Below are 55,319 nucleotides of genomic sequence, written 5' to 3' on the forward strand. Positions count from 1 at the left end.
CCAGCCTGTCCTCGGCGCCGATCAGCTCTTCCGCAAGGGCACGGGTCACGTCGGTCGCGGCCGGCACGATGCGGTCGACCATGCTGGACGGAAACGCGCCATGGCCGGCGATCCAGCTGGCGAGCGCCGGATCGCGGGCACCCGCCATCTCGATCACCAGTTTGCGGACGATGCGGCCGTTGGTCGGCAGGTTGTCGCAGCAAAGCACGGTGAAGGGCGGCAAGCCGGCGGCGTGGCGGCGCGAAAAACCTTCGACCAGATAACCGATCACGCCGGTCGGCGATGTCGGATCGGCAAGATCGGCCTTGACCGACGGGTGGGTGCGGTCAAGCCCTCCGGATACCGGATCGATGCCATAGGCCTTTTCGGTGACGGTGATAGTGACGATCCGGATGGCCGGATCAGCCAGCAGGGCGAGGATTTCCGCCTGGTCCTCGGTGCCGGAAAGGCCCTTGGTGACCGAGCCGACGACCTGAGCCCTATCTCCGGCAGCGCTGCTGGCGACGACCGAATATAACCCATCCTGTGCCGCCAGATCCCGAACAATATCGACCGAACGTAAGCTGACGCCGACAATCCCCCAGTCACCGAACTCCGCTGTCAATGCGGCGTCGGTATAGACCGCCTGATGGGCCCGGTGGAACGCGCCGAGGCCGATATGCAGGATGCCGGGCTTCAGCAGGGCTCTGTCGTAACCGGGTGCTGCGACATCTGCGGGAAGTTCGGTGGAGGCGGAAAGGCGTGGCATTCTGATCATGATGCCCGACAGGTTCGCGGGCATCCTCCCTTTATTGACGCGAGCAGTGATAGCCTCCTCCAGGCGCGCGGGTCAACGGCAGATCTGGACTTTGCCGGCCGGAAACCAGAGGTTTCCGGCGCTGAATGCAGGTCCGACGCCCGCGCCCGCGGCGCTTTCAAAACATGCAAAATCTGATAATGACTAACGACCGGTCGCGGGGGCGCCGGCATATTCGCACATTGACCGGAAACCGGTCGTATCTTCGGCCCGGGACACGTGACAGGGGGACATCTATGCGTCTGCTGGCAGTTCTTTCGATGGCGTTCGGCTTGGCTCTGGCGGGGTGCTCGCAGGTAGCGGAAAAAGCGGAAAATGCCGCCAACCGCTCCTTCACCAGCTATGCGATGGGCCGTCCCTATGCCGAGGTGGCGAATGTCAATCAGTCGACCCTGGCCCGGCTTTCCGGCTCCGACGCGACGTTCGGGCCGATGATCGGCGGGACGCCGCTGAAAAACGGGATGACGGTCTACCGGCATATCGCGCCTGCCGCGCGCACCGAGTCCGGTTCGAGCTTCGGTGGGCTGGTCGGCCGCTCGACCGTGTCGCAGAACAACCGGCTTTCCTATTTCCTGGTCGGCGCCGACGGCATGGTCAAGGACTGGGCGACCGGCTCGGTACAGGGCAATGTCAGCGACTGCGTGCAATATATCGGCGGCATCATCAACCGCTGCTCCGACATGCGCCAGGTCGAGGCCTCGCTTGCGCTCTACGACATGCGCGTGACGACCAGGGGCGGACAGCCGATCTCGGCCTGGGGAGAGCCGGCAGTACCCGCTGCGCCTCCGGCTGTGCCACCGGCGCGCTGAGCAACCCGGCTTTCGCAGATAACGCCCCTTGGCGGCGGTTTTTCCGATATTATCTCCGGTCATGGCATCCGCTTTTTTCACGCCAGGAGACCGACCATGACCGCCCCGCATCCCTCCAAGACGCATATCGGCAATCACAAGCTCCATCCCGAAACGCAGATGCTGAACTACGGCTACGACCCGGAGCTTTCCGAAGGTGCCGTGAAGCCGCCGGTCTTCCTCACCTCCACCTTCGTTTTCAAATCCGCCGAGGAGGGCCGCGACTTCTTCGACTTCGTCTCCGGGCGCCGCGAACCGCCGGCGGGCACCGGGGCGGGGCTTGTCTATTCGCGCTTCAACCATCCCAACAGCGAGATCGTCGAGGACCGGCTGGCGGTCTATGAGCGCACCGAGAGCTGCGTGCTGTTTTCCTCCGGCATGTCGGCGATCGCCACGACGCTGATGGCGTTCGTGCGCCCCGGCGACAGCGTGCTGCATTCGCAGCCGCTTTATGGCGGCACCGAAACGCTGCTTTCGAAAACCTTCCTCAACATGGGCGTTGCGGCGGTCGGGTTTGCGGACGGGGTCAACGAACAGTCGGTGACGGCGGCGGCCGAGGAGGCGATGGGCAAGGGCCGCGTTTCGGTGATCCTGATCGAGACGCCGGCGAACCCCACCAACAGCCTGGTGGACGTGGCGATGATCCGGCGGGTGGCGGAGGCGATCGGCGAAAAACAGGGGCACCGCCCGGTGATCGCCTGCGACAACACGCTGCTCGGCCCGGTCTTCCAGCGGCCGATCGAGCATGGAGCGGATATCTCGCTCTATTCGCTGACCAAATATGTCGGCGGTCATTCGGACCTGATCGCCGGCGCCGCACTCGGCTCCAAGGCGGTGATGAAACAGGTGAAGGCGCTGCGCGGGGCGATCGGCACCCAGCTCGACCCGCATTCCTGTTGGATGCTCGGCCGCAGCCTCGAAACGCTGTCGATCCGCATGGAAAAGGCCAATACCAACGCGCTCGCCGTCGCCGATTTCCTGCGTGGGCACCCGAATGTCGAGAACATCCACTACCTGCCCTATCACGACCCGGCATCGCCGGTGGGCCAAGTGTTTGCGGCGCAATGCAGCGGCGGCGGCTCGACCTTCTCCTTCGACATCAGGGGCGGCCAGCCGGCCTCGTTTCGGTTTTTGAACGCGCTGCAGATCTTCAAGCTGGCGGTGAGCCTCGGGGGAACGGAATCGCTTGCCAGCCACCCGGCGACCATGACCCATTCCGGCGTGCCCGCCGAGGTGCGCCAGAGGATCGGCGTGCTCGATTCGACCATCCGCCTGTCGATCGGCATCGAGCACCCCGACGACCTGATCGCCGACCTGACGATCGCGCTCGACAAGGCGTGACGGGCGGACGGTCGCGCCTGGAACCGACCGGCATCGGGGCGATCATTCGCCCTCGCCGCCGAGCCGCTTCATGCCCGACAGCACCTCCCGCTGACGCGCACCGCCAAGGCTGATACAGGGCGGAAAAGCGCCGTGGCAACCTGGCTTTGCGCGATGCGCTTCCGCAAGGAAACCTCTGCAGGCCTGGCCCGGCGGCAGGAAGAAAGGTCGCAGGCTTTCAGAAGCCTAGATAGGTCGTGAAATGCTGGATGAACTCGCGGGATTTCCGGCGTTTCGGCAACCCGTTGACTTGTTTCAGGTCAACCCGGGCAGGTAGGGTTCTTTATCCTCTTCCTCGAAGAGACGTCCGCACCTCCAGGGGGTCAATTTCTCATTTCGCCCGACACGAATATTCACGCCCTTTGTCAGCAGCTCACCCCGGATGCAGGCTCCCGCAAATCTGCATCAGATCAGAAAGAATGGTTCTGAGCTCCGGCCACGGCGCTTCCTCCAGGCCCGAGCCGGGGTCCTCTGTCTCCAGCACACAGTGCAGCTTTGCAGCGATGCCGGCGACGGATCGAGATGAGGTGTTCCAAAGCTCCTTTGCCAAGGCGTCCTCGACCTCTGCAATTTCCGCCTCCGCCTTCTTGGCGCTGGAGTAACCGATCCAAGCGTCAACCGTATTCCAGTCGGCACGGCGTGCCGCAAGCTCCGCTCGGGCCGCTCGTCGTGTCTCCGCCTGATCGGGGTTCGGGAGAAGGCGATCGATCTCTTCCGTGGTGTAGGCCCACATGAAACCGTCGCCCTCGGAGAAGCCGATTTTCACACGTGGGAAGCTGCCAAGCTGACGAAGCATCTCGGTTTCGAGCTTCTGCTGACGACGGCAAGCCTCACTGCACAATCTGTGGGCTGCCAGCCAGTCTCTCCACAGCGAGACCACCGGATCGACGTGATCGGTCCCATCCCCTCCCCTCGCAGACTTGCCAACCGCTGGCGTCGCCGCTATCGACGCAGCAGCCGCGGCCAGGAACGTTCGGCATGTTGTATCGAGGGTGGCGCTCCTATCGCCGAAACAAGCCATGGAAATACCTCCGGTCATAACAAGATCCGTCAGGATCGCCCGCGGTCCGGAAAGCTCGGTTCGCTGAGGCGCCGCAGCTCCGAACGCAGTTGCCTTCGTGGGCAGCAGGGGAGAGCCGTTCTATGGCGGCACCTGCGACAGAGCGCGTGTGTGTAACGATAGGTGAATCGTGCGAGCGACCACACGCCCTGCCGCTTGGCTCCCTCCCCCGAACCCGCGGCTGTTACAGCGACGCAGACGCCTGGCCGCCGGCCGGCAGGTCACAGGGGAGAGCCATCCGGCAAACAATAGTTTTCGGCGGGTGATTGCAGGCAAAGTTCTGCTATTCTCAGAATCAGCCATGATCCAAGCTCCATACAGCTAGATTTGGTTAGGCTGCAGGGGTGGTACCAACATCCATGCAGCCGCTACTGCGAAACAAGATACAGGCTCAAACGACTATGCGCAATCAAAATCACTATGGCATGGTGATATGAGGGGAATCCAGTGCAAGTTGGCCCGCGTCGCACTTGATTGGGGAGTGCTGGATTTGGCGAACGCAGCGAAAGTTTCAACGCAGACCATCACTCGTCTCGAAAGGGGCGAAGAGTTACGCGCCGCCACACTTCATAAAATCAAAAGCGTTCTGGAAGGCGCTGGAATTGAATTCATTCCGGAGAATGGGGGCGGCGTAGGTGTGCGTTTCGCACGGGCGACCGGGTACGAGAAGTAGCGCCACTGTTCTAGACGCTCTTGGGCCTAAATTTAGACACGCTCGGGGCGGCCAAAAAGCTCACAAGATCCTCAAGCTCAACGGCTTCTACTGAAACGGGCGAAGGTACTTTTCTGGTCTTCGCTATAAGTTGAGTTTGCGTTGCTGAGTCAGTGCCTACAGGTTGATTAGTGAGTTGGAGAATCAGCCTGTATCCTGATAATTGTCTCACTGAGATCAGCCTATGGTCTGAGAGACAGGATGAAAAACGATGGTCGAAAAAGAGGGCGTCTGCGCTTCATGAAAGGCTTCGGGCGCTCCAACCGATTGACCGATTCAAGGCACCACCGAAAGGATGGGTGCGAGCGATACGCAACGCTCTTGGGATGACGGGTGGGCAGCTCGGCGCTCGCATTGGTGTGCGTCTTGCTCTCGCGAGGGAGTGATGGGGTCCGATAGCTGCGCAGCGATCGATGCGTCAGGCTAATCAAGTTTGGCCTTGAGCGCTTGGAGGCTTTGCATGTGTTTGGCGGGATTGTCGGATTTCAGTGTCGCCAGATTGTCCAGCTTCCATTGGACCGCAGGGAGATCGACGGCCTCGGCGAGGGGGAATAGCGACCAGTCCGGCTCGGCGTCCTTGAAGCCGAGAAGGAAAGCCTTGTCGTCGGGAGTCAGCGCCGCAGCGATCGCGTCCGTGAGGCGCGCGAGCGTCGCCTCATGATCGTCGTAGCTAAAATCGGTGAAGGCCATGCCGGCGAACTGGCCCGTGAAGGCCTCCCGACGATCCTTGGGTCTGGGTTTGAGCAGTTCGTTGATCGGACGCCCATGGCCGATCAGGGCGGCGAGAAAGCCGAACCTGACCTCGTCGGTGATACCTTCGGCGTCGAGAAGCAGGTACACATCGAACAGGTCGCGAGGATGCTGGCGGTCGAGCGCGGCGCAGATCTTCCCGCCGAACAGTTCGCCGTGGGAAACGACGGGGGCCTCCACGAACATTTCAAACTCGTCCTGCACGCGGGCCGTACAGGACATGAGCCGCGTCGGCATGAGATGACCGCGAAGCGTTGGATTGACTTCGATCTTGATCTGAACGCGGCCACGCTGGCAGTGCAGCTTGGCTTCGAGGCCGCCTGGCTGGACGACGAGCGTGACCCGGGTCTTGGCGACGGTCTTCTCGATGCGGGCCCTGATCCGCTGCAGCGCTTCGGAGATCGCGGCCAAGGCGGCATCTCGTGCGTCGAATGGCAAATAGGTGAGGTCAATGTCGACGGAGAGCCTGGGAAGATCACGCTCGAAGAGATTGATCGCCGTTCCGCCTTTGAGAGCGAACACCTTCTCCTCGGCAACGAGGGGAAGGACATCCAGCAGCAACCGCACTTGGTGTCTGTATGCCTCATTCATGGACGGCCAGTTCCTTGGGCACGATCAGGCGATGTTTGGCGATATAGACGCCGCCCTTCACCATCGCTCGGTCTCCGGTCCCCAAGTCAAGCGCGTCGGTGTGCAGATGAGAGAGAACCGGCAGGGAAGCCTTGTCCGCCATGAAGAGGAAAAGACGTTTGACCTTGATGGAGGCGCAGGCTTCCAGCAGCGACTGCATCAGAGCGGGGCGCAACGTTCGAAGGCCCTCCAGCACCTCAAAGGTCTCAATCAGATCGACCGTCTTCGGTGCCAGGTGCAGACATTCGAGGATGGCGCGCTCGGCTGTCGAGGCTTTCAGCCTGAACCCGCCCATCTCGGTGTCCCGGACACCGAGATGGGCGGGCAGGAATTGTGTTTGTGTATGCCGAAGATCGACACCCCAATCATGGGTCTTTAACCAGCCGGGCAGAACGCCGCCCGTCTTGGAAAAAAGGAAGACGGTTTCGCGACCCAGCCGCATGTAATGGGCCGACCCCTCCGATGCGAGTGCGCTCAGGGCGCCGACATGGACCTGCAGATCGAGCTGGGTTTGCAGACTGTAGAGGGCACCTTCCCAGGTCGGGGTCTCGCTGGGCCGCCGGAACACGCCCATTGCCACCGGTTCGAGCCAATGGCTGGAGACGTACTGTTGGGCGTGTTGAGGCGATACGCCCATGCCTTTGAGCCAGGCGCTGGTCGCCACCATTCCGGGGACCCACGCATCCAAAAGCGCCCTTAGTTTTTCACCTCGTGATATAGCCATAATGTATTACTGGCATAAATTGCACTGTTTATCAATCTATGGCGTCGCGGTGTCACCTTAGATCTATCGCCAGCGATACCCCTAAAATATACAGCGGTGATAAATTCTGATGCGAACGGTAGGTTCTGATGGACTTCCACGCTTTTCGCCGAGCCGCTGTGATCTTCTGTATGTGGCCAAGCCTTTTGAGGCATTGGATGAACGCCGCGTATGCTAGTAGCGGACTTTCCGACCCCAAAGTGGACCAAGAGGCCTCATTTCCTAGACAAGGTGATAGGTTCTTTTTTGAATCGCCGCTGTGCCGCCTATTCAAGTTTTTCCAGCTTCGCGACCGCCTTTTCGAACCGCGCGGCGCGAATTTTCGGGGTCGTAGCTTTGAGGAGCGGCAGGACGACCGCATATTGGCCGGTCTTGTCGAGCTTTTCGAAGGCCGCCGCGGCGGCGGCATTTTCAGCGAGCGCCGCCACCAGGTCGTCCGGCAGGCCGGCCTCGCGCTGCGGCGCATAGGCGACCGCCCAGCGTCCGTCGGCCTTGGCCGCCTCGACTTCTGCCAGCCCCGCCGGCCGCATCCGCCCGGCCTGCGTCAGCGCCGCCACCCGATCGACATTGAGCTTCGACCACGGGCTTTTGGCGCGGCGCGGCGAATACCGCTGCAGATAGGAGGTGGCGTCGAAGCCCTTGCGCTGGCTGTCGATCCAGCCATGGCAGAGCGCCACATCCAGCGCCTCGTCGATGCTGATCAGGGTCCGCTTCGGGTTCTTCTTGCCGATCTGTAGCCAGACGCCGGACGAGGTGCGTGGTGGGCGGAGAGCCAGGAGGCCCAATCCGCGGGATCGATAAAGGCGAGGGCTTCGGTGGCAAGGTCCATGGGCGTTCCCGGTTGGCGAACTGCCGATCCAGATCGCAGCTATCGCTCGTTGCGTTGCCAAGATCGGGGAGTGGCCGCCGGATGACAAGCACCGGGGGCCTAGCGCGCGATCAGTGGTAGCCAAGCGACTTCAACGTCATGTCCATCCAGAAGAAACCCCCGACCGCAGCCACGGCCGTGATCGCAAACAAAACCCACCCCGTCGTCGTCAACGTGCTGCGCTCGACATCGCGATAGGGATAACGGTTGCCGGTGAACAGAAAATAGAGACCGAAAACCGCGCAGACCGCCAGCAGAACGACGACGCGCGGCATCCACGCGACGGTGTCGGCGCCCAACTCCGCCTGCTGAAGCGGCTGCCATATGGCCGACCAACCCACGGCCGCCCCAACAACCAGGACCAGCAAGCCACCCAGACGATATTTTACCTCTTCAAACATGACCCCTCCTGCAACCTGAACTTGACGAATGCCAGGGAAGATAGAAGGAAAAACGGGATTGGGGAAGCGGAGCGATGGGATGAACTTGCGGAGGTGGCTTTGGTAGCCGCTGCCGGAATGGGGGCAGCCGGAACGGGCTTTTTGATGGCGAGATCGCCGTCATCGCCCGGCCGCAGGAGTTCCTTCCGGTTTGGGTGGAAGGAGCCCATGGCTTCAGCCTTCCGTTCAACATCGCGATCTGACGGTTGTAGATCGGCGCGACATCCGGCCTTGGCGCGGCGGTCAACATGATGAGAAAGGGCGGCTGCTTGCCTATTGCGAACCGCCAGAAGCCGGGGCAAGGAAGGCACGCTCAATGTCAGTAAAAGCAAGCCGCGAGGACGCGGTGGAGACGACGTGGCGATCAAGGAGGTCTGCCGACTTTGATACCGCGGTTGAGCCGCAGCTGCGCTGGAAGGGCCGGTTTGGAAAAGCATTTTCCTCCTTCATCATTCCTCCTGCCTTGAACCCCGCGTATATTATGGCAATATACATCAATGATCGATTGGGAACGGATTGTCGGATTCGAGTGGGACGAAGGAAATGTCCGCAAGAGTGCCGACAAACACGACGTCAGCCAGAGCGAAGCTGAGCAGGTGTTCTTTAACGAGCCGCTGCTGATGGTACCCGATCTGAGACATAGCTTTACCGAGCAGCGCATTCATGCGCTCGGTCGGACCGATGACGGAAGGTTGCTCCATATCACCTTCACGCTTCGGGCAAACGAAACGAGAATCCGGGTGATTTCCGCCCGGGATATGAGCCGGAAGGAGCGGAGCTATTATGAGCAGAAAGCCTGATCCCGTCCCGCACTTCAGTACGGAAGCCGAAGAGCGGACCTATTGGGAACACCATGATTCCGCTGATCATGTCGACTGGAGCAAAGCCGCGAACGTGCGATTGCCGAACCTGAAGCCGTCATCCACGTCGATCTCATTGCGCCTGCCCAACTCGCTTCTGGAACAGATCAAGGTTGCCGCTGGCAAGCGTGATGTCCCATACCAGTCGCTGATCAAGATCTGGCTTGCCGAGAAGATCGATACATCTGGAGCAAAGCGATAATCTCTCGAGCCGGCGTGGGACACGGCAATGAGAACCCCGGTCGGCTAGGACATGGCGGCCAGAAGCCCCTACCGTGAGAGCCATGATAGGCCATGAGCACGGTTTCTCCTCCTATCGACACGAAAGGCGCACGGGGGTCGATCTTCGCTAAAGAGTGCGCCTAATGTATCCACGCAGCCGTCAACGACGAGCATTGGGTACTTGGTTTCTCAGACATGCCGCAGCCGTTCCATACGACCAGCACGGCCCGGTCCAGCCTGTCCTTGAAATGTTTGTCGCGGCCTCACGCCGCCTCCCCCCACCTTCGCATACGGGTCAAACCGCCCATAAAACGTCTCGCCCTTCGCCGCCATATCTTTCAACAGCGGCGTCGGCTTGAAGTGGGGGCCATAACTTGCTGCCAGCTTTTCGCAGAGCGCAACAAAGGTCTTCACGCCCATGCCGTCGATGTAGGAGAGGGTGCCGCCGGTATAGGGGGCGAAGCCGAAGCCGAGGATGGAGCCGACGTCGGCTTCGCGCGGATCGGTGACGATGCCTTCCTCGACGGTGCGGGCGGCTTCGAGCGCGATCGTCACCAGCAGGCGCTGTTTCAGGACAGCGACATCCACCTCCGAGGCCTTTTTCTGCGGGTAGAGGGTTTTTAGCTCGGGCCAGAGGAATTTCTTGGCGGGCTTCGCCGGATATTCGTAAAAGCCCTTGGAATTCTTGCGGCCGCGGCGGTCGAACACGTCGACCATCTGGTCGACAAGCGCCATGTGCTCCGGCTTGACGGCATTGGGGCCGAGATCGGCGATCGAGGCCTTCATGATCTTCTGGGACAGGTCGACGGCGACTTCGTCGTTGAGCGACAGCGGGCCGACCGGCATGCCGGCCATCTTTGCGGCATTCTCGATCATCGCCGCCGGCACGCCTTCGGTCAGCATGTCATAGGCTTCGTTGATATAGCGGAAGACGCAGCGGTTGACATAAAAGCCGCGTGTATCGTTGACGACGATCGGGGTCTTCTTGATCGCGGCGACGAAATCGAGCGCCACGGCCAGCGCCTTGTCTCCCGATTTTTCGCCGAGGATGACCTCGGTCAGCATCATCTTTTCGACCGGCGAGAAGAAATGCACGCCGATGAACTGGTCGGCGCGCTTCGAATTCTCGGCAAGGCCGGTGATCGGCAGGGTGGAGGTGTTGGAGGCAAAAATGGTGGTTTGCGGGATGACCGCTTCGACCGCCTCGATGACTGCCTTCTTGACAGCACGATCCTCGAACACCGCCTCGACGACGAGGCTTGCGTCGGAAAGCGCCTGGTAATCCGGCGTCGGGGTGATCAGCGACAGCAGCTTTTCGCCCTCCTCCTTGGTCATCCGGCCCTTGCCCACCTGGTCCGCCACCAGCTTTTCCGAATGGGCCTTGCCCTTGTCGGCGGCCTCTTGGGTCTGGTCGATGAGGGTGACGGGAATGCCGGCGGCGGCCGTCACATAGGCAATCGAGGCGCCCATGAAGCCGGCGCCAACGACGCCGATCTTGGAGAATTCGGTCTTGGGCTGGCCGGCCGGGCGGCGGGCGCCCTTGCCGAGCTCCTGCATCGAGACGAACAGCGAGCGGATCATCGAGAACGCTTCGGTGGTGCGCAGGATCTCGGTGAAATACCGCTGCTCGACCTTGAGGCCCGTATCGAAGGGAAGCTGCAGGCCTTCATAGACGCATTTCAGAATGGCGAGCGCCCCCGGATAATTGCCGGCGCTTTCGCGGCGCAGGATGGCGGGGGCGGCCGGCCAGAGCTGCGCGGCAGCCGGCGTCCAGATGCCGCCGCCGGGGACCTTGAAACCCTTTTCGTCCCAGGGGGCGACGGGTTTCAGGCCGTCCTTGATCATCTGCTTGGCGGCGTTGATGAGCTCGGCGGGCTCGACGACCTGGTGCACGAGGCCCATGGCCTTGGCGCGCTGGGCGGTCAGCGACGAGCCCGTCGTCATCATCTGCAGGGCGTCCTGGGCATTGGCCAGACGCGGCACGCGCTGGGTGCCGCCGGCGCCCGGGAAGATGCCGACCTTGACTTCCGGCAGCGCTATCTTCACCGACTTGGAATTGGCGGCGACGCGGCCGTGGCAGGCGAGCGACAGCTCGAACGCGCCGCCCATGCAGGTGCCGTTGATCGCCGAGACCCACGGTTTGCCGTTCAACTCGACCTTGCGCCACAGCCACGACATGCGGCCGGCGGCATCGAACAGTTTTTGAGCGGCGGTCGCCGGATCCCTGGCCTGCTCCTCGGCGAGCATCGAGAACATCGACTTGATCATGGTGAGATCGGCGCCGCCGGAGAACGACGACTTGCCGGATGTAAAGACGACGCCCTTGACGGCCGCATCCGCAACCGTCGCATCGACGATCGCCTCGATCTCGTCCATCACTTCCATGGTGAAGACGTTCATCGATTTGTCGGGCATGTCCCAGGTGACGAGAGCAATGCCGTCCGCGTCGGTTTCGACGGTGAAGTTCTTGTAGGTGCTCATGATGGGATTTCCTCTTCCCTGAAATTTCTGTGGCGTGCCGAACCGCCCCCTCACCCGGCCTCCGCTTCGCTCGGCCACCCTCTCCCCAAGGGGAGAGGAGGATCGGAGGCGTTGCGGCAATCCCTCTTCTCCCCTCGGGGAGAAGGTGCCGGCAGGCGGATGAGGGGGTTTCCCCTCAAACTCTCTCGATAATCGTCGCGGTGCCCATGCCGGCGCCGATGCAGAGCGTGACCAGCGCGGTGTTGAGATCGCGGCGTTCCAATTCGTCCAGGACGGTGCCCAGGATCATCGCGCCGGTGGCGCCGAGCGGGTGGCCCATGGCGATGGCGCCGCCGTTGACGTTGATCCTGTCGTGGCCGATCTCGAAGGCCTGCATGTAGCGCAGCACCACGGCGGCGAAGGCTTCGTTGAGCTCGAAGAGGTCGATATCGGAGATCTTCATGCCCGAGCGAGCCAGCAGCTTTTCGGTGACGTCGACCGGGCCGGTCAGCATCAGCGCCGGATCGGAGCCGATATTGGCGAAGTGGCGGATGCGGGCTCGGGGTTTCAGGTTCATGGCTTCGCCGCCGGCTTTCGAGCCGACCAGCACGGCCGCGGCGCCGTCGACGATCCCCGACGAATTGCCGGCGTGGTGGACGTAATTGATCCGCTCGATTTCCGGGTGGGCCTGGATGCCGACCGCTTCGAAACCGCCCATCTCGCCCGGCATCTGAAACGACGGGTTGAGCGAGGCCAGCGACTGCATATCGGTGGTCGGCCGCATGTGCTCGTCGCGGTCGAGGATGGTCAGGCCGTTCTGGTCCTTGACTGGAATGACCGAGTTCTTGAAGTAGCCGGCGTCCCAGGCGCTGGCCGCGCGCCTCTGGCTCTCGACGGCATAGGCGTCGACGTCGTCGCGGGAAAAACCGTATTTCGTGGCGATCAGGTCGGCCGAGACGCCCTGCGGCATGAAGAAAGCCGGGAAATTGACCGACGGGTCCATGTACCAGGAGCCGCCGGACATGCCCATGCCGACCCGCGACATGCTCTCGACGCCGCCGGCAATGACGATGTCGTCGGAACCGGCCGCGATTTTGCCGGCCGCAAGATTGACCGCATCGAGGCCCGAGGAGCAGAAACGGGAAATCTGCATGCCGGGCGCCCTGGTGGAATATCCGGCCTCGAAGGCAGCGGCCTTGGGGATGACGGCGCCGGCATCCATGACCGGATCGACGCAGCCCATGATGATGTCGTCGACATGAGACGTGTCGAGGCCGTTGCGGTCGCGGATCGCTTCCAGCGTCTTGGCCGCGAGGCGCACGGACGGCACCTCGTGCAGCGCCCCATCCTTCTTGCCGCGACCGCGCGGCGTGCGGACGTGGTCGTAAATGAAGACTTCGGTCATGGTGTCATCTCCCTGGGTGGCGCTGGGCGCCGTCATTTCTTCGCTGATCTGCTATTCGAAAAACGTACTGATCCGAGCCAAAACTTCATCCATGATGAAGTCGGGAACCCGCTCCACAAAGCGGGCGCCACGAGCTTTCAGATCGACCGCCCGCAACTGGTTGCACAGGACAACGCCCGAACTCCGGGTGCCAGCACCAGACAAGGAAACCGCAAACCCTTGAAAACGGGCAAACTGCCCACCGGTGGTGATCGGCACGATGACGGGCGTTCCGACATTGTTGAAGCTCTTCTGAGTGACGATCAACGCGTAGCGAGAGCCCGCCTGTTCGCGTCCCTTTATTGGCTCCAGATCCACATGCCAGATGTCGCCACGCTCCATCAGATGATCTCCCGACCAACGGGCGGATCGTTAAGCCATTCCAAATCCTCCTCCGTAAATGGCGCATCCAGATCGCACTGGGCGAGAAGCTCATCCAGAGTGTATTTCGGCCGGGTTTGCGGCGATGCCACGATCCGTCCGCCTTCGGCCGAAACCTCCAGCTTCGTATTGGCCGATAGGCCGAGCTCTTCCAGCACCGGCTTCGGGATCGCCATCATCACCGAGCCGCCAACGTTTCGCAAAGTCGAGGATGCCATTTCTGCCTCCATAGGAAAGTTATATCCGTGTATAACTTTTCCCCGTCTCTAGCAATCAAAACGCGTCGGCGGCGAGTTCCATCACGCTGTCGGCGCCGGCTTCGATGCGGACTTTGCGCATCGCGGTTTCCGGCATGATCTTTTCCATGAAGAACTTCGCCGTCACCAGCTTGTTCTTCAGGTAGTCGGTGCGGGCGTCGCCGGCGGTAAGTCCGGTCTGGGCCGCCTTGGCGATCTTGGCCCACATGTAGCCGAGCGTCACGATCCCGAAGAGGTGCATATAGTCGGTCGAGCCGGCGCCGGCATTGTCGGGCTTGGCCATGGCGTTCTGCATGAACCACATGGTGGAGGCCTGCAGGTCGTTCAAGCCCTTCTTGAGACCCTTGGTGAAAGGAGCCATATTCTCGTCGGCGCGGTTTTCCTCGCAGAAATCGCCGATCTCCTTGAACATCGCCATCACGGCGCGGCCGCCGTTCAGCGCCAGCTTGCGGCCGACGAGGTCGAGCGCCTGGATGCCGTTGGCGCCTTCGTAGATCATGGTGATGCGGGCATCGCGGACATACTGGCTCATGCCGTGTTCCTCGATATAGCCATGGCCGCCAAACACCTGCTGGGCCATCACGGCATGCTCGAAGCCCTTGTCGGTCATCACCCCCTTGAGGATCGGGGTCGCGAGGCCGAGGAGATCGTCGGCGTTCTGGCGTTCCGCCGCATCCGGCGAGCGGTGGGCGATGTCGGATTTCAGCGCCGTCCACAGCAGGAAGGCGCGGCCGGCCTCGTTGAAGGCGCGAATGGTCATCAGCGAGCGGCGGATATCGGGGTGGACGATGATCGGATCGGCCTTTTTATCCGGCGCCTTGGTACCGGAGAGCGAGCGGCCCTGAATGCGCTCGCGGGCATAAGCGACGGCGTTCTGGTAAGCCGTCTCGGCGATCGACAGGCCCTGCAGTCCGACGCCGAGGCGCGCCTCGTTCATCATCACGAACATGGCCGCCAGGCCTTTGTTTTCGGCGCCAATCAGGTAACCGGTCGCGTCGTCATAGTTCATGACGCAGGTGGAGTTGCCGTGGATGCCCATCTTGTGTTCGATCGCACCGCAGGTAGCGCCGTTGCGCTTGCCCAGCGATCCATCGGCATTGACCATGAACTTCGGCACGATGAAGAGCGAGATGCCCTTGGTGCCCTCCGGCGCGCCTTCAATGCGGGCGAGCACCAGATGGACGATATTGTCGGTCATGCCGTGTTCGCCGGCCGAGATGAAGATCTTCTGGCCGGAAATCTTGTAGGAGCCATCGGCCTGCGGCACCGCCTTCGAACGCAAAAGCCCGAGATCGGTGCCGCAATGGGGTTCGGTGAGGTTCATGGTACCCGACCAGATACCTGCAACCATGTTCGGCAGGTATGTCCTCTTCTGCTCGTCGGAACCATGCACGAGGATCGCGGCGATCGCGCCCTGGGTCAGGCCCGGATACATCATCAGCGACATGTTGGCCGACGACATGTATTCGCCGACGGCGGCATGCAGCGTATAGGGCAGCCCCTGGCCTCCAAATTCCTCCGGCACGGCAAGGCCGATCCAGCCCGCCTGGCAATACTGGTCATAGGCCTGCTTGAAACCCTTCGGCACCGAAACCGTGCCGTCGTCGTGGCGGGTGCAGCCTTCCTGGTCGCCGGAAAGATTGAGCGGAAAGAGCACGTCCTCGGCCACCTTGGCGGCCTCTCCGATGATCGCTTCCAGCATGTCCGGAGTGGCATCGGCAAAGCCCGGCAGGTTGCCGTAGCGTTCCAGGCCGAGCACATCGTTGAGAATGAAAAGCGTATCGTTTACCGGGGCCTTGTACACGGGCATGGTCGAGCTTCCTCCAAATCCTCGTCGGTGAATTCCGCCCCGGGCCTTTGGCTCACGGGAGAATCCGCATTCTTTCTATCACAAATAATTGACGTTCGCGTAAACGTCAATTACGCGCGTCTGGAACTTTGCCCATCTCCACCGTCGCCATTCCTCCGTTCCGATCACAGTCTTAACGGGTCGAGCAGTTGCGAGGCTGGAGGGGGAAAGCAGGAAGATAGGGCCGGCAGGCGCTACGTCATCACCGCAAAGCAAACCGAACGCGTCGAAAAGGTTAAAATTTTCGGCCGGGTTAACGAGTTGTTTACTACGTTTAAGGAAATAGTGGGCTCTTAAGCGACGCAGTACATTTACCTCAAGACGTCCCGCGTGCGCTGAAATGGCAAGTCCTGCGTAAGGCATTTCTAATATATGGCCGAATGACGGGATGCCCTATCCCTGAACACGGCCCGTTACGAGAGCCCGCAGGTACAACGTCGAAACGAGCGAGCACATGAACGGATCACGATCGACCCCTTCCCGTCCCGGCGACCGCTCTTCCCTGGATGCGTTGAACCGCACCATCGAAGGGCTCGAGGCGCGTATCGAGGGGTTGATGTCGGGCACCGCGCGTGATGCCCAGCCGGCGAAAGCCATCGATCCGCGCCACGACCGCCGGCCGGCCGCAGCGTCCGCCTATCGCGAACCGCAATTCGCAAGCGACCCCCTTGCCGAGATCCGCGAACGCCAGCGCATGCTCGATGCCAGCCGTGACCGCAGCGTTCGGCCCGAGCGCCAGCGTGCGCCGGAGCGGCGACAGGAGAGCCTGCGCCGGGAGGAGCCACGGTATGCCGAGCCCCGCCGAACCGAACTGCGCCCGCCGGAAGCTTACCGCCCGCCGGCTCGCCAGGCGCCCGTGCGCGCGGAAGCACCCCGTTATACCGAACAGCGCCCGATCGCGCCGGCCCCGCGCCGCGAGGAACCCCGCCGTCCGGCCCCACAGCCCCCGCGCATACCGGTGCCGCAGCCGCAGGCAGACAATGGCATGCGCGATATCGCCCAGGCGCTGGTCAGCCTGCGCCAGGAGCTGAAGCAGGATATTTCCGAAAGCGTCGCCCGCGAAATGAGCGCGTTGCGCTCCGAAATCCGCTCGATCAAATCCATTGCCGAAGACCAGAACTTCAACGAGGATCTGCGCGGCGACCTTGCCCGGCTTGCCGAAGGCATCAGCCAACTCGGCTACCAGGCGACGCCGGAGGCGGCCGGCCTGCGCCGCGAATTCGAGGAACTGCGCGCCGTCATGGACGGCCTTGCCCGCGAGGATTCGGTACGGCGGATGGAAACCCGCTGGCAGGGTCTCGAAGATCGCATGCACGATCTCGACTCCACGGCGCTGCGCGAGGAGCTCGTCTCGCTCGCCTACCGGATCGACGACATCAAGGGCCAGCTCGGCGAGATGAGCGACAGCCCGGTCATCCGCGCGCTCGAACAGAAACTGATCACGGTCGCGAGCGCCATGGAGCAGCTCGGCTCACGCATGCAGCCGAACGATTCGGTCATTGCCGAACAGTTCGCAACGCTCGACGAGCGGCTGGACGAGATCAGCCGTGCGATTGCCGCCGGCAGCCGCGCCTCGGCCTCAGCCTCGATCGACCAGTCCTTCCTGCAGCGTCTGGATGGCCGCATCAGCGCGCTCGCCGACCAGATCGAAGCCATAGGCCGGGTAACCCACACCCAGACCGACCCGGCCGAAATGCTCTCCGCCCGCATCGAAGCGCTGACCGGCCGGATCGAGGAACTCACCGACGAACAGGCGGCCATGCGCCTGGAAGAGCGGCTCGAGCAGCTTTCGCTGATCCTCGAACAGGCCCAGAAGCCCTCCCAGGACCCAGAGCTTTCAGCCTATCTTGCCGACATTTCCCGCAAGATCGACGGGTTGGAACAGGGCAGTGTCAACGACGTGCTCGCCGAACGGCTCGACTATCTCGCCCGCCGGATCGAGGAGATCGGTTATCAGCCGCATGCCCAGTCGGCATTGGACGAGAATGCGTTCGGGCGGATCGAAGACCGGCTGACCGACATTGCCGCCCGGCTTGACGAGGCGACGGCTTCGCCGCGTGGCGACGACGGCGCGCTTCGCAGTCTCGAAGACCAGATCGCCCATCTTTCGGTGCTGATCAGCCAGCCGCAGCATGGCGGCGGCGCTCTTCCCGCCGAATTCGAAAACCGCATGACGGCGCTCGAAAGCTATATGGCGACCAATGACGAATACATCATCGAGGCTGCCCGCCAGGCCGCCGAGACGGTGGTGGAGGCCTATTCCCGCAACGGCATGGCAGGTGGGCCGGGTGTCGCCGCCGACATGGCGGCACTGTCGGCGCTTGCGGACGACCTTCGCCATCTCGAAGACCTGACGCGCCATTCGGACGACCGCACCCACCAGACCTTCGAAGCCCTGCACGGCACCCTGGTGCAGATCGCCGACCGGCTGGACGGCATGGAAGAACGTTTCGTCTCCTCCGCCCATGCGGAGCGGGATCGCTATCATGAAGAACCGGCGCGTTACGAAACCCGCCCTGCCCCGGCCATGCCGGCAGCCGCACAGCTTTCCGTTGCCGCTGCCGAAGAGCTGATGAGCTACGAGCTCGCGGAGGCTGAGGCGAACGAACAACCGGCCGCAACCTTTGGCCACCGCGCGAAGGCCCCTGGAGAAACGCATTCCGACGAGACCGTACTTCGCGCCGACTATGCCGACGCCAAAATCGTCACCAAGGACACCCCCGCCAGGGACAAGGCGGCCAAGACCAGCTTGCTGACCGAGCTTTCCCGCCGCTTCCTGCCCGGCGGAAAGGCCGAGGCGCCGAAGGGCGGCCGCACCGTCATCGAGCCGACGCCGCCGCTCGATCCTTCCGACGTGCTGCCGGCAGATCGCCAAAACGACCTTCTGGAGCCGGGATCCGGCGCCCCGGACGTCAAGAAGATCCTCGAGCGGGTTCGCGCCAGCCAGGCCCCCGGCGAATTCGACACAGACCGGACGAGTGCCGCCGAACGCGCCGACTATATCGCCGCCGCTCGCCGCGCCGCCAAGGCCGCTGCCCAGGAAACCGATCCCTCGCAGGTCGGCTCGTCGTCCAAGGAAATGCGCAAGGCCGCCAAGGCATCCGCCAACAAGGGCTTCGGCGCCATGCTTTCGCAGCATCGCCGGCCGATCCTGATGGCTGTCGGTGCCGTCCTTCTGGTGCTGATGGCGATGCCGCTCGCCAAGACGCTGACCAGCGGCACGAAGGCTCCAGCAGTACCGGCCGCGACGATCCAGGCGCCGGCGCGGCCGGTTGCACCGGCCAACGTCACCGGCAGCAACGAGGTCCCGACGGTCGAAGACCAGGCCGCGACCGATGGCGCCGACGGCGACACGAACACCGCAGCTGCGCCGACGCAACCCGCCGAACAGGCCCCTGCCCCGGCGGTTGCCGCAAACCATCTGACCGACCCGCGGCCCGCGTCGGGCGCTCCTTCCATCATGGAACAGTCGGGCAATGCGCCGGCTACTGCGAACACGTTCGCCGCCGCCCCCAAGGTCACGGCTCCGGCTGCGATCGTGGTGCCCGTCGGCATCGAACCCAAGTCGCTGGCCGACGCCGCCGCTGGCGGCGATGCGAACGCCCTCTTTGAGATCGGCGCACGCTTTACCGATGGAAAGGGCGTAAAGAGCGATCTGTCGGAGGCCGCCAACTGGTACAAGCTTGCCGCCGACCGCGGCCTGGCACCGGCGCAATACCGGCTCGCCAATATCTTCGAAAAGGGCACGGGCGTCTCCCGCGACCTGACCAAGGCGATGACCTATTACAAGCAGGCCGCCGATGCCGGCAATGCCAGCGCCATGCACAATCTCGCCGTGCTCTATGCATCGGGCGCCGCCGGCCAGCCGGACTATGCCGCCGCCGTCACCTGGTTCCGCCAGGCCGCCGACTTCGGCGTCGCCGACAGCCAGTTCAACCTCGCCATCCTGCTTGCCCGCGGCAACGGCGTGAAGCAGGATCTCGAGGAATCCTACAAGTGGTTCGCGGTTGCGGCCAAGGGAGGCGACAAGGACGCCGCCCAGAAGCGCGACGAAGTGGGCAACGCCATGCGCAAGGAACAGCTCGAAAGCGCCCGCGCCAAGGTCGACCAGTGGAAGGTGAAGCCGCTCGACCCGAAGGCCAACTCCGTCAATCTTCCGGACGAATGGGCTTCCGGCAAGCCGCTCACCACGGGCTCGGTCGACATGGAAAAGGCGATCCGCAACATCCAGGCGATCCTCAACAAGAGCGGTTTTGACGCCGGCACCGCCGACGGCAAGATGGGCGCCAAGACCGTGACCGCGATTAAGGCCTTCCAGACTTCGGTCGGCCAGGAACCGAACGGCAGGATCACCGATGCGCTGGTCAAGGAACTACTTGCGAAGAACAAGTAAGTCGACTTACCCGACCGATATAGGGGAGTTGCGGGATATTAATCACGCCCGCACAAAAACGGCAAAATTGCCGCATTATCTGACACTTGCGAATTGACTTGCGGCCAAGCCCGGGCGCATGACGGATGAAGTCCTTCATGCCCTGTTCACATGGCATGTGAGATCACGTTTCCTTCGCCGCACCGGGCGGACAACCACATCGCGAGCGCCCGCGAGGGCGTCGCTTTTTGCCGTGTCGAGGTTCTGCCGTGACTGTCTACCTGCCGATCGCAGAGCTGTCGGTGAACATCTTCATTATTCTGGGCATGGGCGCGGCCGTCGGCTTTCTCTCCGGCATGTTCGGCGTCGGCGGCGGATTCCTGATCACGCCACTGCTGATCTTCTACAACATCCCGCCCGTCGTGGCGGTCGCGACCGGCGCCAACCAAGTGGTCGCTTCGTCGATCTCGGGCGCGATCACCCATTTCAGGCGCGGCACGCTCGACATGAAGCTCGGTTCAGTGCTTTTGGTCGGCGGTCTTGCGGGGGCGACGGCGGGCGTCTGGGTCTTCTCCTGGCTCCGGCGCGTCGGCCAGCTCGATCTGTTCATCTCGATCCTCTACGTCGTGCTGCTCGGCTCGATCGGGGCGCTGATGCTGCAGGAGAGCCTGCGCGCGCTCAGGCGGGCGAAGAACAAGGAGCCGCTGCCGTTGAAACGGCCGGGCCAGCACAACTGGGTGCACCGGCTGCCGCTGAAGATGCGGTTCAAGAAGTCGAAGATCTATCTTTCCGCCATTCCGATCGTCGGGCTCGGCTTCGGCATCGGCGTGCTGACCTCGATCATGGGTGTCGGCGGCGGCTTCATCATGGTGCCGGCGATGATCTATCTCTTACGCATCCCGACCAATGTCGTCGTCGGGACCTCGCTGTTCCAGATCATCTTCGTCACCGCCTATACGACCATGGTGCAGGCGGCGACCAACTATTCGGTCGACATCGTGCTCGCCACGATCCTGATGGTCGCCGGCGTGATCGGCGCGCAATACGGGGTCCGCGTCGGGCAGAAGCTGCGCGGCGAACAGCTGCGCGCGCTCCTGGCGCTGCTCGTGCTTGCCGTCGGCATCCGTCTGGCGATCGGGCTGATCGTCACGCCGGACGACGTCTATTCGGTCGCGGTCGGGGGGATGTCCTACTGATGCGCAAGCTCCTCCGCGCCGCCCTGCTGCTGCCGTTTTTCGCGCTCGCCTCGCCGGCCGCGGCGCAGGTGCCGTTCGGGCAGGCATCGGCGGTGAAGGAAGGGCTGGAGATCGGCGCCTCGACCAGCGAAATCGCCATCACGTCTGATTTCCGCGGCGCCGACCTCACCATTTTCGGGGCGCTCACCAATGCGGACGAGCTGTTCCTGGCGATCGGCCAGTATGACGTGGTGGTGACGCTCGAAGGGCCGAAGGACTATGCGACGGTGCGCAAGAAGGAGCGCGTCTTCGGGATCTGGATGAACACCGAGGGCATGACCTTCGAACAGGTGCCGGAAAGTTATTCGCTGGCCAGCACCCGGATGATCGACACCATCGACGAGGCACCGAGCCTCAACAATATCGGCGTCGGCATCGACCACCTCGCCCTGAACCCGGTCGGCTACATCCCCGATTCCGGCATGATCGGCGAGTTCCGCGACGCCTATCGGCGCCTGAAGCTGACAAACGGGCTTTACCAGCGCGACACGAGCGGCGTGCGCTTCGTCTCGTCGAGCCTGTTTCGCGCCTCGCTAAAACTGCCGGCCAACATCCCCGACGGGATGCACATGGTGCGCGCCTACCTGTTCAAGAGCGGCGAGCTGATCAATCAGCGGGAAATGCCGCTGCGGGTCGTCAAGACCGGCATCGAACAGGCGATCACCGACGCGGCCCACGACCGTCCGTTCGCCTACGGTTTCCTTTGCGTGCTGATCGCCGTCATCACCGGCTGGGGCGCCAGCATCGTCTTCCGCAAGGACTGATCATTCCGCAGCGTCGGCCGCCGCCGCGTTGCGGGCGACGATTTCGAGATAGGCAGCGCGCAGGCGGTCGAAGACGGAAGGCTTGGCCGGATCGCGCGGCGCATGCAGGTGCAGGACGCGCAGTTCGTCCATGAAATCCTCCCAGAGCGGCCGCCCGCCTTCCTCCAGCAATTGCGCCCGGATCGAGAGCTCTTCGGACACCGGCATGAAACGGCGGCCCCAGGCGCCCATCTCCGCAAAGATCGGCACCAGCCGGATCGACATCTCCGTGAGGCTGTAGATCCCTTTCTGCTTGTGGCTCGGATCGTCCTCGCGGGAAAGCAGGCCTCGCTCCACCAGCCGCTTCAGCCGGTCGGCAAGGATGTTGGAAGCGATGCCTTCCTCGGAATTCTGCAGCAGTTCGCGAAAGTGGCGGCGATTGCCGAACATGATGTCGCGGATGACGATCAGGCTCCAGCGATCTCCGAGAACCTCCAGCGTCAGATTGATCGGGCAACCCGACCGATAGGCTTCGTTCATTTTTTTCTCCAATACTGCTTGCATTCTACAATCAGTTTGGTTAGCTTTCAACTGCTTGCTTTTTGCAACTGGTTTAAACGCGACGGAGGATGACATGAGAAAGCTGGTAGTCTGGAACCTGATGAGCCTCGACGGTTATTTCGAGGGAGAGAAGCCCTGGGACCTCGCCTTCCACAACTATGCCTGGGGGCCGGAGCTGGAAAAGCTCTCCGAACAATTCGGCGAGGAAGGCGATCTCCTGGTGTTCGGCCGCAAGACCTATGAGGGCATGGCAGCCTATTGGCCGACCGCCGAAGAAGGCGGCAAGGTCAAGAACTACATGAACAATATCGCCAAGATCGCCGTGTCGAAGACGATCAAGGACGCCCCCTGGAACAATACCCGGGTCGTCAGCGATCCCGTCGGCGAACTCACCGGGCTGAAGGCCGCGGACGGCAAGACGATCTTCATCTTCGGCAGCGCCGAACTGGTGGCATCGCTGATGAAAGAAGGCCTCGTCGACGAATACCGGCTCTGCATCGCGCCGGTAGTTCTCGGCTCCGGCAATCCGCTCTTCAAGAAAACCGGGCACCAGGCCGAGCTCAAACTGCTGAACTCCACCGCAGCGGCCAACGGCGCCGTGATCCTCACCTACGCGGTGGGCAAGGCGGCCTGACGCCGCAGGCAAGGGTATCAAGGGATTGATTATTGGCCTGAAGGGATATTTGCGCTAGAGACGCGCCAACTCGTTTCTGCAAGATGTTCATGTTCAGCCGGTTCTCCTCCCTCCTGCCCTCCGCCCGGGTTCTCCTCAATCCGGGCCAGTTGCGGGTACTCGTCCGGCGTAGCGAATTCGGGCTCATCGCCGTTGCGGCCTTGGTCGGCGTGCTCTCCGGGCTGGCGATCGCCGGCATGAGTTTCCTCTCCCAGGAAATGCACCGGGCGATCTTCGAACTCGGCGGCGGCGAGAGGCTGAGCTCGGCAACCGATATCAACCGGCTGGCCATTCTGCTCGCACCGATCTGCGGCGGAGCCCTTCTTGGCCTGTTGTTCCTGATCCTGCGGCGCTGGCGCAAGAAGCCGATGGTCGATCCGATCGAGGCGAACGCGCTGCATGGCGGACGCCTGTCCCTGACCGACAGCATTCTCGTCGCGATCCAGAACCTGGTTTCGAACGGTTTTGGCGCGTCCGTCGGGCTGGAGGCGGGATATACGCAGCTTTCCTCCGGGATCGCTTCAAAGATCGGGCTGCTGCTGCAATTGCGCCGGTCGGATCTGCGCATCCTCGTCGGCTGCGGTGCGTCCGGCGCGATCGCAGCAGCCTTTAACGCGCCGCTAACAGGTGCCTTTTATGCCTTCGAGCTGATCATCGGCACCTATACGATCATGAGCCTGACGCCGGTCGTCGTCTCCGCGCTGGTCGCGACGATCGTTACCCGGCTGTTCTTCGGCGAGGAATTCCTGATCGACGTCGGCGATTTCGGCGCCGTCGTGCCGGCGGATTACCTGCCGGCGATCCTGCTCGGCGCCTTCTGCGCCGGCGGCGGCATCCTGCTCATGAAAGGCGTCACCTTCGTCGAGGAGACGGCGCGCAAGAGCTCGCTTTCACCCGCCTTCCGGCCGGCGATCGGCGGTATCCTGATCGGGCTCCTGGGGCTGGTCGACCAGCAGGTGATGGCGGCGGGCCATGGCGCGCTGCATCTCAATCTCAGCCAGAACCCGACGATCCCGGCGCTGCTTGCAATCCTGGCGCTGAAATCGCTGGCATCGGCGGTGTCTATCGGTTCCGGCTTTCGCGGCGGCCTGTTCTTCGCGTCCCTGTTCATGGGAGCGCTGCTCGGCAAGATCTTCGCCTATTCGGCGCCTTATATTTTCGCCCACGCGACGCTGACGCCGGTCATCTATGCGGTCGTCGGCATGAGCGCGATGGCGGTGGCGGTGATCGGCGGGCCGCTGACGATGACGTTCCTGGCGCTCGAAATCACCGGCGACTTTCCGATCACCGTACTGGCGCTTGCGGCCGTGATCACCTCCTCGCTGACCGTCCGCAACACGTTCGGTTATTCGTTCGCCACCTGGCGCTTCCATCTGCGCGGGGAAAGCATCCGCAGCGCCCATGACATCGGCTGGATCCGCAACCTGACCGTCGAACGGATGATGCGCGCCGACGTCCGCACCGCGCCGATTTCCATGAGCATCGAGCAATTCCGCAACGACTTCCCGCTCGGCTCAACCCAGCGCGTCATCCTCCTCGACGATGCGGAGAAATATGCCGGCATGGTGCTTCTGCCGGACATCTATGCGGCGCCCACCGAGGATGCGGCGGAAAAACCGACACTTGCCTCCTTCGTCAAATATAAGAACGACGTGCTGCTGCGCTCGATGAACGCCAAACAGGCGGCGGCGATCTTCGATAGGCTGGAGGCGGAAGCGCTGGCGGTCGTCAACAACCAGGTCGAACGCAAGGTCGTGGGACAGCTCAGCGAAAGCCACACGCTGCGGCGCTACGCGGAAGAACTCGACCGGCGGCGGCGTGAAGTTTCCGGGGAGATCTGAGCCGCCTTCTCCCTTCGGCTAATTGCACCTCGCGAAGCGCGATATATGGTCACCGTTCCAGGGAGAAGGACGATGGCCAATATGGAATGCGAAGCGCCCGCGGTTCGGCAAAGCGACGGCGACGCCCGATCGTCGCGTCCCGCCGGGGAGCCGGTCGACATGGTCTGCCGGGACGGCATCACTCTCCACGGACACCTCTGGCCGGCCCGGTCCTCCGCCATCGGCAGCGTCATCGTCAATCCGGCAACCGGGGTGCTCGCCCGTTATTACCACTATTACGCCGACTTCCTGGCCGGCGAAGGTTTCGACGTTCTGACCTACGACTATCGCGGCATCGGCCTTTCGCGTCCCGAAAGCCTGAAAGGATGCGGTTATCGCTGGCGGGAATGGGGCGAGCAGGATTTCGATGCGGCGCTGAGGTTCATGGATACCATCCGGTCGGGCCAACCGCTTTATGTGGTCGGCCACAGTATCGGCGGCTACCTGCCGGGGCTTTCGCCGATGGCCAAACGCATCGACCGGATGCTGACCATGGGCGCGCAATATGCCTACTGGCCGGACTATGCCAGCGGCCGTCGCCTGCGGCTGTTCCTCAAATGGCATGTGGTAATGCCGGCGCTGACTGCCGCCTTCGGCTATTTCCCTGGAAAGCGTCTCGGATGGCTGGAGGACCTGCCGGCGGGCGTGGCCAACGAATGGAGTTTTCGCGGGGCACGGATGGAGCTGACCCATCCGGCCGAGGAGCGAAGCGACGTGCTGCGGCGGTTCGAGGCGGTGACGGCGCCGATCCTGGCGGTCACGATGTCGGACGACGATATCGGCACCGTGGCGGCGATCCGGCGCACGCTCGGTTATTACCGCAATGCCCAGATGACGCAGGTGCTGCTGAAGCCGGAGAACTACGGTCTGGCCGCCATCGGGCATTTCAGCCTGTTCCATTCCCGGCACAGGCAAGGCTTCTGGCAGGATACCGTTCGCTGGCTGCGGAATGGGATCAATCCATGGTCCGGGCATGTGATTGCGTCGTCCTGAACCTGTGGCTGTTGCGGTTTGCTTTGGATCAATGAGCGATCCCGGGGGAACTGCGACGATGCCACCAACTAGAAGGAGGCACAGATGTTCAAACACGTTCTCATTCCGACCGATGGCTCTCCGCTTTCGACCGGCGCGCTGGAAAAGGCGCTCGACTTCGCCCACGAAATCGGTGCGGAAGCCACCATTCTGGTGGTGATGGAACCGCTACAGGTCTTCACGCTCAATCCGACCGGCATGGAAGTCGCCTATGCGGAATATGACCGGCAGAACAACGAGGCGGCCGACCGTATTCTCGCCGACGCCAAGGAAGCGGCTAAACAGCGGCTCGTCGCCTGCGAAACGGTGAAGCTTGGCAGCGTCGACCCGGCGAGCGCCGTCATCGACACCGCCGGCACCTATAATTGCGACGTCATCGCCATGGCCTCGCACGGCCGCTCCGGCTTCAAGGCCTTCATGCTCGGCAGCGTGACAATGAAGGTGCTGGCACATTCCAAGACGCCGGTGCTGGTTTATCGGTGATATCTGATCTACGCCGGCGCTGGCTGCGGACGTTGGTTCAAAACCGGCCGGTCATGCGGTGCTTTACACCTTCGATATTGCGGCGCACAATGCTCCCTTGGCCCCGGGGGACAGCGAATGATGACCGTATTTGAAGGCCTAAAAGGAGAACTCGCCGCCGGCACGACAGTCTTGGCGCTGGTCGACTACAATGTCACCGAATTTCGCGACGGCGACAGTTGCCGTTATGTCGGGCACGTTCGCACCAAACCGTCCATTCTACGAACTGCACTGAACGCTCCGACCCTCCTGCTTGGCGGTCACCGCATAACCCTCAATGCGGTCGAGCATGAGGATTGGGTATCGTTTCATCTCGACAGGTTTCCCTAAGCAGAATGCTGGTTGTCGGATCTGGTGAATCGTTGTCAGTCCAGCCTGTTCGGCGTCGTCAGGGCTGTCGATGATGGATGGCATCCGCGTCCGCGCATGTGGTAGGGCGCTTGGACAGGTTTAAACCAAAGCATGTCGCGCAAAAGTGTGCAGCGGTTTTGCGATAACGACATGCGTAAAACAAAGACTTGAAGGGTGTCGAGCGAATCCGAAGGATCGCGGCACGCTTTAGACGATCAGCCGATCAGGTTGCCGTAGCGGACCGAATAGATGCGGTCGCGGCCGAGAAGATGTGCGACTAGGGCCTCGCGGTCGAACAGGCCGTGCATGGCACGATGGCGCAGATCGAGGCCGCCGGCCAGCACGCCGAAGGCCGGCATGAGGAGGCGGTTGCCGTCGCTCGCGAAACACGGGCGGCGGACGGATTTTTCGCGGCGGCGGACGGTGGCCGACGGATGCAGGTGGCCGGCGATCTCTCCCTTGCTCCCGCCTGGGCCGGAAATCAGGCTCGGCTCGTGGCGGAAGACGAGGCCGCCATAAAAGAGTTCGTCGATGCAGGTGCCGGGCAGGTCGACCGTGCCGTCCGGATCATGGTTGCCGTTGATCCAGATCCAGTCGCGGCCGCGCGCCATGGTCGTGATCAGCGAACGCAGGTCGGGGGCAAGATGCTCCGAGCCCTTGCGATCGTGGAAATTGTCGCCGAGCGAGACGACGATCTTCGGGTCGTAGCGGGCGATGACGGCCGACAGGATGTTGAGCGTGGCGATCGTATCGTAGGGCGGCAGCATCATGCCGCGGCGGGCAAAGGCAGCACCCTTTTCCAGATGCAGGTCGGAGACGACGAGCAGGCCGGTTTCGGGCAGGTAAAGACCTCCGAGCGGATCGCAGACGGCGATGACGCCGTTCACGACGATCTCTTCCGCACCGGTTGCGGCAGGTCCCCCTGTGATCGTTCGCGCCAAAGCGAGGCGGTGCATCAATTCAATGTCTTCCAGTCCAGCGTACCGCATCAGCCAAGCGCCTCCGCGATCAGTTCGTCGGCGGCTTCCTGCAGCACCGCGTCATGCGCCTCGCCCGGTACCGGCTCTTTGCCGATCTCCAGCATGATCGGGATGGCGAGCGGCGAAACGTGGTCGAGATCGCGGTGGGTGATGTGCCCCCTGATTCGCGCCAGCATATCGCCTAATCGGGCAAGATCCAAAAGACCGGATGCCGCATCCCGCCGCGTCGCCTCCAGAAGCACGTGATCCGGCTCGTGGCTGCGCAGCACGTCGTAGATGAGATCGGTCGAGACGGTGACCTGCCGTCCGGTCTTTTCCTTGCCCGGATGGCGGCGCTCGATCAGGCCGGAAATCACCGCGCAATTGCGGAAGGTGCGCTTCAGCATATAGCTTTCGTCAAGCCAGGCTTCGAGATCGTCGCCGAGCATGTCCTCGTCGAAAAGGTCGGAGAGGCTCAGGCGACCAGCGCGGATCATCGCGCCGATGTCGTTGAGGCCCCAGATGGCCAGCGAATAATCGGTGGCGACGAAACCGAGCGGGTAGGCGCCCATGCGTTCCAGACGGCGTGTCAGCAGCATGCCGAGCGTCTGGTGCGCCAATCGCCCTTCGAAACAATAGGCGATCATGAAGAACCGTTTCCCGCGCGGAAAGGTCTCGATGAGAAGCTCATCCTTGGCCGGCAGCATGGAGCGCTCGCGCTGGATGTTCAGCCAGTCGCGGACCTGGTCCGGCAGCACGCCCCAGCGATCGGGATCGGCGAGCATGCCGCGCACCTGGTCGGCGAGATAGGTGGAGAGCGGAAACTTCCCGCCCGCATAGGCGGGGATTTTCGGATCGAGCGAAAAGGCATTGGAGACGAGGCATTCGTTCTCGCGGATGCCTTCGAAACGAAGCACCTTGCCGGCAAACAGGAAGGTATCGCCCTGGACCAGCTGTTCGAGGAAATATTCCTCGACCTTGCCGAGCGACATGCCGCCCCGGCCGACCGTACCCTTGGCGTTACGTTTCACCAGACGGACATTGAGCTCGGTCGCCTCGACGATCGTGCCGAGGTTCAAACGGTATTGCTGGGCGACGGCCGGGTTGGAGACCCGCCAGCGGCCTTCCTTGGTCTTGCGGATCTTGGCGTAACGCTCATAGGAGCGCAGCGCATAACCGCCGGTCGCGACAAAATCGACGATGCGCTCGAACATTTCCCAGGAGAGGGTGGCATAGGGCGAGGCCGAGGTGATCTCGTCATAGAGCTCGACCGGGTCGAAAGGTTCGGCGCAGGCCATGCCGAGCACGTGCTGGGCGAGCACATCGAGCGCGCCCTCGCCGACCGGCGGCGTATCCTGGGCGCCGAGATAATTGGCGTCGAGCGCTGCCTGGCATTCCATCACTTCGAAGCGGTTGGCCGGCACCAGGATCGCCTTCGACGGTTCGTCCATGCGGTGGTTCGAGCGGCCGATGCGCTGGGCAAGGCGGGAAGCACCCTTCGGCGCGCCGACATGCACGACGAGATCGACATCGCCCCAGTCCATGCCGAGATCGAGCGTGGAAGTGGCGACGACGGCCCGCAGCTTGTTGGCCGCCATGGCGGCCTCGACCTTGCGGCGCTGGCCGGCATCGAGCGAGCCGTGATGCAGCGCGATCGGAAGGTTGTCCTCGTTGATTGTCCACAGCGTCTGGAACAGCAGTTCCGCCTGGAAGCGGGTATTGACGAAGATCAGCGTCGTCTTGTGGCGCTTGATCTCCTCGTAGACCTCGGGGATCGCATAGGTCGAGACGTGGCCGGACCAGGGGATGCGGTCCTCGGTGCGCATGATGGTGATATCGGGTGCCGCGCCGCCTGTGACATGCACGAGGCCGGCGGGCGGGGCGGGGTTTTCACCCTGCGAGACCAGCCAGCGCTGCAGGTCCATGGGATCGGAGACGGTGGCCGAGAGGCCGATCGTGCGCATGTGCGGCGCGTGCTTGCGGATGCGGGCAAGGCCGAGCGACAGGAGGTGGCCGCGCTTGGAGGTGACCAGCGAATGCAGCTCGTCGAGGATCACGTATTTCAGGTCCTTGAAGAAACGCTCGGCCTCCTTGTTGGCCAGCAGCAGGGCCACCTGTTCCGGAGTGGTCAGCAGGATATCCGGCGGGTTGAGCTTCTGGCGCTGGCGTTTGGCCTGCGGCGTGTCACCGGTGCGGTTCTCGATCGAGATATCCAGGCCCATTTCGAAGACGGGCTTCATCAGGTTGCGCTCGATATCGACCGCGAGCGCCTTCAAGGGCGAGATGTAGAGCGTGTGGATGCCGGTGAAGGCGGAGCCGGGCGGGATTCTGCCGCGCCGCGTGAGGTCGGTCAGCGACGGCAGGAAACCGGCAAGCGTCTTGCCGGCGCCAGTCGGTGCGATCAGCAGCATGTTTTCGCCGGATGTGGAGCGCGACAGCAATTCCAGCTGATGGGCGCGCGGCTGCCAGCCCTTCTCCGCGAACCATTTCTGGAACGGCCGGGGCAGAAGCGCGGCGTCACGGCCGGGAGAATGGGTTTCGACGATATCCACGCCGCTAAGTTAAGAGAAAGCGCGCGAAAAAGAAGGGGCTTGACGATGACGCGATAATCGTGGATAAATTTTATCCACGATATGGAGATCAAGCGATGAAACTCGGCGACGGCGTCGAACAGGCGATCCACAGCATCAGCATGATGTCGAGCCTTACCGAGGGCGGCGTCCTGTCGGCTGCGGCGCTGGCGGAATTCCACGGGGTTTCGACCAGCTACCTGCTGAAACACCTCCAGGCGCTTTCGGGCGCCAGGCTGGTGGAAACGGTGCCGGGTCCAAAGGGCGGATACCGGCTCGCGAAGAAGCCGGCGGGGATCACGCTCCTCGATATCGTGCTCGCCGTCGAAGGACCGGCGCCGGCCTTCCGCTGCGCCGAAATCCGTCAACGGGGACCGAACCCGCTGCCGGGCCGCTATTTCACCAAACCCTGCGGCATCAATGCCGCAATGCTGAAGGCCGAAAAGGCCTATCGCGCCGAACTCGCCAAGGTGACGATCGCCGACATCCTGGCGGACCTCAGCGCAACCGACGACGGCGGCATCGCCGCGCGCGGCTGCGCCTTCCTGGAAATCAATGAACGCAGAACCGCCCGGTAACCGGGCCATAGGCACGCCGAAGGCGGCCATAACCAAAGGAGAAGACCCATGCATCAGCGTCTCAACATGCTCAAGGCCGCCCCGGAAGCCGTCAAGGCCGTCACGGCACTCGAAAACTACGTGCAGGCTTCCGGTCTGGAGCGCCGCTTCATCCACCTCATCAAGCTGCGCGCTTCGCAGATCAATGGCTGCGCCTATTGCGTCGACATGCATGTGAAGGAATCACGGCATGACGGCCTTTCCGAACAGTGGATCAACATGATGTGCGTCTGGTGGGAATCGCCGGTCTATGACGACAAGGAACGCGCCCTGCTCGGCTGGGTCGATGCCGTGACCCGCATCGCCGATACCGGCATTCCGGATGCCGCCTTCGACGCGTTGAAGGCGCATTTCACTGAGGAAGAGATCGTCAAGATCACCGTCGCTCTCGGCGTCATCAACACCTGGAACCGGCTGGCAGTCGGCTTCCGCAACCAGCATCCGGTCGACAAGCCGGCCAGCAAGGCCGCCTGATCCACCCTGCCACCTCGATCACCGCGCGACGATATACCGGTCGGAGCGGTGATTGATGGCCAGCACGAGATTGAGGACAACGGCGCCCAGCACCGACCACGCGACGGTGACGGGCGAAACCACCGCGAAAGCGCAGAGCATGACGCAGAGGTCGAAGGCAAGCTGGATGAGGCCCGCCTGGATGCCGAAGCGCTCCTGGATATAGATCGCGAGGATGCCCACCCCGCCCAGCGAGGCGCGGTGGCGGTAAAGCCCGAGCAGGCCGTAACCGAGCACCAGGCCGCCGAGCAGGGCTGCCCAGAATGGGTGCAGGTACTGGATCAGGAAGAAATGGCTTTCCAGTTCGGTGATGACCGAGACCAGCGCGATGGCGATGAAGGTCTTCAGCGAGAAGGCAAGGCCCAGGCGCTTGAACGACAGGTAGTAGAACGGCAGGTTGACGATGAAGAACAGCAGGCCGAACGAAATGCCGAACGCATAATGCAGCAGGAAGGCGACGCCCGCCGTGCCACCGGTCAGAAGGCCGACCTCGTTTAAGAAATAGAAGCCGAGCGCCGACACCATGGCGCCGATGAACAGGCCTTGCCCATCTTCCAGCAGCGTGTGTTGTGCCGGATCGGCGCTGTAAAATCCGAGACCGCGCCTCTGCTGCTCAGCCAATTTGAACCCCTCAGGTTTTCGGTGATATTGCACTGCAATAAAACCGTCGGCAAGGGTCTTCAAGCGTTCATCGGCGGGCACGGAAAAAAGCAAGAAACGGCGGGTTCAGCCGCGCTTTCGCGACAGAAACAGAATGCCGTGGACGGGTTTTCCGGCATCCATGCGAATGACGGTGTTTTCCACCTTGAGCAAATCAAGGCCGAAGCGGGAAAGCAGCGCGCGGATAAAAGCCTCGGAATGAGCATAGCGCAGGGAATCCCGCAACACGAAACCCTCCCCCTCGCCCGCATCCTCGACCGAGAACGCGAAGAGACCAGCCGGCGACAACAGCTCAAGCACCAGCGGGAAGACGGTTTCGAGCGAGCCCAGATACATCAGCACGTCGGCTGCCGAGACCAGATCGGCGCGGTGGGCCGCCAGGTCGCCGAAGAGGCCGGATTCGTTCGATGCGAGACTGAGGTCGGACTGGCCGAGATGGTCGTAAAGGCCCTTGGCCCGCGCCTTAGCGAGCATGTTGAGCGAAATGTCGAAACCTCCAAGGCGCTCGGTCCTGCCACGGATTTCGGCACCGAACAGGCCGGTGCCGCAGCCGAGATCGACGGTATTGCGGAAAGGTCCGTGCGGTGTGACCAGCGCCGCCAGCTTGCCGGGCACGGAATAGCCGAGCTTTTCGACGAGCGCGGTATCGAACCGGTCGGCATAGTCGTCGAACAGGCCTTCGACATAACGGCTCGGCGGCCGGTCTGGCGTCTGCTCGGCGCCGATCAGCGCGAGCTTCAGGCGGGCCCCGAACACATCGTCCGGCCGCAGGGCCAGTGTCTGGCGATAGGCGTCCGCGGCCGTGCCGAGACCAGCCTTGTCGCGATATTCGCCGAGCCGGAACCAGCCGGCGGCCCAGGCGGGCGTCAGTTCGAGCGCCTGTTCGATCAGCTCCGCAGCCGCCGCGAAATCTCCGCCCTCCGCCAGCATGCGGGCATAATCGGCGCGGCGATCGGCGGTGGCATCGCCCGAGGAGAATTGGCTGGAAAACGGGCTGGGCGACATGGACGATCCTCTAAGGTGGAGGTTCTTTGCCGAAGCCACAAAAAAACTCAAGTTCTATCTGAGGGGAAACGCTTGCGGTGGCAACGGCTGCCGACTATCTCTCATGGGCAATTCGGAGAAGGACAAGGATGGCGGACGGGGTCAACAAGTTCCTGGGCGATACGCCAGGTCGCACGATCATCAAGTTGATCGTGGTGTGCCTGGTGGTGGGTTTCGTGCTGGCATTCTTCGGCTTCACGCCGGACAATATTGTCAGCGAGATCCGCTACTGGTTCCTGGACCTCTGGTATAACGGCTTCCGGGCGCTCGGACGGGTCGGCAATTATCTCGTGCTCGGCGCGATCATCGTCATTCCGATCTTCGTTATCCTGCGCCTGATGAGCTACCGCCGCTGACATGACTTCACTGATCAAACCTTCCCGGCGGGACCTTCTCGTCTTTTCCGGCATGGCGCTGGTGCTTGCCGGCTGTTCCACCACATCAGTCCTGACGCCGACGGCCGGCGCCGAGGACGAAACGCAAGCAGCGCTTCCGATGGTCAACAAGCTGCGGCAGAGCCGTGGCCTGTCCACACTGACGCTCGACATGCCGGCCCGCAAGGCAGCGGCCCGCCAGGCGGTTCGTATGGCGAAAGCCAACGAAATGAAGCACCTGATCGGTTTCGGCGACGATTTTGGCGCCCGGATGAAGAGCAATGACGTGGCGCTGCCCGCAGCCGAAAACATCGCCAGCGGTCAGGATACGGTCGTGGCCGCCGTGCAGGCCTGGATCGACTCGCCGAAACATCTCGAAAACATGCTCGGCTCCTACCGGGGGCTCGGGGTTGCCATGGCACGCACATCCGTTGGCGCCCGGCCCTATTGGGCCATGGTCCTTTCCGGCTGACCGATGGAGAGCGGGGGGCGTAACCACGAGACTGGGTCGGTAAAGCCGTTCGACGTAACGCACCGGCTGGTGCTCGGCATCGCCATTCCGATGACGCTCGGGTTCCTGACGACGCCGCTGCTCGGCCTTACCGATACGGCGGTGGTCGGTCAGCTCGGCCAGGCGGAGGCGCTGGCAGGTCTGGCGATCGGCGCCATCCTCTTCGACCTCATCTATGGCAGCCTCAGCTTTTTCCGCACCTCGACCACCGGACTGGTGGCGCAGGCGTTCGGCCGAGGAGACAATAGAGAGCAGCAGGCGGTATTCTGGCGAGCCTTCTTGAGCGCGCTTGGCCTTGGCGTGATCATGCTGGCGCTCTCGCCGCTAATCCTTCGATACGCGCCGGACATGATGACCAGCGATCCGACCGTCGCCGAGGTGACACGGCGTTATTTCGCGATCCGGGTGCTGACCAGCCCGGCGACCTTCGCTAACTTCGCGATCCTCGGTTTCGTCCTCGGGCGGGGCCAGGGCGTGCTCGGGCTGACGCTGCAGATCATCCTCAACGGCACCAATATTGTGCTCGCCATCCTGTTCGGCCTGGTGTTGGGCTGGGGTGTGGCGGGCGTCGCCTGGGCGACCGCGGCGGCGGAAGTGACCGCCGTGGTGATCGGCCTCGTCATCGTCAGCCGGCAATTTTCCGCCGCTTACCGGCCGACGCGCGCGGACATTTTCGATGCGGCCAAGCTGCGCCAGCTTTTCCAGCTCAATGCCGATATCCTGATCCGCTCGCTGATATTGAACGGCGCATTTGCGGTGCTGACCCGCGTCGGATCGAGCTTCGGGGCTGTGACGCTGGCGGCGAATGCGGTGCTGATGAACATCTTCATGCTCTCGGCCTTCTTCCTCGACGGGCTCGCGGGCGCCGCCGAACAGCTCGCCGGCCGAGCGGTGGGCGCGAAGTACCGACCGTCCTTCGATCGGGCGCTGAAACTGACCGGCCTCTGGTCCTTCGTGATGGCGGGCGTGGTCGGGCTGTTCTTCGTGGTCTTCGGCCAGCCGATCATCGAGCTTCTGACCACCTCGCAAGACGTGCGGCGGGAGGCTTATGTCTATCTCGGCTGGGCAGCCGTAACGGGCTTGTCCGGCGCGCTCGCCTTCCAGATGGATGGCGTATTCATCGGCGCCACCTGGTCGCGCGAGATGCGCAACATGATGCTTGCGTCATTCGCGGGCTATTGCGTCAGTCTCGCCGTGCTCGTGCCGATGATCGGCAATCACGGGCTCTGGTTGTCGCTCAACCTGTTCCTGCTGATGCGCGGCTTTTTCCTGGCAGCCATGGTGCCGCGCAAGGCGCGTCAGAGTTTCGTCTCCGCCCATTGATCGAGGCGGGTATCCCGCAACTCGCGGATCGAGGAGACCTTTTCCCGGTCGAGAAGGTTCGAGAGCCCCTTGACGATCGTCGCCGGCAGGCCGGGGCCTTCATAGACCATGCAGGAATAGAGCTGCACGAGGTCGGCACCGGCGCGGATCTTCTCAAGCGCATCCGCTGCACTCGAAATGCCGCCGACGCCGATGACGGCGAGATCCGGCCCGACGCGCTTGCGGACTTTTGCGAGGACGGCCGTCGAGCGCTTGAAGAGTGGCCCGCCCGAAAGACCACCCGCTTCCTTCGCCTGGGCCTGATCCTTCAGTCCATCTCGGGCAAGTGTCGTGTTGGAAACGATCAGCCCGTCGAGCGGGTGCGCGGTCGCCTCGGCCGCGATGTCGTCGAGGCCCTCCTCGGTCAGATCGGGTGCGATCTTCAGGAAGACCGGAACGGTGTGGCCATGGCGCAGCGCTTCTTCCGCGCGGGCGGCGAGAACGGCCTCAAGCAGCGCCTTCAGGCTGTCCCGCGCCTGCAGATCGCGCAGGCCCGGTGTATTAGGCGAGGAGATGTTGACGGTGAAATAGCTGGCGAGCGCATAAAATTTGCGAATGCCGGCGACGTAGTCGGCGATCCTGTCGACCGCATCCTTGTTGGCGCCGATATTGACGCCGACGATGCCCGGCGCATTGCGCCGCGCGGTCAGGCGCGTGAACGCCGCCTCATGGCCCTCGTTGTTGAAGCCGAGCCGGTTGATGACGCCGCGGTCCTCCACCAGGCGGAAGATGCGCGGCTTGTCGTTGCCCGTCTGAGCCTTCGGCGTCACGGTGCCGATCTCGGTAAAACCGAAGCCGAGCTTCAGCATGGCGTCCGGCACCTCGGCGTTCTTGTCATAACCGGCCGCAAGCCCAATCGGGTTTGCAAACCGGATTCCGGCGACGGTCTGGGCAAGCCGCGGATCAGCGGCCAAGCGGCAGGCGGGCACGAGACCGGTCTTCAACGCGGCGATCGACAGGCCGTGGGCGGTTTCCGGATCGAAAACAAAGAGGCTGCGCGAGGCAAGTCCGGCGAAGGGGCCGATCATGGCATTTTCTCCGGAAAGGCATGCAGGCCGTCGACCCCGATCAGCAGCGGCATCTCCCAGAGGACCGAGGACACCGGAAGCGTGCCGTAAAGATGCGGGAAAAGATCGCCGCCGCGCGAGGCTTCGTATTTCAGTTCCTCGCCGAGCAGGGTTGCATCGACCGCAACCAGCATCAGGCCCGAGACGCCGGCGAAATGCAGCCTGGCGGTCTCCTTGGCCTGTGTCCCGGTCGAAAAATGGATAAAGCCGTCCTTCAGGTCGATTTCGGCGCCTTCGAAGACACCTTTCTGCTTTGCCTGACGCCAAAGCGTTTCCGGCACGATCTTGTACACTATATCCGTCATCATCAACTCTCGGAGACCTGCTATTCTCCGACCGTTTGCCGCAAAGCCCGGCGCTTGTCCACCGTTACAGCAGGAGGACCACAACATGAAAACGCTCGCATTGACGACTTGCGCACTGCTCGTGCCGCTCGCCGCCTCGGCGCAGCAGCCGCAGACCAACCGTTTCCAGCTTCAGCGCACCGAAACCGGCATCGTCCGGCTGGATACCGAAACCGGCGCGATGACGCTCTGCCGCGACGAGAACGGCACGCTCGCCTGCCGCATGCAGCCCGACGAAAGGGCGGCCTACGAACAGGAACTCGACCGGCTGGCAAAACGGGTCACCGCGCTCGAGGAGCGGCTCAGCAACATCCCGCCGGATGCCTTGCCGAAAGCGCTGCCGAGCGATGCGGAAGTCGACCGGTCGCTATCGATCATGGAGAAGTTCATGCGGCGCTTCATGGCGATCGTCGGTGAGTTCGCGAACGAAAAAGAACCCGATAAACCACAGCCCAATCGTACGTGATTTCCCGCACTTGTTTCGGGTCTGGGAGAGGTTTACAACCTACTAAGATTCATTGGCACGACTATGCTCTTGGGAGGGGGCGTGGAAATGCAGACACTCACGATCATCATCGCAGACGACCACCCGCTGTTTCGCGGCGCGCTCAGCCATTCGGTGCGGGGCATTGCCGAAGAACTCGTGATCATCGAGGCTGGCGATTTCGAGGCGGCGCGACGGGCGGCCGAAAACAATCCCGATGCCGACCTGATGCTGCTCGACCTGGCGATGCCAGGGGTCAGCGGCTTTTCCGGACTGATGTCGCTCCGCGCCGAATTTTCAGGCCTGCCGATCGTCATCGTCTCGGCCAGCGACGATTGCGCCACCATCCGCAGGGCGCTGGAACTCGGCGCCTCCGGCTTCATCTCGAAATCCTCCGGGCTCGACGATATCCGCGCCGGCATCCAGGCGGTGCTGAGAGGCGACATCTGGGTGCCGGAAGGCTACCTCACCGCACCGGACGAAGATCCGGGCCTCACCGAGATCATCGAGCGGCTGAAGACGCTGACGCCGCAGCAGAACCGCGTGCTTTCCATGCTCGGCGAGGGGCTGCTCAACAAGCAGATCGCCTATGAACTCGGCGTCTCCGAGGCGACCATCAAGGCGCATGTGTCGGCAATCCTCCTGAAGCTCAATGTCGACAGCCGCACCCAGGCGGTAATCAAGCTCGGCAAGATCAACATGGCGCTGGTGGCCTGACGAGGGCCGCCGCGGGAACAGGATTTTATTCCTCTCATCCCTTTACGCGAAGCTGCGGTTCCGTTAAAATTCGGGTGCGCGCGAGCCGGCAGCCCGCTGGAACGGAGCGTTCGAGAGTCTGGTCGACAAAAGTCTGATCGGTCAAGGGCGAGAGGTTCGCAGAGCGCTGGCTTGTCCGGCTTGTCTCGCGCACCGGTCACGGGTACGGACGACGATGCTGTCACATGATACGATCTGGAGCGCGATCGATACGCTCGCCCAACGCCACCAGCTGACGCCCTCCGGACTGGCGCGGCGCGCCGGCCTCGATCCCACCTCGTTCAACAAGTCGAAACGGCTCGGACCGGACGGGCGGCTGCGCTGGCCCTCGACCGAATCGATCGCCAAGGTGCTCGAAGCGACGGGTGCCACGATCGACCAGTTCATGAGCTACCTGCCCGCCGTTCCCGGCCGCTCCTCGATACCGGACGGCAATTTCCCGCCGCAGGGCGGCTCCATCCCGCTGCTCGGATTTGCGCAGGCCGGCGCCGGCGGCTTTTTCGACGATGGCGGGTTTCCGGCCGGCCAGGGCTGGGACGTGGTGGAATTTCCGGTCGACCCGTCCCGCAAGGCCGGCGTCTATGCGCTGGAAATCCAGGGCGAATCGATGATGCCGCTTTATCGCGACGGCGACGTGCTGATCGTCGAACCGGGCGCGCAGGTGCGCCGCGGCGACCGGGTGGTGCTGAAGACCAAGGAAGGCGAGGTGATGGCAAAAGTGCTCGCCCGCCAGAGCGCCCGGACTGTGGAATTGCTCTCGCTCAACCCGGAACATCCGAACCGCAGCTTCGATCTCTCCGACGTGGAATGGATCGCCCGCATCATCTGGGCGAGCCAGTGAGCTCGAATAGCGGGTAGGAAACTGCTCCTACTCGCCGATCAGTAAAGCCCGTTCGGGAAATAACGCAGGTAGATGTCCTGCAGGCGGCCGTTGCGCGACAGAACGCTGAGCGCCTGGTCGACGGCGGCCGTCAGAAGCGGGTCGTTCTTGCGCAGCATGATCGACAGGCCTTCGCCGAGGAATTTCTCCGAGAGATAGGGACCGTCGAAGAGGGCGCAGCATTTCGCCGAACCTTCGCCGGCGACCCAGAAGGGCAGCCTCAGGCCATCGGAAAAGACGGCATCCACCTTGCCAATCTTCAAAGCCTCCAGCATCGCCTCGTAAGTGTCGAACGGCGTGGCGGTGACCTTCGGGAAAAACGCCTTCAGCATCAGCTCGTGGGCGGTGCCCCGGACGACGCCGACCGGCTTGCCGGAAAGCGCTGCCGCCGTATCGCCGTCGATCCTGGCCTTCAGGTTGCGGGCGAAACGGGCCGGCACGCCGAGATACGGCCGCGAGAAGGCAAACCGCTGGCGCCGCTCCGGCGTCACGGCAATGCCGGCGATGACGGCTTCGCCGGCCCCGCCTTCCAGGGTCTTTTCCAGCTCGTCGAAGGGCAGCGCCTGGATCTGGCACTTCGCCTCGATCTTCAGTTCGGAACAGATTTCACGGGCGAGGTCGATATTGAAGCCGGCAAGCCGGCCGGTCTGGTCGGCGAAATTGAACGGCGGGAAATCGACGCTCGTCAGGATCCGCACCCGGATGATCGTGGAAAGATCAGGGCGGGCGAGCCGCTCCTTGGCATCGAACATCAAAGGCAGCGGATTGCTGCCTTCGGCGGCACGGGCCGGGATTGCGGCGGAAACGATCCCGCCGGCTACAAGGCAAAGCTGCAGAAGATTGAAAAACCCCTTGATTTTCGGGGATGCAATCATGGGATGCATCTCTATGATCCAGATCGGGACAGGTTGGGGCGTTCGCTTGCGGGCGGTGTAGCAGAAACATGCGGTTAGGGGAATATCCGCCAGCAGCGCTGCCGGTGCAAGACGATGCGCGGCATAATCCGGCGCTGATCGGAAATCCGCCGACCGACCAGAGCACTGCAGCCGACGATCCGGAACTCGTCGCCCTTTCGGCGCTCGGCTTCTCGAAGCCATTGCTTGCGACGCTCACTGACAGGGCACGGCGCAACGGCACCAGCATCGAAAGCGAGCTGCTTCACAGCCGTCAGGTTGATGAGGCGGCCTATTACGGCGCCATGGCACGTTACCTTCGCCTACCCTTCATCGCGGAGATCGATCCGGGCTCAGTCGCCGATATGCCGGGGCTCGACACGCAGTTGCAACGCCCGAACCAGATCAGGATCAACCATCGGCACAAGGCGCCGCAGGTGGCGGTCGTGCCCGAAGCGATGCGGCTTGCCGACCTCAAGGCGGCACTGCTTGCAATGCCGCTGCTCGGGCAGGACCTTGCGATCACCACTCCATCGGCAATCCGCGGAGCTGTCTGGAGAACCGGCGCGGCGCGGCGCGTGCGCGAGACGATTGACGGGCTTTTCGACCGTTTTCCCGAGTTTTCGGCCCGCATCGTGCTCTCCGGTTCTCAGGGGTTTTATGCCGGACTTGGACTTGCCGCCCTTATCTTTGCGCTGATCGCAGTGCCGATCGAGACCCTGCTTTTCCTGCATATTCTTCTGTCGCTGATCTATTTCGCGTCCCTTGTCCTGCGGCTCGCCGCCTTCACCCGGCAACAATTCGCAGGGCCGGTCCCGCCAGCTGCGCCGCCTCGAGAGGATGCGCTTCCCTGTTACACGGTGATGGTCGCGCTCTACCGGGAAGCTGCGGTGGCAGAACAGCTGATAGCCAGCCTCGGGCGGCTCGACTGGCCGCCCTCCCTGCTCGACATCAAGCTCGTCTGCGAGGCGGACGACCAGGAAACGATTGCGGTGCTGAAGGTGCTGAAGCCCGCCTCACATTTCGAGATCGTCGAGGTGCCGCCCGCGACGCCGCGCACGAAACCCAAGGCGCTCAGCTATGCAATGATGGCTGCGCGAGGCGAGTTTCTGGTGATCTACGACGCAGAGGACAGGCCGCATCCGCAGCAATTGCGCGAGGCCTATGCACGCTTCCGCGCCTCGGCAGCGGACGTCGCCTGCCTTCAGGCGCCGCTGATCATCACCAATGCCCGCGAATCCTGGATCAGCGCATTGTTTTCGCTCGAATATTGCGGCCTCTTCCGCGGGCTGCTGCCGATGCTGGCGCGCAGACAGATGCCGCTGCCGCTCGGCGGCACGTCCAATCATTTCCGAACCCAAGCGCTGCGTGCCGCCGGCGGCTGGGATCCCTTCAACGTCACCGAGGACGCCGATCTCGGTTTTCGCCTGTACCGCCTCGGTTATCGCTCGGATGTCATCACCCGCCAGACGCTCGAAGACGCGCGCCGACCACGATGCACGTGTGGATGGGCCAGCGCAGCCGCTGGTTCAAAGGCTGGCTGCAGACCTGGCTGGTGCTGATGCGCGACCCGCGCCGGCTGATCGGCGAGATAGGTTTTCGAGGCTTCTGCATCTTTCAGCTGATGATCGGCGGTATGCTGGTCTCGTCGCTCCTGCATCCGCTGATCATCATCTTCATGGGCGTTGGCACTTATTCCATGCTGGACGCGCCGGCGGACGGCATTCCGGCCGGAGTGCTTTTGCTTTTCATCATCGACACCATCAACATCCTCGGCAGTTATCTGATCTTCGTCGGGCTCGGGAGAGGCCCGATGGTCGAGCACGAACGGCGACTGGTCGGCTGGCGCTGGATCGGCGTGCCGCTCTACTGGATGATGACCTCGGCCGCCGCCTGGCGGGCGGTGATCGAGCTGCGGTCAAAACCCTTCTTCTGGAACAAGACGCCGCACCGGCCGACCGGCAAAAGGACCTGATCCACGATCACGCCTCGCACGCCGGAACATTTCCGCTCCCCGGACGTCAGGTATAAGGCTCTGACTATGGAGGAGACCCATGCATACCTATTACCGTTATCACGGCGGCGCACCCGCGCCCGGCGCTCTCATCATCAAGTTCTATCACTCCGGCGACCAGATCCGCGGCTTCATTCGCAAGATCGCCGAGCCCTCCGAAGACGACGCGATTTTTCCGGGCGAGGAAATGGAGCCCGAAGCCGCCTTCCGAATGGCTGAAAACAAGAACCGCGGACCGGACAAGCCGCCGATCTTCGTCGAGCTTTCCGAAGGGGTGCAGTGGGACCCGGCCTGGGGCAGGTTGATGTGAAGTCGGCACGGATGAGAGACCAGAAAATTTACGCGCAGGAAGCGGCCGCGCTATTCACATTAAGTTCCGACCGCTGCGCGGGCATCTCATGGACGCGCCCGCGTCAGTTATTGCGGCACTCAAAGCTTGCCGCGCTGTCGGCACTCCCTTCTCCCTTATATTGCGCGTGCGACGGATAGGGGCATAGCGGTCGTGTGCGGTTCGGAAAAGCCTTGCCCGACGCTTCGATGCTTCGTGGAGCTTCATCTTTTTCCACCCAGTCGATCAGCCTGGTCAACATGTCGAACTGGTCGAGACCGGCTGGTCCGCCGCTGCAATGGCTCATGCCCGGAACCAGATAGAGCTTGGCCCAGTCCTCCACCCGCTTACCTGTTTTAGTCGCGGTGCTCATCCGGTTGAAGAAACCGACCGTATCGTTGGAGGAAAACCACGGATCACTCACCCCATGGAAGAAGATGATCTTGCTTCCTCGGGCGGCGAAGGAACTGAGATCCGCCCATTGGTCGGCGTTGATCAACCGCTGCTGCGGATCGCCGATATCGGCTTTCTCGACGGCATCGTCCACATCGAAACTCATGGCGTTGTTCTTGAACTGCCGATTGCGCTTGTCATCGAACCGCATGAGTCCCGGAATGGGATCTGTCGTGCTCATGACGCCCGTATCGTAGGGGAACGCCACATAGGCCGGCCGGCCCGATGCATCAAGCGTCGGCGAAAATGTCTCGGCCACGACGTCCGCCTGCTGCTTCGTGAGACAACCGTCGACTTTACCGGCAGGGCAGACAAGGCTCGCCGGGTCAAACTTGCATGCGCCCGGATTTGAGATCATTCCGTCCTCGAGGCCGTCAAGACCGTCGCAAGCCTTCAGTATTCCCTTGAGAACCAGATCGCGGTCGCCGTCCGAAAAGGCTTTCGAGCGGTCCGGCGCGCCATCGGCACCGGCCGGAGATATCTTGTTCATCGCGACGTTCTTGGCGGCGAGCGACATGTTCGAACGGCTTGTGCGCATCGCAGGAGCCCCGGCGATGATGCCGTCGAACAATGTTGGAAAGCGTTGCGCCGAGGCCATCGCCTCGCGACCGCCGGTCGAGCATCCCGCAAAATAGGAGCGATCGGCGCCCTTGCCGTAATAGGTGGCGACCAATGCCTTGCCGAGGGCCGTGACCTTCTCGACCGACCAGCCGGCGAAATTCAGCGTGGCAATCTGGTCCGCCCTGAAGGAGGCGTCCCAGACCTCGCCCTTGTGGCCGCTGTCATGGGAAATGACGGCGAAACCACGGGAAAGAGCGTTTTTTCCTCCGGCGGCCACGTCCCCCACGGCCGGCCGCACGACGCCATTCAGGCCCCCACCGCCCTGCACCAGAAACCTTCCGGTCCAATTGTCCGGCAGGGCGATCGAAAACCCGATCGCATAAGGCTTGCCGTCCGCCCCGGTGCGGTGTTCGAACGACCCGCTGACGAGACAATGCGCTGGTCCCTTGTCCTTGACGTGATCGGCGCTCGCGATCTTCATGTCGAAAGTGGGCAGCTGAAGGTTCTTCGCCGCCGAGCATTGGGCTTCGGGCGAAGAATCCGCGGCGACGGCCGGCGTCAAGCCGGGCATGAGGGCAACAAAAGCTGTGGCTACAAGCAGCTTGACCATATCCGATCGTCCTCCTCCATGACGCAGCCTCCTCAAGCCGCGCAACAATCGCACCAGATTTCAGGCTCCCTGTCAATCAAGGCTGCACGGCGCTTCTGGCCGAGTTGACCATGATCCGTCGATCGATTCCAATTGGGTCGGCAGGATAGACTTGATCGGCCACCTGATCGCGGTTCTCACATCCTTCATTGCCGCAACCCGACGCGTCGTCTCGACGAAATCGAGCACGATCTTCGATTTTTCCTCCGCATGCCAGGCGACGAGCAATTCGACTTCGGCGGGGATGTCGTCGAGCCGCTGGTAGACGAGATATGGGCTGGGATTGTGAGCGAGCCAGGACGGCGCAATCGCAATCCCGACGCCGGCCGCCACCAGGGTGCCGATCGCCAAAGTATGCGAGACCTCCTGCACGATGACCGGATAGACGCCGGCGCGGCGCAATGCCCCCATGATCGCGTGATAGTAGCTCGCTCCGACAGTCGGGGCATAGGTGATGACGGGTTCGCCGGCAAAATCCTTGACGGTCAGGTTTTCCTTCTGCGCCAGCCGATGCTCCCTGGGCAGCACCGCCACGAAACCTTCCTGCAGGATATGCTCGGTCTTCAGAAAGCCTGCCGGATTGGTCGGGCGGATGAAGGCCACCTGAACCTTGTTGTTCTGGAGCAGTTCGAGCTGCTGTGCCGTGCCGAGCACCTGCACGTCGACGGTCATCGCCGGATAGCGCTTTCGAAAGTCCGAAATTACCGGCGGCAGGACATGCGATAGCGCCACATGCACACCGCTGACGGAAATCGTTCCGCTATCGTCACCGGAAATGGAACGGGTATGCGTGACCGCCCTGTCGATCCCGCCTAGGATTTCCTGGGCGTGGCGCAGGAAGATTTCGCCTGCCGGCGTCAGTTTTACGCGCCGCGTCGTGCGGCGGAAGAGCTTGGTGCCGAGGCGATCTTCGAGCTGCCGGATCTGCTGGCTGAGAGGCGCCTGCGCCATGCCGAGCTTGTCTGCGGCGCGGCTGAAATGCAGCTCTTCGGCGACGCAGGCGAAATAGTGGAGGTGACGAAATTCGATGCCGTATTTCATATCTAAAACATATCAATGCTCGCTCGATTTTGTAATAGATAATAATCTATTCCCGTGATTAGTTTTCAAAAAAAAGACGATAAAGTTGGAACAGCTGGAGCTTCGGCTCCCGGAACGGAGCGTGATGACGCGTTTCTGGGTATTAAAAATTCTGCGCACCGTGCTGACGCTTTGGTTCGTGGTGACTTTCGCATTCGTGGTACTGAGAACGTCCGGGGATCCGGTTGTGGCACTTGTCGGCGCCGACGCCACGCCTGAGGAGGTCGAGCAGTTCCGTCAGCTCTGGCGTCTCGACGATCCGCTCTGGATCCAGTATTTCCGCTACGTCATCCAGATGGCGACCGGCCAGTTCGGCATTTCCTACCGCGACGGCCGCGAAGTCATCGACATCATCGTCGAGCGCGTTCCCTGGACGCTGATCCTCGGCGTTTTCTCCTATATCGGCGCCATCCTGATCGGCGTTCCGGCCGGCATCATCGCCGCCATCAAGCGCGGCTCGACCTTCGACAATCTGATCATGGCGACCGCCGTGTTCGGTTTCGCCCTGCCGAACTTCTTCCTCGGCATCCTGATGATCCTGCTCTTCTCCTTGAGCCTGCAATGGCTGCCGAGCTCCGGCACCGGCACCGTTTGGCACCTGATTATGCCCGCCATCACGCTTGCGACCTTCACGGCCGGAACGCTGGCGCGGTTCACCCGCTCGGCCATGCTGGAAGTGCTGGACAAGCTCTATATCCGCGCCGCCGCCGCCAAGGGCGTCGGTTATTGGAAACGCATCATCTTCCACGCGCTGCCGAATGCCAGCATTCCACTCGTCACCATTATCGGTCTCAATCTCGGCGAGCTGATCGGCGGCGCCATCGTCGTCGAAACGGTGTTTGCCTGGCCAGGTGTCGGCCGCCTGCTGGTGACCGCCGTCTCCTCGCGCGACCTTGCCGTCGTGCAGGGGCTGGTGCTGATCATGGCGGTGACGATGGTACTCGCAAATCTTGTCGTCGACCTGCTCTACGGCCTCCTCGACCCGCGCATCCGCGTGCAGAATTGAAGGCCGGCAAATGAAGCGCGTTTCCCCCATTCTCGTTCTCGCCATCATTATCCTGGCGGCCGCCGTGACCGTCGCGATCGTCGGCAATGTCTTCACGTCGCATGGCATGTCGCAGCAGAACCTGCTCGCCCGCCTGAAGCCCCCGGCCTTCATGACCGGCAGCAATCCGAGCTTCCCGCTCGGCACCGACCGCATCGGCCGCGACATGGTGGCAAGGGTGATCGCCGGCCTGCGGATGTCGCTTTCGGTGGCGATCGCCGGGACGATCATCGGCGCTGTCGTCGGCTCCGCAATCGGCTTCATCGCCGCGCATTTCCGCGGCTGGGTCGAGGAAGGACTGATGATGCTGGTCGACTTCCAGGCATCGCTGCCCTTCATCCTCATCACGCTGACGCTGCTTGCCTTCTTCGGCAACAGCATGACGCTGTTCATCATCCTGATGGGCCTGTTCGGATGGGAAAAATACGCCCGCCTCTCCCGCGGCGTGGTTCTGTCGGCGATCAACCAGCCCTATGCCAAGGCGATTGTCGCGCTCGGCGCCGGCAACGGCCGGCTCTATCTCAAACATGTGCTGCCGAACGTGGCGAGCGCCCTGATCGTCCAGGTGACGCTGACATTCCCGCAGATCATCCTGCTGGAAACCTCGCTCAGCTTCCTGGGTCTCGGCATCCAGGCGCCGCAGACCAGCCTCGGCCAGATCCTCGGCGACGGCCGCGATTATCTCTCGACCGCCTGGTGGATCTCGGTCTGGCCCGGCTTGGTCATTTTTCTCGTCACTCTTTCGATGAGCATCGTCGGCGACTGGCTGCGTGACCGCCTTGATCCGATGCTGCGTGCCCGAACAACCTGAAAATGCCGCTCGAATATAAATGAACAAGGGAAGGTGGAACGATGTTTACAAGACGTGAAGTGGGAAGTCTCATCCTCGGAGCGGGGGCCCTGTCGATGGTGGGCAACCTTCCGAAAGCAAACGCGGCGGAAAGGCCGTCGCTCAATATCGCGGTCGACAATCTCTGGGCCAATATGGCGACGATCAACGGCATCTCGACGACGTCGCGCCGTATCTTCCCGAATTTCTACGACAACCTCGTCGACCGCGACTACATCAAGGACGAGAACGGCCTGATCTTTGCGCCGAAGCTCGCCACCAAGTGGGAGCAAAACGGCAACATCTGGAAGTTCACCCTGCGCGAAGGCGTCAAGTTCCATGACGGCACGGAGATGACGGCGGAAGACGCGGTGTTCACGCTGTCGCCGGAACGCCTCTGGGGCGCAAAGCCGTTCGAGCCGCGCGGCAAGACTTTCACCGCCGGCTTCAAGCGCGTCGAAGCGACCGGCAAATATACGTTCGAGATCGAGACCGAGCGGCCGGACCCGAACATCCCGAGCAAGCTCACCGGTTATATCGGCTTTGTGGTGCCGAAGAAATATTACATGGAAGTCGGCGTCGACGCCTTCGGCCAGAAGCCGATCGGCACCGGTCCGTACAAGGTGACGACCTTCCGCTCCGGCGAAATCATGGTTCTCGAAGCCTTCGACGACTATTGGGACGGCCCGCCGCCGGTCAAGCAGATCTCCTGGAAGATCGTTCCCGAATTCGCCGCCCGCATGGCAGGCCTGGTCTCCAAGGAATTCGACTTCATCGTCAACATTCCGACCGACCAGGAAGCGGCGCTCGAAAAATACCAGGGCGTGACGCTGAAGCGGGTTCTGGCCGACAACTACCCGGCTCTCGCCTTCAACACCCGTCCGGACCCGGTTGATAACCCGCTGGTCGATCCGAACCTGCGCTACGCCATGGTCCAGGCGATCGACATGAACGCGATCGTCCAGGCGCTCTTCAACGGCACCACGGAACATCCGGCAGTGCCCTTCAACTTCACGGAATACGGCAAATTCTATGACCCGAACTTGCCGGTGAAGCTCCCCTACGATGTCGCCGCCGCCAAGGCGCTTGTCGCCAAGACCAAATACAAGGGAGAAAAGCTCCTCTGGCATATCACCCGCCAGTATTATCCGAACTACGAGGCGGCAGCCGAAATCATGGTCGAGCAATGGCGCGAGGTCGGCATCAATGTCGAGGCGCAGATCCTCGACAATTTCGAACTCGTCTACCGCCGCCCCTACCACCTGATGAACATGTCGATGAGCTCGGATTTCATCCCCGGCGATCCCTATCAGCCGCTGTGGCTCGATTGGGGCCCGACCGCATCACGCTCCACCGCCACCTGGAAGACTTGGGATCCGACGCCGGAATATCTGGCCGCCGGCAAGAAGTTCGACGAGGCGATCGAGTTCGAGGACCGCAGACGAGCCTATCTGGAACTTTCGGACGCTTGGCAGAAGGTGACGCCCGGCTATTACATGTGGAAGAGCGTCTATAACTGCGCCCACCGCGCCGGCATCCAGTTCAAGTTCAAGCCGAACGGCGAGATGCGCATCTACGGCGATTATTTCAAGTTCGTATGATGAGCATCAAACGCAAGCATGCGCTGAAGGACATGACGTTCGCGGAGTTCCGCGAACGTCTTTCCGAAAAGCCGGTCATCCTGCTGCCCTTCGGCAGCCAGGAGGAACAGGGACCCCACGCCCCGATGGGCGATTTCATGCTGACCGAAGCGGTGGCGGCAAAGGTGGCGGCAGCCTCCGATGCGATCGTCGCGCCGATCATCCCGTTTGGTTATGCCGATTTCTTCAAGACCATTCCCGGCGGCATCCAGTTCCGGGCCTCGACCTTCTCGGCCGTGGTCGAGGACACCGTAACCGCTTTCCTCGATCACGGCATCGAGCATATCCTGATCCTGAACGGCCATACCAGCAATGCGCCGCTCTTCGACCAGACGCTTCGCCGCATCCGCGCCGAGCGCGGCGTTTCCGTCGCCTTCATCAATCTCTGGCAGGCAATCCCGGATACCCTCTGGAGGGAGCTGCACGGCTCTTCTGCCGCCGCAGCCCGTGGCCATGGCGGCGATCCGCTGACGTCGATCTACCTGCATCTCTTCCCCGAATTGATGCGCATGGATCTCGCCCGCCCCTCGGTGCGCGAAAAAGCCTTCGGCCTGCCGACCGGCGGCGTCAACAACGTCCAGTTCGAAGGCATGCCGGTGCATGTGCCGCTCAATTGCGATGAGGTGAATGCCGATGGCATGCTCGGCGGCGATCCGCTGCTCGCCAGTGCCGAAAAGGGAGAGAAAATGGTCGAACATCTCGTCGGCTTCTGCGCCCGCTTCGTTGAACATCTGCGCCGCTGCGACATGCGCTCGGTGACGGCCTTTTCACCGCAGACGGACAAGGCGGCCTCATGAGCAACGAGCGACTTTCCATCGAACATCTGAACGTGCCGCTGCCACGCGGCGCCGATCGCGCCTTTGCGGTTGAAGACCTGTCACTATCGGTCAGCAAGGGCGAAATCCTCTGCATCGTCGGCGAATCCGGCTCCGGCAAATCGCTGACCGCACTCGCCACAATGGGCCTCCTGCCCCGCAACCTCGGGCGGCCGGCGGGCAAGGTGATGTTCGAGGGCAAGGACCTGCTGACCCTCGACGAGGCGACCCGCCGGGACATTACCGGCCGGCGCATCGCGATGATCTTCCAGGAGCCGACGGCGGCGCTCAACCCGATCTTCCGGGTTGGCGAACAGGTGTCGGAGACGTTCCGCATCCACACGTCGCTGAGTGGGGCCGAGATCCGCAAGAAGGTGATCGATCTCTTCCGCGAAGTTCAGCTCCCAAATCCCGAGCAGATCTACCATTCCTATCCGCACCAGCTTTCCGGCGGTCAGTGCCAGCGGGTGATGATCGCCACCGCCCTCGCCCTTGATCCATCCGTGCTGATCGCCGACGAGCCGACCACCGCGCTCGATGTCACCACCCAGGCGCAGATCCTCAAGCTGATGCTGGACCTGCGCGCCAAACACGATACCGGCATCGTCTTCATCACCCATGATTTCGGCGTCGTCGCCGAGATCGCCGACCGCGTCGCCGTCATGCAGATGGGCAAGCTGGTCGAGATCGGCACCCGCGACGAAATCCTCAACCACCCCAGGCAAGACTATACCCGCCGCCTGCTCGCCGCCGTGCCGACACTGACGCCGCGAAAAGAACGCGAAGGCCTCGGCAACCCAGTGCTGATCGCCAGGAACATCGTCAAGACATTCGCCCGCTCCGGCCTCTTCGGCGGCGGCCGCACCGTGAAGGCGGTGGACGACGTCGATATCACCATCCGTCGTGGCGAGACGCTGGGGCTCGTCGGCGAGTCCGGCTCCGGAAAATCGACGCTGGCGCAATGCGTCATCCGCCTCGTGCAGCCGGAAAGCGGCGACATCCTGATCTCCGGCGGAGATTTTGCCGGCCTCAACGGCAAGGCGCTGCGCGAGGCACGCCGCAAGGTTCAGATCGTCTTCCAGGATCCGTACACCGCACTCGATCCGCGGCAGAAGGTCGGAGATTCCATCGCCGAAGGCCCGGTCATCCACGGCCTAGACCGCAAGGCGGCGATGACGCGCGCCCTCGACCTGCTCGAAGCCTGCGGCCTCGACCGCGCTTCGGCCACCCGTTTCCCACACGAGTTCTCCGGCGGCCAGCGGCAGCGCATCTGCATCGCCCGCGCACTCGCGGTCGAACCGGAATTGCTGATCGCCGACGAGAGTGTCTCCGCCCTCGACGTCTCTGTGCAGGCGCAGGTGTTGAAACTGCTCGCCGACATGCAGGAGAGACTTGGGTTCGGCATCCTGTTCATCACCCACGACCTGCGCGTCGCGAGCCAGATCTGCGACAACATCGCGGTGATGCGCAACGGACGGATCGTCGAACGGGGCGATCCGGCTTCGCTGTTCGGTGCGCCGAAGGAAACCTACACGAAGGAACTGCTCGCCGCCGTGCCCGGCAAGGGCTGGCAGCACCATGCCAGTGAAAACGAGGCCGGGACAGTCAAATCCCGGGAGGAAACCCCATGAAGAAATATCATATCGGCAGCGTGCCGAAACAGGTCGACCCGGAACTGATCGCCAAATTCGAAAGCGTCGAAGTCGCGACCATCGGCCATTTTCGCCACCGCGGTTTCGTGCATCATTCGATTTCCCCCGTTGTCGAGCCGGGCAGGACGCTGGTCGGCACGGCGGTAACGGTGGCGATCCCGGCAACCGACTCCACCCTTCTCCACCACGCGATCGGTTTCATCCGCCCCGGCGATTTCCTGTTCGTCGACAGGCTCGGTGACGACCGGCACGCCTGCATCGGCGGCGGCGTCGCCTTCGCGATCAAGACAGCCGGCGCCATCGGCGTCGTGCTCGACGGTCCCTGCACCGATGTCGAGGAAATTCTTGAACTCGATCTGCCGTTCTGGTCACGCGGTGTCTCCGGTATCACCACACGGCTCAACGATCTCGGCGGCTCGCTCAACCTGCCGATCTCTTGCGGCAACGTCCCGGTCATGCCGGGCGATATCGTGGTTGCCGATGCAAGCGGCGTCGTGGTGATCCCGGTCGATGAAGCTGAAGATGTCGTCGAGGAGGCGATCGCGCGTCAGGCACGGGCGGGCCGCAACAAGGACAAGATCGCAGCCGGCGAAAAGCTCGGCGATCTCTCGGGTGCCAGCCGTCTGGTTGCCGCTGCGCTGGAGCCGAAATGATGGAAAATCCGCAATACAATCATCTCCGCGTCGAGCGCGGCGTCTATCGCAAGGTCGCCGGCGTCAGCGAACGCGGCGTCGTTACCTCCCAGCACTACGCGGCGGCCGAGGCTGGGGCGGCGGTCCTGTCAGCGGGCGGCAATGCCGTCGACGCTGCCGTGACCGCCGCCTTCACCTTGCAGACCGTCGAACCCTGGATGACCAGCCTCGCCGCCTGCGGCTACATGCTCATCGCCCAGCCGGACGGAAAGGTCGAGGTCGTCGAATTCACCGGCCGCGTACCTTCCACTTTCGACGAGGAATTCTATAAGCCCGATCCCAGCATCAAGACCTTCATCGGCCACCCGGCTTCGATCGACAACCGCAATGTCCGCGGTTTCACAGCGGCGGTCGTGCCGGGCTGCGTGCGCGGCTTCGCGGAAGCCTTGAAACGCTACGGCTCGATCGGCTTCGATCGCGCACTTCAGCCCGCGATCGATCGTGCCCGCAAGGGCATGTATGTCGACTGGCATACGACGCTGGCCATTGCGATCGCCGAAGGCGAACTCGCCATGGATCCCGGCGCCCGTTCAATCTTCCTGCCGAGTGGCCATGCGCCGGAGCCCGGCGCCACCCTGCCGCTCCACCAGCTCGCCCAGACGCTGGAGCAGCTCGCCAACGAAGGCTCGGATTCGCTCTATGGCGGCGCGATCGGCGAGAAGCTGGTCGCCGATCTCAGGGCCGGCGGCAGCTCGATCACCCTGGAGGACATGGCCAGTTACGCCCCCCCTCCTCTATCCGTCCCGAACCATGCCATTGCAGGGCAAGACCGTGCATGTGGCGGGGGAAACCAGCGCCGGCCAGCGGCTCTTCGACGCGCTCGATCACTTCGACAGGAAGCGCGGAAAAGGCCCGGTCGACGCTGGTTTCTTTACGGCCATGGCCGAAGCCCTCTGGGAAAGTTTCGGCGCTCATCGCAAACGCCTCAACCCCGCCGAGACCACCAACAAGACCAGCACGACGCAGGTCAATGCGGTGGATTCCGAAGGTCGTATGGTCGCGATCACCTTCACGCTGCTCAACCGTTTTGGCGCCCGCGCCCTGTCTCCCTCGACTGGAATCCTCTTGAACAACGGCATGTCCTGGTTCGACCCGACACCCGGCCGCGCCAACTCGCTGACGCCGAACGCCTATGCGCCGAGCAATATGTGCCCGGTGGCGATCACCGACGAGAACGGCGCTTTCGCGGCCTTCGGCGCGGCCGGCGGCAACCAGATCGTGCCGTCGCTAGCACAGTTGACAGGCATGATCCTGCATGCCGGCCTCGACATCGAGGAGGCGATGAACCTGCCGCGCATGACCACCGGCCCGCACAACGACATCATCGTCAATGTCGATATGCCCGCCGAGCAGATCGAGGCACTCGAAAAGATCGCCAAGGTGAAGCCCGCCGCAGCCGTCGTCTATCCCCGGCCCTTCGCCGCTCCCGGCATGGTGGGAAGGCGCGGCAATGCCTTCATCGGCATGCCCGACATCACCTATCCGGCCGCATACGCCGCCACAGCCTGAACGAGACCAAGATGACAGAGCTGACTTTTGCCCCCGTCGAGATCGACGGCGTTCTCAAGATCATTCCGCCGACGGCACCGGCCGTCCCGCTGGTGTTCGACTCGCCGCATAGCGGCCTGACATTGCCGGATTTCGAGCGAACGGTTTCCGACGAACTGGTGCGCGTCGCCTCCGACACCTACGTGGACGACCTTTTCGGCTTTGCGCCGTCGCTCGGCGCGCCGCTGCTGATCGCCCATTTTCCGCGCAGTTTCCTCGATCTCAACCGGTCGCTGAAGGATGTCGACCTGCAAATGGTCGAGGGGGAATGGCCTCACCCAACCCGCGACAGCGCCTCGGCTCGCCGCGGCATGGGGCTCACCTGGCGTTACGCCTGGGGCGATACGCCCATGTACGGGCGCAAGTTGACGGTGAAGGAGCTGGAAGACCGCATCGACACCTATTGGCGGCCCTACCACCGCGAGATGGTACGGCTGCTGGACGAGACCCATGCGGCCTTCGGCAAGGTCTATCACGTCAACTGCCACTCGATGCCGGCGATCGGCCATGTGCTCTCGCCCGATCCCGCCGGCACGGTCCGCAAGGATATCGTGGTCGGCGATTACGAGGGCGTGTCGAGCGAACCGGATTTCGTGAGACTGGTCGTCGAGACGCTGCAGGGGTTCGGTTACTCGGTATCGCTCAACGTGCCCTTCAAGGGTGCCGAACTTGTCTCGGCCTATTCTGCGCCGGCCAAGAACCGACACAGCATCCAGATCGAGCTCAATCGACGCTTATACATGAATGAGGAAACCCGCGAAAAGGTCGAAGGTTATGACGAGGTGAAGGCCAATCTCGCCAAGCTCGGTGCGGTCATGCGCGACTACGTCATCCGCGGAACTTAAGAAATATCGTGCGGCGTTCTGGAGATCAGGTCCGACACGCCCGCCCCTGAACGACCAGATTAAGTCGGCCCGATTTTAAGGCCAACATGCGCAAGCGAGGCCGCGGGACCGTTCAAGGCACCGCACGCCTCCGTCCAGGCGATCGGATCGATTGCCAGGGCGGTCCGCAGCCAAGCGAGGGTCATGCGCCTGGTGGTTTCCAGCGTTTCGGGCATTTCTGCCTCCGTTTCGCGTGCGTCCAGTCCGGCGATCCCGCCAAGCCCATGCCCCGCCCCATGCAAGGTCAACAGCGCTTCTGCGCCGGGACCATCGTAAAAGGCATCGGCGTGCCATTCGGGGCCGCGTGATGTGAAATGCGGATCGTCGGCATCACCGCAGACGACAAGGCTGCGTGCCGCCAACCTTGAGAAATCGACATCGAAGAAGGGAAATCGGCGCGCGTTTTCCTCGGTCATGTCTTTGCCGCCGCGCCCCGGAGCAGCCAGCAGGATGCCGCTGAAATACGCGGATCGGAAAAGCTCTCACCATCCAGTGTCGCTCCCAGGAGGAGGCCGACGGTGTGGCCGCCGAAGGAGTGACCTGCCGCCGCGACCCGAGTGGAGTCCAGCCGCCTAGCAATGGCCGGTGCCTGACGCTCGACCTCGTCCATGCGGTCGAGAATAGCCGTCATTTCACCTGCGCGCTCACGCCAGAAGAAAGGGGCACCCGGCGCGTCGGCAGGCAGGCCTCCAACCCGGGAGCTCGCATGCGTCGGCTGGATCACCGCCAGGCCGCGTTCCGCCCAGAACTGGGCAAGCGGAGCATAACCGTCCTTCGACGGGATGTAGTTGGAAGGCCCGAAACCGTGCGACAGCAGCACGACGGGCAGGTTATCGCCGGCCGCCGGCGCGGTGAGACGCAGTTCCAGCGGCTGGCGGCCATCCATGGGCAGGTGGATGGGGGTGTAGGCCACGGTGAGGCTGGCGTCGGGCGCAGGGATATGGCGGGCGAGATCGATCAGGTTATTCATGGTTTGGAATGTCCTTGGCCGAGAATCCGAATGTCC

The 55,319-nt window shown here is 62.7% G+C and carries 52 protein-coding genes and 4 pseudogenes (1 of these 56 cut by a window edge); 34 read left to right on the forward strand and 22 right to left on the reverse strand.

Translation table 11 applies throughout. The annotated features are described in order from the left end of the window. Positions 1 to 781, reverse strand: the 5' portion of a protein-coding gene (locus tag ACZ9IU_RS28620) for a mannitol dehydrogenase family protein (RefSeq protein ID WP_244447604.1). The gene continues 653 nt to the left of window position 1, outside the view; only the first 781 of its 1,434 coding nucleotides appear in the window; it begins with the start codon at positions 779 to 781; the stop codon falls past the left edge of the window. Between the two features lie 251 nt (positions 782 to 1,032). On the opposite strand from ACZ9IU_RS28620, the gene ACZ9IU_RS28625 reads away from it, so the two are divergent. After that, positions 1,033 to 1,605 carry a hypothetical protein gene (locus ACZ9IU_RS28625; RefSeq protein WP_040124499.1) on the forward strand — a complete coding sequence of 191 codons (573 nt, stop codon included), beginning with the start codon at positions 1,033 to 1,035 and terminating at the stop codon, positions 1,603 to 1,605. A gap of 96 nt (positions 1,606 to 1,701) precedes the next feature. Next, complete coding sequence (locus ACZ9IU_RS28630; protein ID WP_040124498.1) at positions 1,702 to 2,985, forward strand: cystathionine gamma-synthase family protein; 1,284 nt, start codon at positions 1,702 to 1,704, stop codon at positions 2,983 to 2,985. Positions 2,986 to 3,397: 412 nt separating this feature from the next. Here the strand turns inward: ACZ9IU_RS28630 and ACZ9IU_RS28635 are convergent, their stop codons facing one another. Further along, complete coding sequence (locus ACZ9IU_RS28635; RefSeq protein ID WP_051900387.1) at positions 3,398 to 4,063, reverse strand: hypothetical protein; 666 nt, start codon at positions 4,061 to 4,063, stop codon at positions 3,398 to 3,400. A 454-nt stretch (positions 4,064 to 4,517) separates the two neighbouring features. On the opposite strand from ACZ9IU_RS28635, the gene ACZ9IU_RS28640 reads away from it, so the two are divergent. Next, on the forward strand, positions 4,518 to 4,757 hold the full coding sequence (locus ACZ9IU_RS28640; RefSeq protein ID WP_040124497.1) for a helix-turn-helix domain-containing protein: 240 nt from the start codon (positions 4,518 to 4,520) through the stop codon (positions 4,755 to 4,757). Between the two features lie 240 nt (positions 4,758 to 4,997). Further along, positions 4,998 to 5,161: pseudogene (locus tag ACZ9IU_RS28645) on the forward strand (mobile mystery protein A); the annotation flags it as partial. Between the two features lie 58 nt (positions 5,162 to 5,219). Here ACZ9IU_RS28645 and ACZ9IU_RS28650 read toward each other — a convergent pair. The 4 genes from ACZ9IU_RS28650 to ACZ9IU_RS28665 all read right to left on the reverse strand — a co-directional run bounded on the left by ACZ9IU_RS28650 (position 5,220) and on the right by ACZ9IU_RS28665 (position 8,208). Beyond that, on the reverse strand, positions 5,220 to 6,137 hold the full coding sequence (locus tag ACZ9IU_RS28650; protein WP_040124495.1) for a nucleotidyl transferase AbiEii/AbiGii toxin family protein: 918 nt from the start codon (positions 6,135 to 6,137) through the stop codon (positions 5,220 to 5,222). Further along, positions 6,130 to 6,900: a type IV toxin-antitoxin system AbiEi family antitoxin gene (locus tag ACZ9IU_RS28655; protein WP_040124493.1), complete on the reverse strand. Its 771-nt coding sequence runs from the start codon at positions 6,898 to 6,900 to the stop codon at positions 6,130 to 6,132. Before ACZ9IU_RS28655 ends, ACZ9IU_RS28650 begins: the two co-directional genes overlap by 8 nt. A 305-nt stretch (positions 6,901 to 7,205) precedes the next feature. Further along, positions 7,206 to 7,724, reverse strand: coding sequence for a YdeI/OmpD-associated family protein (locus tag ACZ9IU_RS28660; RefSeq protein ID WP_498957832.1), 519 nt, complete (start codon positions 7,722 to 7,724; stop codon positions 7,206 to 7,208). Between the two features lie 154 nt (positions 7,725 to 7,878). Beyond that, positions 7,879 to 8,208, reverse strand: coding sequence for a hypothetical protein (locus ACZ9IU_RS28665; RefSeq protein ID WP_040124492.1), 330 nt, complete (start codon positions 8,206 to 8,208; stop codon positions 7,879 to 7,881). 536 nt (positions 8,209 to 8,744) lie between these two features. On the opposite strand from ACZ9IU_RS28665, the gene ACZ9IU_RS28670 reads away from it, so the two are divergent. Then, positions 8,745 to 9,047, forward strand: a complete 303-nt coding sequence (locus ACZ9IU_RS28670) for a BrnT family toxin (RefSeq protein ID WP_040124490.1) — start codon at positions 8,745 to 8,747, stop codon at positions 9,045 to 9,047. Beyond that, positions 9,031 to 9,309 (forward strand): BrnA antitoxin family protein, encoded by a 279-nt coding sequence (locus ACZ9IU_RS28675; protein WP_040124488.1) that lies wholly within the window; start codon positions 9,031 to 9,033, stop codon positions 9,307 to 9,309. The genes ACZ9IU_RS28670 and ACZ9IU_RS28675 overlap by 17 nt, the downstream gene beginning before the upstream one ends. Positions 9,310 to 9,617: 308 nt before the next feature. On the opposite strand, the pseudogene ACZ9IU_RS28680 reads toward ACZ9IU_RS28675, so the two are convergent. The 5 genes and pseudogenes from ACZ9IU_RS28680 to ACZ9IU_RS28700 form a co-directional block, all read right to left on the reverse strand. Then, positions 9,618 to 11,810: pseudogene (locus tag ACZ9IU_RS28680) on the reverse strand (3-hydroxyacyl-CoA dehydrogenase NAD-binding domain-containing protein); the annotation flags it as partial. A 175-nt stretch (positions 11,811 to 11,985) separates the two neighbouring features. Continuing rightward, the gene (locus ACZ9IU_RS28685) at positions 11,986 to 13,194 is read right to left on the reverse strand and encodes an acetyl-CoA C-acetyltransferase (RefSeq protein ID WP_040125729.1); all 1,209 of its coding nucleotides are present in this window, start codon (positions 13,192 to 13,194) and stop codon (positions 11,986 to 11,988) included. 51 nt (positions 13,195 to 13,245) lie between these two features. Beyond that, the gene (locus ACZ9IU_RS28690) at positions 13,246 to 13,575 is read right to left on the reverse strand and encodes a type II toxin-antitoxin system PemK/MazF family toxin (protein ID WP_040124486.1); all 330 of its coding nucleotides are present in this window, start codon (positions 13,573 to 13,575) and stop codon (positions 13,246 to 13,248) included. After that, positions 13,575 to 13,832, reverse strand: coding sequence for an AbrB/MazE/SpoVT family DNA-binding domain-containing protein (locus ACZ9IU_RS28695; protein ID WP_040125728.1), 258 nt, complete (start codon positions 13,830 to 13,832; stop codon positions 13,575 to 13,577). Before ACZ9IU_RS28695 ends, ACZ9IU_RS28690 begins: the two co-directional genes overlap by 1 nt. A 55-nt stretch (positions 13,833 to 13,887) precedes the next feature. Further along, positions 13,888 to 15,681 (reverse strand): acyl-CoA dehydrogenase C-terminal domain-containing protein, encoded by a 1,794-nt coding sequence (locus tag ACZ9IU_RS28700; RefSeq protein ID WP_040124485.1) that lies wholly within the window; start codon positions 15,679 to 15,681, stop codon positions 13,888 to 13,890. Positions 15,682 to 16,174: 493 nt separating this feature from the next. On the opposite strand from ACZ9IU_RS28700, the gene ACZ9IU_RS28705 reads away from it, so the two are divergent. The 3 genes from ACZ9IU_RS28705 (at position 16,175) to ACZ9IU_RS28715 (ending at position 22,091) form a co-directional block, all read left to right on the forward strand. Continuing rightward, positions 16,175 to 20,113 carry a peptidoglycan-binding protein gene (locus tag ACZ9IU_RS28705; RefSeq protein WP_040124483.1) on the forward strand — a complete coding sequence of 1,313 codons (3,939 nt, stop codon included), beginning with the start codon at positions 16,175 to 16,177 and terminating at the stop codon, positions 20,111 to 20,113. A gap of 248 nt (positions 20,114 to 20,361) precedes the next feature. Continuing rightward, positions 20,362 to 21,288 (forward strand): sulfite exporter TauE/SafE family protein, encoded by a 927-nt coding sequence (locus ACZ9IU_RS28710; RefSeq protein ID WP_040124482.1) that lies wholly within the window; start codon positions 20,362 to 20,364, stop codon positions 21,286 to 21,288. Further along, on the forward strand, positions 21,288 to 22,091 hold the full coding sequence (locus ACZ9IU_RS28715; RefSeq protein WP_040124480.1) for a TIGR02186 family protein: 804 nt from the start codon (positions 21,288 to 21,290) through the stop codon (positions 22,089 to 22,091). Before ACZ9IU_RS28710 ends, ACZ9IU_RS28715 begins: the two co-directional genes overlap by 1 nt. Here the strand turns inward: ACZ9IU_RS28715 and ACZ9IU_RS28720 are convergent, their stop codons facing one another. Then, positions 22,092 to 22,610 carry a winged helix-turn-helix transcriptional regulator gene (locus ACZ9IU_RS28720; RefSeq protein ID WP_040124479.1) on the reverse strand — a complete coding sequence of 173 codons (519 nt, stop codon included), beginning with the start codon at positions 22,608 to 22,610 and terminating at the stop codon, positions 22,092 to 22,094. Positions 22,611 to 22,704: 94 nt separating this feature from the next. Between ACZ9IU_RS28720 and ACZ9IU_RS28725 the strand changes: the two genes are divergently transcribed. The 5 genes from ACZ9IU_RS28725 to ACZ9IU_RS28745 all read left to right on the forward strand — a co-directional run bounded on the left by ACZ9IU_RS28725 (position 22,705) and on the right by ACZ9IU_RS28745 (position 27,068). After that, the gene (locus tag ACZ9IU_RS28725; RefSeq protein WP_040124477.1) at positions 22,705 to 23,265 is read left to right on the forward strand and encodes a dihydrofolate reductase family protein; all 561 of its coding nucleotides are present in this window, start codon (positions 22,705 to 22,707) and stop codon (positions 23,263 to 23,265) included. Positions 23,266 to 23,354: 89 nt separating this feature from the next. Further along, a complete protein-coding gene (locus tag ACZ9IU_RS28730; RefSeq protein WP_051900385.1) occupies positions 23,355 to 25,145 on the forward strand; it encodes a chloride channel protein in 1,791 nt (596 codons plus the stop codon). A gap of 81 nt (positions 25,146 to 25,226) precedes the next feature. Further along, positions 25,227 to 26,177 carry an alpha/beta hydrolase family protein gene (locus ACZ9IU_RS28735; RefSeq protein ID WP_051900687.1) on the forward strand — a complete coding sequence of 317 codons (951 nt, stop codon included), beginning with the start codon at positions 25,227 to 25,229 and terminating at the stop codon, positions 26,175 to 26,177. Between the two features lie 84 nt (positions 26,178 to 26,261). Further along, the gene (locus ACZ9IU_RS28740; RefSeq protein ID WP_040124474.1) at positions 26,262 to 26,699 is read left to right on the forward strand and encodes a universal stress protein; all 438 of its coding nucleotides are present in this window, start codon (positions 26,262 to 26,264) and stop codon (positions 26,697 to 26,699) included. Positions 26,700 to 26,816: 117 nt separating this feature from the next. After that, positions 26,817 to 27,068 carry a hypothetical protein gene (locus ACZ9IU_RS28745; RefSeq protein ID WP_040124472.1) on the forward strand — a complete coding sequence of 84 codons (252 nt, stop codon included), beginning with the start codon at positions 26,817 to 26,819 and terminating at the stop codon, positions 27,066 to 27,068. A 236-nt stretch (positions 27,069 to 27,304) separates the two neighbouring features. Here ACZ9IU_RS28745 and pdeM read toward each other — a convergent pair whose 3' ends face one another. Further along, positions 27,305 to 28,045, reverse strand: a complete 741-nt coding sequence (pdeM, locus tag ACZ9IU_RS28750; RefSeq protein ID WP_040124470.1) for a ligase-associated DNA damage response endonuclease PdeM — start codon at positions 28,043 to 28,045, stop codon at positions 27,305 to 27,307. Positions 28,046 to 28,077: 32 nt separating this feature from the next. Further along, positions 28,078 to 30,600: a ligase-associated DNA damage response DEXH box helicase gene (locus ACZ9IU_RS28755; protein ID WP_051900383.1), complete on the reverse strand. Its 2,523-nt coding sequence runs from the start codon at positions 30,598 to 30,600 to the stop codon at positions 28,078 to 28,080. A gap of 95 nt (positions 30,601 to 30,695) precedes the next feature. On the opposite strand from ACZ9IU_RS28755, the gene ACZ9IU_RS28760 reads away from it, so the two are divergent. Further along, entirely contained in the window at positions 30,696 to 31,196 is a 501-nt protein-coding gene (locus tag ACZ9IU_RS28760; RefSeq protein ID WP_040124468.1) for an Rrf2 family transcriptional regulator, read from the forward strand. Positions 31,197 to 31,244: 48 nt separating this feature from the next. Continuing rightward, entirely contained in the window at positions 31,245 to 31,709 is a 465-nt protein-coding gene (locus ACZ9IU_RS28765) for a carboxymuconolactone decarboxylase family protein (protein ID WP_040124467.1), read from the forward strand. Between the two features lie 18 nt (positions 31,710 to 31,727). Here ACZ9IU_RS28765 and ACZ9IU_RS28770 read toward each other — a convergent pair whose 3' ends face one another. Both ACZ9IU_RS28770 and ACZ9IU_RS28775 read right to left on the reverse strand, forming a co-directional pair. After that, entirely contained in the window at positions 31,728 to 32,369 is a 642-nt protein-coding gene (locus ACZ9IU_RS28770; RefSeq protein ID WP_040125725.1) for a YitT family protein, read from the reverse strand. Between the two features lie 105 nt (positions 32,370 to 32,474). Continuing rightward, a complete protein-coding gene (locus tag ACZ9IU_RS28775) occupies positions 32,475 to 33,413 on the reverse strand; it encodes a class I SAM-dependent DNA methyltransferase (RefSeq protein ID WP_040124465.1) in 939 nt (312 codons plus the stop codon). Positions 33,414 to 33,541: 128 nt separating this feature from the next. Here ACZ9IU_RS28775 and ACZ9IU_RS28780 point away from each other — a divergent pair, with 128 nt between their 5' ends. Genes ACZ9IU_RS28780 through ACZ9IU_RS28790 form a run of 3 tightly spaced genes read left to right on the forward strand, consistent with a single transcriptional unit; the run spans position 33,542 to position 35,660 of the window. Further along, positions 33,542 to 33,808, forward strand: coding sequence for a DUF6460 domain-containing protein (locus ACZ9IU_RS28780; protein WP_040124464.1), 267 nt, complete (start codon positions 33,542 to 33,544; stop codon positions 33,806 to 33,808). Position 33,809: 1 nt separating this feature from the next. Then, the gene (locus ACZ9IU_RS28785; protein WP_040124463.1) at positions 33,810 to 34,298 is read left to right on the forward strand and encodes a CAP domain-containing protein; all 489 of its coding nucleotides are present in this window, start codon (positions 33,810 to 33,812) and stop codon (positions 34,296 to 34,298) included. A gap of 3 nt (positions 34,299 to 34,301) precedes the next feature. After that, positions 34,302 to 35,660: an MATE family efflux transporter gene (locus ACZ9IU_RS28790; RefSeq protein WP_040124461.1), complete on the forward strand. Its 1,359-nt coding sequence runs from the start codon at positions 34,302 to 34,304 to the stop codon at positions 35,658 to 35,660. Here the strand turns inward: ACZ9IU_RS28790 and ACZ9IU_RS28795 are convergent. Together ACZ9IU_RS28795 and ACZ9IU_RS28800 are read right to left on the reverse strand one after the other, a co-directional pair. Continuing rightward, a complete protein-coding gene (locus ACZ9IU_RS28795) occupies positions 35,636 to 36,727 on the reverse strand; it encodes a quinone-dependent dihydroorotate dehydrogenase (protein WP_040124460.1) in 1,092 nt (363 codons plus the stop codon). The genes ACZ9IU_RS28790 and ACZ9IU_RS28795 overlap by 25 nt on opposite strands. After that, on the reverse strand, positions 36,724 to 37,074 hold the full coding sequence (locus tag ACZ9IU_RS28800; protein ID WP_173426776.1) for a DUF952 domain-containing protein: 351 nt from the start codon (positions 37,072 to 37,074) through the stop codon (positions 36,724 to 36,726). Before ACZ9IU_RS28800 ends, ACZ9IU_RS28795 begins: the two co-directional genes overlap by 4 nt. A gap of 82 nt (positions 37,075 to 37,156) precedes the next feature. On the opposite strand from ACZ9IU_RS28800, the gene ACZ9IU_RS28805 reads away from it, so the two are divergent. From ACZ9IU_RS28805 to ACZ9IU_RS28815, 3 genes are all read left to right on the forward strand, one after another. After that, entirely contained in the window at positions 37,157 to 37,576 is a 420-nt protein-coding gene (locus tag ACZ9IU_RS28805) for a hypothetical protein (protein WP_040124458.1), read from the forward strand. Positions 37,577 to 37,663: 87 nt separating this feature from the next. Then, positions 37,664 to 38,311 carry a response regulator gene (locus tag ACZ9IU_RS28810; RefSeq protein ID WP_040124457.1) on the forward strand — a complete coding sequence of 216 codons (648 nt, stop codon included), beginning with the start codon at positions 37,664 to 37,666 and terminating at the stop codon, positions 38,309 to 38,311. 214 nt (positions 38,312 to 38,525) lie between these two features. After that, positions 38,526 to 39,191 carry a S24 family peptidase gene (locus tag ACZ9IU_RS28815; RefSeq protein WP_040124456.1) on the forward strand — a complete coding sequence of 222 codons (666 nt, stop codon included), beginning with the start codon at positions 38,526 to 38,528 and terminating at the stop codon, positions 39,189 to 39,191. Between the two features lie 38 nt (positions 39,192 to 39,229). Here ACZ9IU_RS28815 and ACZ9IU_RS28820 read toward each other — a convergent pair whose 3' ends face one another. Next, positions 39,230 to 40,105 (reverse strand): transporter substrate-binding domain-containing protein, encoded by an 876-nt coding sequence (locus tag ACZ9IU_RS28820; RefSeq protein ID WP_244447602.1) that lies wholly within the window; start codon positions 40,103 to 40,105, stop codon positions 39,230 to 39,232. Between the two features lie 68 nt (positions 40,106 to 40,173). Here ACZ9IU_RS28820 and ACZ9IU_RS28825 point away from each other — a divergent pair, with 68 nt between their 5' ends. The 3 genes from ACZ9IU_RS28825 (at position 40,174) to ACZ9IU_RS28835 (ending at position 42,447) form a co-directional block, all read left to right on the forward strand. Next, the gene (locus tag ACZ9IU_RS28825; RefSeq protein ID WP_498957833.1) at positions 40,174 to 41,685 is read left to right on the forward strand and encodes a glycosyltransferase; all 1,512 of its coding nucleotides are present in this window, start codon (positions 40,174 to 40,176) and stop codon (positions 41,683 to 41,685) included. After that, the gene (locus tag ACZ9IU_RS28830) at positions 41,631 to 42,098 is read left to right on the forward strand and encodes a hypothetical protein (RefSeq protein WP_498957834.1); all 468 of its coding nucleotides are present in this window, start codon (positions 41,631 to 41,633) and stop codon (positions 42,096 to 42,098) included. Before ACZ9IU_RS28825 ends, ACZ9IU_RS28830 begins: the two co-directional genes overlap by 55 nt. Before the next feature lie 79 nt (positions 42,099 to 42,177). Further along, positions 42,178 to 42,447 (forward strand): hypothetical protein, encoded by a 270-nt coding sequence (locus tag ACZ9IU_RS28835; RefSeq protein WP_040124451.1) that lies wholly within the window; start codon positions 42,178 to 42,180, stop codon positions 42,445 to 42,447. A gap of 103 nt (positions 42,448 to 42,550) precedes the next feature. Here the strand turns inward: ACZ9IU_RS28835 and ACZ9IU_RS28840 are convergent, their stop codons facing one another. Beyond that, positions 42,551 to 44,089 (reverse strand): tannase/feruloyl esterase family alpha/beta hydrolase, encoded by a 1,539-nt coding sequence (locus tag ACZ9IU_RS28840; RefSeq protein WP_051900380.1) that lies wholly within the window; start codon positions 44,087 to 44,089, stop codon positions 42,551 to 42,553. Between the two features lie 72 nt (positions 44,090 to 44,161). Then, on the reverse strand, positions 44,162 to 45,169 hold the full coding sequence (locus tag ACZ9IU_RS28845; protein ID WP_244447601.1) for a LysR family transcriptional regulator: 1,008 nt from the start codon (positions 45,167 to 45,169) through the stop codon (positions 44,162 to 44,164). A gap of 124 nt (positions 45,170 to 45,293) precedes the next feature. Between ACZ9IU_RS28845 and ACZ9IU_RS28850 the strand changes: the two genes are divergently transcribed. The 9 genes and pseudogenes from ACZ9IU_RS28850 to ACZ9IU_RS28890 all read left to right on the forward strand — a co-directional run bounded on the left by ACZ9IU_RS28850 (position 45,294) and on the right by ACZ9IU_RS28890 (position 54,274). Continuing rightward, positions 45,294 to 46,214: an ABC transporter permease gene (locus tag ACZ9IU_RS28850; RefSeq protein WP_040125722.1), complete on the forward strand. Its 921-nt coding sequence runs from the start codon at positions 45,294 to 45,296 to the stop codon at positions 46,212 to 46,214. 10 nt (positions 46,215 to 46,224) lie between these two features. Beyond that, the gene (locus ACZ9IU_RS28855) at positions 46,225 to 47,064 is read left to right on the forward strand and encodes an ABC transporter permease (protein ID WP_040124449.1); all 840 of its coding nucleotides are present in this window, start codon (positions 46,225 to 46,227) and stop codon (positions 47,062 to 47,064) included. A 41-nt stretch (positions 47,065 to 47,105) separates the two neighbouring features. Continuing rightward, positions 47,106 to 48,683, forward strand: a complete 1,578-nt coding sequence (locus tag ACZ9IU_RS28860) for an ABC transporter substrate-binding protein (RefSeq protein ID WP_040124447.1) — start codon at positions 47,106 to 47,108, stop codon at positions 48,681 to 48,683. Next, complete coding sequence (locus tag ACZ9IU_RS28865) at positions 48,683 to 49,519, forward strand: creatininase family protein (RefSeq protein ID WP_498957835.1); 837 nt, start codon at positions 48,683 to 48,685, stop codon at positions 49,517 to 49,519. Before ACZ9IU_RS28860 ends, ACZ9IU_RS28865 begins: the two co-directional genes overlap by 1 nt. Continuing rightward, entirely contained in the window at positions 49,516 to 51,168 is a 1,653-nt protein-coding gene (locus ACZ9IU_RS28870) for an ABC transporter ATP-binding protein (protein WP_040124444.1), read from the forward strand. The genes ACZ9IU_RS28865 and ACZ9IU_RS28870 overlap by 4 nt, the downstream gene beginning before the upstream one ends. Then, positions 51,165 to 51,842 (forward strand): RraA family protein, encoded by a 678-nt coding sequence (locus ACZ9IU_RS28875; protein WP_040124443.1) that lies wholly within the window; start codon positions 51,165 to 51,167, stop codon positions 51,840 to 51,842. Before ACZ9IU_RS28870 ends, ACZ9IU_RS28875 begins: the two co-directional genes overlap by 4 nt. After that, a pseudogene (locus ACZ9IU_RS28880) lies at positions 51,842 to 52,546 on the forward strand (gamma-glutamyltransferase); the annotation flags it as partial. The gene ACZ9IU_RS28875 and the pseudogene ACZ9IU_RS28880, both read left to right, overlap by 1 nt. A gap of 91 nt (positions 52,547 to 52,637) precedes the next feature. Next, positions 52,638 to 53,390 carry a gamma-glutamyltransferase gene (locus tag ACZ9IU_RS28885; RefSeq protein ID WP_498957852.1) on the forward strand — a complete coding sequence of 251 codons (753 nt, stop codon included), beginning with the start codon at positions 52,638 to 52,640 and terminating at the stop codon, positions 53,388 to 53,390. Positions 53,391 to 53,401: 11 nt separating this feature from the next. Beyond that, a complete protein-coding gene (locus ACZ9IU_RS28890) occupies positions 53,402 to 54,274 on the forward strand; it encodes an N-formylglutamate amidohydrolase (protein ID WP_040124440.1) in 873 nt (290 codons plus the stop codon). A 59-nt stretch (positions 54,275 to 54,333) separates the two neighbouring features. Here the strand turns inward: ACZ9IU_RS28890 and ACZ9IU_RS28895 are convergent. After that, positions 54,334 to 55,283: pseudogene (locus ACZ9IU_RS28895) on the reverse strand (alpha/beta hydrolase family protein). Between the last annotated feature and the right edge of the window lie 36 nt (positions 55,284 to 55,319).

It is taken from the genome of Mesorhizobium sp. USDA 4132 (genome assembly GCF_056279545.1).

Bases quoted from the DNA above. Each gene is read 5' to 3' on its own strand.
- ACZ9IU_RS28790 (WP_040124461.1), top strand. From the start codon at position 34,302: ATGGAGAGCGGGGGGCGTAACCACGAGACTGGGTCGGTAAAGCCGTTC.
- ACZ9IU_RS28640 (WP_040124497.1), top strand. From the start codon at position 4,518: ATGAGGGGAATCCAGTGCAAGTTGGCCCGCGTCGCACTTGATTGGGGA.
- ACZ9IU_RS28805 (WP_040124458.1), top strand. From the start codon at position 37,157: ATGAAAACGCTCGCATTGACGACTTGCGCACTGCTCGTGCCGCTCGCC.
- ACZ9IU_RS28655 (WP_040124493.1), bottom strand. From the start codon at position 6,900: ATGGCTATATCACGAGGTGAAAAACTAAGGGCGCTTTTGGATGCGTGG.
- ACZ9IU_RS28665 (WP_040124492.1), bottom strand. From the start codon at position 8,208: ATGTTTGAAGAGGTAAAATATCGTCTGGGTGGCTTGCTGGTCCTGGTT.
- ACZ9IU_RS28855 (WP_040124449.1), top strand. From the start codon at position 46,225: ATGAAGCGCGTTTCCCCCATTCTCGTTCTCGCCATCATTATCCTGGCG.
- ACZ9IU_RS28760 (WP_040124468.1), top strand. From the start codon at position 30,696: ATGAAACTCGGCGACGGCGTCGAACAGGCGATCCACAGCATCAGCATG.
- ACZ9IU_RS28875 (WP_040124443.1), top strand. From the start codon at position 51,165: ATGAAGAAATATCATATCGGCAGCGTGCCGAAACAGGTCGACCCGGAA.
- ACZ9IU_RS28795 (WP_040124460.1), bottom strand. From the start codon at position 36,727: ATGATCGGCCCCTTCGCCGGACTTGCCTCGCGCAGCCTCTTTGTTTTC.
- ACZ9IU_RS28810 (WP_040124457.1), top strand. From the start codon at position 37,664: ATGCAGACACTCACGATCATCATCGCAGACGACCACCCGCTGTTTCGC.
- ACZ9IU_RS28695 (WP_040125728.1), bottom strand. From the start codon at position 13,832: ATGGCATCCTCGACTTTGCGAAACGTTGGCGGCTCGGTGATGATGGCG.
- ACZ9IU_RS28735 (WP_051900687.1), top strand. From the start codon at position 25,227: ATGGAATGCGAAGCGCCCGCGGTTCGGCAAAGCGACGGCGACGCCCGA.
- ACZ9IU_RS28730 (WP_051900385.1), top strand. From the start codon at position 23,355: ATGTTCAGCCGGTTCTCCTCCCTCCTGCCCTCCGCCCGGGTTCTCCTC.
- ACZ9IU_RS28865 (WP_498957835.1), top strand. From the start codon at position 48,683: ATGAGCATCAAACGCAAGCATGCGCTGAAGGACATGACGTTCGCGGAG.
- ACZ9IU_RS28745 (WP_040124472.1), top strand. From the start codon at position 26,817: ATGATGACCGTATTTGAAGGCCTAAAAGGAGAACTCGCCGCCGGCACG.
- ACZ9IU_RS28820 (WP_244447602.1), bottom strand. From the start codon at position 40,105: ATGATTGCATCCCCGAAAATCAAGGGGTTTTTCAATCTTCTGCAGCTT.
- ACZ9IU_RS28850 (WP_040125722.1), top strand. From the start codon at position 45,294: ATGACGCGTTTCTGGGTATTAAAAATTCTGCGCACCGTGCTGACGCTT.
- ACZ9IU_RS28635 (WP_051900387.1), bottom strand. From the start codon at position 4,063: ATGACCGGAGGTATTTCCATGGCTTGTTTCGGCGATAGGAGCGCCACC.
- ACZ9IU_RS28625 (WP_040124499.1), top strand. From the start codon at position 1,033: ATGCGTCTGCTGGCAGTTCTTTCGATGGCGTTCGGCTTGGCTCTGGCG.
- ACZ9IU_RS28705 (WP_040124483.1), top strand. From the start codon at position 16,175: ATGAACGGATCACGATCGACCCCTTCCCGTCCCGGCGACCGCTCTTCC.
- ACZ9IU_RS28870 (WP_040124444.1), top strand. From the start codon at position 49,516: ATGAGCAACGAGCGACTTTCCATCGAACATCTGAACGTGCCGCTGCCA.
- ACZ9IU_RS28840 (WP_051900380.1), bottom strand. From the start codon at position 44,089: ATGGTCAAGCTGCTTGTAGCCACAGCTTTTGTTGCCCTCATGCCCGGC.
- ACZ9IU_RS28780 (WP_040124464.1), top strand. From the start codon at position 33,542: ATGGCGGACGGGGTCAACAAGTTCCTGGGCGATACGCCAGGTCGCACG.
- pdeM (WP_040124470.1), bottom strand. From the start codon at position 28,045: ATGCACCGCCTCGCTTTGGCGCGAACGATCACAGGGGGACCTGCCGCA.
- ACZ9IU_RS28685 (WP_040125729.1), bottom strand. From the start codon at position 13,194: ATGACCGAAGTCTTCATTTACGACCACGTCCGCACGCCGCGCGGTCGC.
- ACZ9IU_RS28725 (WP_040124477.1), top strand. From the start codon at position 22,705: ATGAGAAAGCTGGTAGTCTGGAACCTGATGAGCCTCGACGGTTATTTC.
- ACZ9IU_RS28785 (WP_040124463.1), top strand. From the start codon at position 33,810: ATGACTTCACTGATCAAACCTTCCCGGCGGGACCTTCTCGTCTTTTCC.
- ACZ9IU_RS28670 (WP_040124490.1), top strand. From the start codon at position 8,745: ATGATCGATTGGGAACGGATTGTCGGATTCGAGTGGGACGAAGGAAAT.
- ACZ9IU_RS28690 (WP_040124486.1), bottom strand. From the start codon at position 13,575: ATGGAGCGTGGCGACATCTGGCATGTGGATCTGGAGCCAATAAAGGGA.
- ACZ9IU_RS28650 (WP_040124495.1), bottom strand. From the start codon at position 6,137: ATGAATGAGGCATACAGACACCAAGTGCGGTTGCTGCTGGATGTCCTT.
- ACZ9IU_RS28775 (WP_040124465.1), bottom strand. From the start codon at position 33,413: ATGTCGCCCAGCCCGTTTTCCAGCCAATTCTCCTCGGGCGATGCCACC.
- ACZ9IU_RS28720 (WP_040124479.1), bottom strand. From the start codon at position 22,610: ATGAACGAAGCCTATCGGTCGGGTTGCCCGATCAATCTGACGCTGGAG.
- ACZ9IU_RS28740 (WP_040124474.1), top strand. From the start codon at position 26,262: ATGTTCAAACACGTTCTCATTCCGACCGATGGCTCTCCGCTTTCGACC.
- ACZ9IU_RS28675 (WP_040124488.1), top strand. From the start codon at position 9,031: ATGAGCAGAAAGCCTGATCCCGTCCCGCACTTCAGTACGGAAGCCGAA.
- ACZ9IU_RS28830 (WP_498957834.1), top strand. From the start codon at position 41,631: ATGGGCCAGCGCAGCCGCTGGTTCAAAGGCTGGCTGCAGACCTGGCTG.
- ACZ9IU_RS28800 (WP_173426776.1), bottom strand. From the start codon at position 37,074: ATGATGACGGATATAGTGTACAAGATCGTGCCGGAAACGCTTTGGCGT.
- ACZ9IU_RS28815 (WP_040124456.1), top strand. From the start codon at position 38,526: ATGCTGTCACATGATACGATCTGGAGCGCGATCGATACGCTCGCCCAA.
- ACZ9IU_RS28715 (WP_040124480.1), top strand. From the start codon at position 21,288: ATGCGCAAGCTCCTCCGCGCCGCCCTGCTGCTGCCGTTTTTCGCGCTC.
- ACZ9IU_RS28765 (WP_040124467.1), top strand. From the start codon at position 31,245: ATGCATCAGCGTCTCAACATGCTCAAGGCCGCCCCGGAAGCCGTCAAG.
- ACZ9IU_RS28845 (WP_244447601.1), bottom strand. From the start codon at position 45,169: ATGAAATACGGCATCGAATTTCGTCACCTCCACTATTTCGCCTGCGTC.
- ACZ9IU_RS28835 (WP_040124451.1), top strand. From the start codon at position 42,178: ATGCATACCTATTACCGTTATCACGGCGGCGCACCCGCGCCCGGCGCT.
- ACZ9IU_RS28825 (WP_498957833.1), top strand. From the start codon at position 40,174: ATGCGGTTAGGGGAATATCCGCCAGCAGCGCTGCCGGTGCAAGACGAT.
- ACZ9IU_RS28700 (WP_040124485.1), bottom strand. From the start codon at position 15,681: ATGCCCGTGTACAAGGCCCCGGTAAACGATACGCTTTTCATTCTCAAC.
- ACZ9IU_RS28630 (WP_040124498.1), top strand. From the start codon at position 1,702: ATGACCGCCCCGCATCCCTCCAAGACGCATATCGGCAATCACAAGCTC.
- ACZ9IU_RS28890 (WP_040124440.1), top strand. From the start codon at position 53,402: ATGACAGAGCTGACTTTTGCCCCCGTCGAGATCGACGGCGTTCTCAAG.
- ACZ9IU_RS28860 (WP_040124447.1), top strand. From the start codon at position 47,106: ATGTTTACAAGACGTGAAGTGGGAAGTCTCATCCTCGGAGCGGGGGCC.